Here is a 43,529-nt window from a genome sequence, read left to right on the forward strand (position 1 = left end):
CATAGTCTGGTGGCGATGGCGAAGAGGTCACACCCGTTCCCATACCGAACACGGAAGTTAAGCTCTTCAGCGCCGATGGTAATTGGGGGCTTCCCCCTGTGAGAGTAGGACGCTGCCAGGCAAAAAAGGTGAGACGAATGTAGATTCGTTTCACCTTTTTTTTATTTTTTTGATTGGAAAATGATTCATCTTTAGACAAAATAATCTCCTGTTTTCTTTCAGCTTCAATTCATGTTATGCTCTTCATACAAATGAGTCAGACAGGCGGGAGGGACCAAAGGTGGAAAACGGTTTTATGATGGTCGCCATCATTTTGATCATTAACGTCGTTTACGTTTCTTTTTTTACTGTGCGAATGATTTTAACATTAAAAAACCAGCGCTATCTAGCCGCGCTTATCAGTGTTTTTGAAATCATCATTTATGTTGTAGGATTAGGTCTTGTGTTGGACAACTTGAATCATATACAAAATTTAATCGCCTATGCTTTAGGTTATGGATTAGGTGTTCTTACCGGAATGAAGATCGAGGAAAAGTTAGCTCTCGGCTATATTACGGTTAATGTGATTACAACTGAAATTGAAGCAGGCTTACCAAATGCCATTCGCAATAAAGGATATGGTGTAACCGATTGGATCGCTTATGGGCGCCAGGGAGAACGTTTAATGATGGAAATACTAACATCAAGAAAGTCAGAAGGCAAACTTTATGAAACAATAAAAGAATTGGATCCGAAAGCGTTTATTATATCACATGAACCAAAAAGTTTTTATGGCGGTTTCTGGGTGAAAAATATTCGGAGGTAGTTGAATGGATAAAAAGCCGAAAAAAAAGAAATTTGAAGTTCAAGATGGTGAAACTATTTCGGAATGTCTGGACCGAATGGCATCTGAAGGATACGCTCCCGTTCGCCGGATGGAAGAACCGATTTTTCAAGAAGTAAAAAGAAACGGAAAAACGGAAGTGGAACTTTACGGACAAAAAATCGTTTTTGAAGGAAAATTGAAGTAAAATCCGAACGTTAGGAAACTTAATAAATAATATTGTTCGATTTTTTGTTGACACTTTTTAAAATCTCTTGTTACAATAAAGGCAGACAGAAGAATAAAACCTCATATAATGGCGGGGTAAATGGCCTGCGAGTTTCTACCTGATGACCGATACTCATCAGACTATGAGGGAAAGCAGCTTACTGTTTTAGTATATGGGTATAGTATGTCCAGGGTAGGGCTTTCCTTCATAGCAAGGTTAAGCATATTACTTTGGACTTTTTTAGTGTTAAAAATAGGAGGTCAACATGCAAAATCTAGTTGGAGTAATCATGGGAAGTACTTCAGATTGGGAAACGATGAAACATGCATGCGACATTCTCGATGAACTGAATGTGCCGTATGAGAAAAAAGTAGTATCTGCCCATAGAACTCCTGATTATATGTTCCGTTATGCAGAAGAAGCGAAAGAAAGAGGAATCCGCGTGATTATTGCAGGTGCCGGTGGAGCCGCGCATCTTCCGGGAATGGTAGCCGCAAAAACCGTTCTTCCTGTGATCGGTGTTCCTGTTCAATCGAAAGCATTGAATGGACTTGATTCACTTCTTTCGATTGTGCAAATGCCAGGTGGGGTTCCCGTAGCAACAGTTGCGATCGGAAAAGCGGGAGCGACAAATGCCGGTCTGCTGGCCGCACAGATGCTGGCGACAACGGACGAAGCTTTAAGCGAACGGTTAGAAAAGCGCAGAAAGCAATTGGAACAAACCGTATTGGAAAGTAGTGATTCCCTTGAATAAAACGATATTACCAGGTGAGACAATCGGTATTCTTGGCGGTGGCCAGCTTGGCCGGATGATGGCAATCAGTGCGAGAGAAATGGGTTTTTCAGTCGTTGTTCTTGAGCCGGGTACGAATTCACCGTGCGGACAAGTAAGTGACGAGCAAATTTCAACAGCTTATAACGATATGGCCGGCATTCGAGAACTGGCGAATAAAAGCGACGTTATCACTTATGAGTTTGAGAATGTTGACGTAGATAGCGCAAAGTGGCTGGAGGAACATGCTAACATGCCCCAGGGAAGCGAGCTTCTACGAATTACCCAACATCGGAGACGGGAAAAGGAAGCGATCACCAATGCGGGCGTTCCGGTAGCCCCGTATCGATCGGTAACGAATGAAGAAGAATTTGAAAAAGCCATTCAAGATTTAGGAATGCCATCGGTTTTGAAGACATGCCGCGGCGGGTATGATGGAAAAGGACAGGTCGTGATCCGTTCGGAAAAAGACAAGGCCGATGCAACCGCTCTTTTTGAAGGTGGAAGAGAATGTGTGCTCGAGAGCTGGATACCGTTTCAAAAAGAATTATCTGTGATCGTTACACGAAGTGTTTCTGGAGAAATGACGACGTTCCCTACAGCAGAAAACATTCATGTTGATAACATTCTTCATCAAAGCATTATTCCTGCAAGAGTTTCACCCGCAGTAGAAGAAAAAGCAAAACAAATCGCAAAAGATATTGCACTTTATTTAAATCTTGTCGGGACACTCGCAGTAGAAATGTTTTTGACGGAAGACGATGAAATTTTCGTTAATGAATTAGCGCCAAGACCGCATAATTCCGGGCATTATACGATTGAAGCGTGTGAGACATCACAGTTTGACCAGCACATCCGGGCGATTTGTAACTGGCCGCTCGGGGAAACTAAATTACTGAAGCCGGTTGTAATGATAAACGTCCTTGGTGAGCATGTCGCACCACTCATCAACAATCTTTCTCAATTGAAAGATGCGAAGCTCCATTTATACGGAAAAAAAGAGGCGAAAATCAAAAGAAAAATGGGGCATATTACAGTGCTTGGAGATACAATTGAAGAAGCTTTAGATAAAGCTAACTTTATTATAAAAAATATTTTGCACATCGAAACATTGGAGGTAACTAAATGATTGAACGTTATACACGCCCGGAAATGGGAGCCATTTGGACGGATGAAAACCGCTATAAGGCATGGCTTGAAGTTGAAATTTTAGCTTGTGAAGCGTGGGCAGAGCTTGGGGAAATCCCGAAGGAAGACGTAAAGAAACTACGCGAGAATGCCTCATTTGACATTAACCGTATTCTCGAAATTGAAAAGGAAACGCATCATGATGTTGTCGCATTTACTCGTGCGGTTAGTGAAACGCTCGGTGAAGAACGCAAATGGGTACATTACGGCTTAACGTCTACTGATGTCGTCGATACTGCGCTATCTTACTTGCTCCGCCAGGCAAATGAAATTTTACTAAAAGATATTGAAAACTTTGTTGAAATTTTAGGGAATAAGGCAAAAGAACATAAACATACGGTCATGATGGGACGTACGCATGGAGTTCACGCTGAACCAACGACTTTCGGCCTTAAGCTGGCGCTATGGTATGAGGAAATGAAACGGAACCTTGAGCGCTTTAAAGAAGCGGCTGAAACCGTCCGAGTCGGAAAAATTTCAGGCGCTGTCGGAACGTATGCGAACATTGATCCGTTTGTTGAACAATATGTTTGTGAAAAGCTTGGACTTAAAGCTTCGCCTATATCGACACAAACATTGCAGCGTGATCGTCACGCCCACTATATGTCAGCACTTGCTCTCATTGCAACGAGTATTGAAAAATTCGGTGTTGAAATTCGCGGATTGCAAAAAAGCGAAACACGTGAAGTAGAAGAGTTTTTTGCGAAAGGACAAAAAGGATCATCCGCTATGCCGCATAAACGAAATCCAATCGGATCAGAGAATATGGCGGGAATGGCCCGAGTGATCCGCGGCTATATGATGACGGCTTATGAAAACGTCGCATTATGGCACGAACGTGATATTTCCCATTCATCAGCAGAACGCATCATTTTACCGGATGCAACGATCGCGCTAAATTACATGTTAAACCGTTTTGCGAACATCGTGAAAAACTTAACGGTGTTCCCGGAAAACATGAAGCACAACATGACGAAAACATACGGGCTTATTTACTCACAACGCGTAATGTTAAAGCTTATTGATAAAGGATTATCACGCGAAGAAGCTTACGACATCGTTCAGCCACAAACAGCTAAAGCCTGGGAAGAAGGTATTCAGTTCAAACAGCTTGTTGAAGGCGAACCGCGTATTACTGAGTTGTTGACACAGGCTGAAATCGATGACTGCTTTGATTATTCGTACCACTTAAAGCATGTGGACATGATCTTTGAACGGCTTGGACTTTAAAAAGTAAATAGGAAGGCAGATCGTTCTGTCTTCCTATTCCAATAATTCCTAATATTCTGGAGGGACCGTTATGGAAAAGCTAACTCAGCTTTATGAAGGAAAGGCAAAGAAAATATACAGCACGAATGATCCAGATCGCGTTTGGGTTGAATATAAAGATTCCGCTACCGCCTTTAATGGGGAAAAGAAAGCGACGATTGCTGGAAAAGGTCGTTTGAATAACGAAATTACGAGTTTACTATTTTCATTGTTAGAGGAAAAAGGAATCAAGACTCACTTCATTGCGAAAAAGTCCGATACGGAACAAATCGTTAAACATGTGAAAATTATTCCTCTTGAAGTAGTCGTGCGTAATGTTGTGGCTGGAACACTTGCAAAACGTACGGGAATCGCTGAAGGCACAGCTCTGCCACAGCCAATCGTAGAGTTTTATTATAAAAATGATGAGCTTGGCGATCCGTTATTCAACAATGACCATATTGCTGCCTTACATTTAGCAACGCCTGAACTTCTTGAAGAGATGAGAACGGTCGCTCTAAAGGTAAATACGATTCTTACTGATTTCTTCGCTGATAAAAATGTTCGTTTAATTGATTTTAAGCTCGAGTTTGGAACGGATAAAAACGGACAGCTTCTTCTTGCAGATGAAATTTCGCCGGATACTTGCCGCCTTTGGGATAAAGACACAAACGAAAAGCTTGATAAAGACGTTTTTCGCCGTGACCTCGGCAGCTTGACTGATGCATATGAACAAATTTTACAACGTTTAGGAGGACAACCATCATGTACAAAGTAAAAGTTTATGTAACGTTAAAGGAAAGCGTATTGGATCCACAGGGAAGTGCAGTGAAAGGCGCGCTTCATAGCCTCAAGTTTAACGAAGTAGAAGATGTTCGCATCGGGAAATTTTTAGAATTGACGTTAGAAAAAGGGGATTATGACCTGGATGCAAAAATTAGAGAAATGTGCGAGAAGCTTTTAGCAAATACGGTCATTGAAGACTATCGCTACGAGGTCGAGGAGGTTGTCGCACAGTGAAATTTGCAGTCATCGTATTTCCAGGCTCAAACTGTGACATCGACATGTACCATGCGATTAAAGACGAGCTTGGAGAAGAAGTAGAATATGTTTGGCATGATGAAACGAATCTAGATCGATTTGACGGAATATTGCTTCCGGGCGGCTTCTCTTATGGCGACTATCTTCGAAGCGGTGCGATTGCCCGTTTCTCCAATGTCATGGCAGAAGTAATCAAAGCAGCTAAAGAAGGAAAGCCCGTTTTAGGCGTTTGCAACGGATTTCAAATTCTCCTTGAATCAGGGCTTTTGCCAGGAGCGATGCGGCGGAATGAATCGCTTAAATTTATTTGCAAGCCGGTAGAACTCGTTGTTGAAAATAATGACACGATGTTTACAGCTGGCTATGGGCAAGGTGAGCGAATTGTAATTCCGGTTGCCCATGGTGAAGGAAACTACTATTGTGATGAAGAAACGCTTGAAAGATTGAAAGAAAATAATCAAATCGTATTCCGCTATACGAACAATCCGAACGGATCGATTGCAGATATTGCCGGAATCGTGAATGAAAAAGGAAACGTATTAGGCATGATGCCGCATCCAGAGCGTGCAGTGGATGAACTTTTAGGAAGCGCGGATGGATTAAAGCTGTTCCAATCAATCGTTAGAAGCTGGAGGGAAAACCATGTCTTATCTTCATGAGCCGACAGAACAACAAATTAAAGAACAAAAATTATACCGTGATATGGGATTGAGTGACGAGGAGTTTGGCACAGTCGAAAAAATTCTCGGCAGACTTCCGAATTGGACGGAAACCGGCTTGTTCTCTGTCATGTGGAGTGAGCACTGTTCCTATAAAAACTCAAAACCCGTACTTCGCAAGTTCCCAACAAGCGGTGAGCGTGTTCTTCAAGGTCCTGGTGAGGGTGCAGGGATTGTAGACATCGGGGACAACCAGGCGGTCGTATTCAAAATCGAAAGCCATAATCACCCATCAGCGATCGAGCCGTATCAAGGGGCCGCAACAGGAGTGGGCGGAATCATTCGTGACGTCTTTTCAATGGGTGCGCGTCCGGTAGCCTTATTAAACTCCCTTCGCTTTGGTGAGCTGACTTCACCGCGCGTAAAATATTTGTTTGAAGAAGTCGTTGCCGGAATTGCCGGGTATGGAAACTGCATCGGCATTCCAACTGTCGGCGGAGAGGTGCAATTCGACCCATCTTATGACGGAAATCCTTTAGTTAACGCGATGTGTGTTGGATTAATCGACCATAAAGATATTCAAAAAGGCCAGGCAAAAGGTGTCGGAAACTCGGTCATGTATGTTGGCGCACGCACTGGCCGCGACGGAATCCACGGGGCAACGTTCGCTTCCGAAGAATTGACGGATGCATCTGATGAAAAGCGCCCGGCTGTTCAAGTCGGCGATCCGTTTATGGAAAAATTGTTGCTTGAAGCATGCCTTGAACTCATTCAAAACTTCGACGGTCTTGTCGGCATTCAAGACATGGGGGCAGCGGGATTAACGAGCTCATCAGCGGAAATGGCGAGTAAGGCAGGTTTCGGGATTGAAATGAACCTGGACCAAGTGCCACAGCGTGAAGACGGCATGACTGCATATGAAATGATGCTTTCTGAATCACAGGAGCGTATGTTAATCGTCGTTCAAAAAGGAAGAGAAGAAGAGGCTGCGCAAATTTTTGAAAAATGGGGCCTTCACGCGACAGTTATCGGCAAAGTCATTGAAGAAAAGCAGCTCCGATTAATTCATAAAGGCAAAGTTGTTGCAGATGTACCTGTAGATGCACTCGCGGAAGATGCACCAGTCTATCATAAACCATCGAAAGAACCTGCCTACTATGCAGAATTCCAAAGAGAAGCGCCGTTTGTGCCTGAGGTAGATAACTATAAAGATACGTTATTGCAGCTTCTCTCTCAACCAACAATTGCAAGCAAATCGTGGGTATTTGACCAGTATGACTATATGGTTCGCACAAATACCGTTGTTGCTCCAGGATCGGACGCCGCTGTCATTAGAATTCGTGAAACGGAAAAAGCGCTTGCGATGACAACAGACTGCAACTCCCGCTATTTATATCTTGATCCGGAAGTCGGCGGGAAAATCGCTGTGGCGGAAGCGGCGCGCAACATTGTCTGCTCCGGGGCTGAGCCGCTAGCGATTACGGATTGCTTAAACTTCGGGAATCCGGAAAAGCCTGAAATCTTCTGGCAGCTTGAAAAAGCGGTCGATGGCATGAGTGAAGCCTGCAAAAAATTAAATACCCCGGTAATCGGCGGCAACGTTTCGCTTTACAACGAAACGAACGGAGAAGCGGTTTATCCAACTCCGGTTGTCGGCATGGTTGGTCTTGTTCATCATATCGACCATATTACGACGCAAGGATTTAAAAAAGCAGGTGACCTTGTTTATCTTTTAGGCGAAACGAAGCCAGAATTTGGAGGCAGTGAGCTGCAGAAAATGCTTCAAGGGAAAATTTCAGGAAAAGCGCCTGAATTAGATATCGAAGTGGAAGCGAAACGCCAGAGGTCCCTTTTATCGGCTATACAAAAGGGTCTTGTCGCTTCAGCGCATGATGTGGCAGAAGGCGGTATTGCTGTTGCGCTTGCTGAATGCATCATGGACGGAAATGTTGGAGCGTCTGTGCGTCTCTCTGGAGACATCGTTTCTGCTTTATTCAGCGAATCTCAATCACGCTTTATCGTTACGGTGAAACCAGAAAACGCAAAGGAATTTGAAGCTTTAGTCGAAGCGGCGCAAATCGGAGTTGTCACATCGCTACCTGAACTTCGAATTGAAAATGAATCAGGCGAGGAAATTGTAGTATGTGCGCATGAAGAACTTCATAACGCCTGGAAAGGAGCTATTCCATGCTTGCTGACATCAAAGGCTTAAACGAAGAATGTGGCGTATTTGCCATCTGGGGACATGAGGATGCGGCCCAATTAACGTATTACGGGCTGCACAGCCTCCAGCATCGTGGACAAGAAGGAGCCGGCATTGTCGTTACCGATGGAGAAAAGTTGAAAATGCATAAAGGGCACGGCCTTGTAACAGAAGTATTCAGCCGCGGAGAGCTTGAAAAATTAACAGGCTTTGCTGCGATCGGCCATGTTCGTTACTCTACTGCTGGCGGGAATGAATACGCAAACGTTCAACCATTGATGTTCCGTTCACAAACGAACGACCTTGCGCTTGCCCATAACGGAAATCTTGTCAATGCCCATGCGCTCCGGCATCAGTTAGAAGGACAGGGCAGCATTTTTCAAACGTCTTCCGATACGGAAGTGCTCGCTCATTTAATCAAAAGAAGCGGTTATACAAAGCTTCGTGACCAGGTAAAAAATGCGTTGACGATGTTAAAAGGCGCCTATGCATATGTGGTCATGACGGAAGATGAATTGCTCGTAGCGCTTGACCCTAACGGTCTCCGCCCATTATCGCTCGGGATGATTGGGGATGCTTATGTCGTGGCATCCGAAACATGCGCATTCGATGTTGTAGGTGCGGAATATATCCGTGATGTAAAACCGGGTGAGCTGCTTATTATTAATAAAGACGGTTTAGTTTCCGACACCTTTTCAACTGCGGTCAATCGATCGATCTGTTCAATGGAGTACATTTATTTTTCAAGGCCAGATTCGAACATTGATGGGATTAATATCCATGCAGCACGTAAAAATCTCGGAAAAGAGTTGTATAAAGAAGCGCCTGTCGAAGCGGATGTTGTAACAGGCGTACCGGATTCAAGCATTTCTGCTGCGATCGGTTATGCCGAGGCATCTGGGATCCCATATGAGATTGGATTGATTAAAAATCGGTATGTCGGCCGGACGTTCATTCAGCCGACACAGGAATTGCGAGAACTCGGCGTAAAAATGAAGCTTTCCCCGGTTCGGGGCATTGTTGAAGGGAAACGTGTTGTCATGGTGGATGATTCGATCGTTCGCGGGACGACAAGCAGAAGAATTGTTAAAATGCTTCGTGATGCGGGAGCGACGGAGGTTCATGTACGAATTACAGCACCCCCGATTGCCCATCCATGCTATTACGGAATCGACACGTCCGAAAAAGGAGAGCTGATTGCGGCTAATCATTCGGTAGAGGAAATTCGTCAAATCATTGGAGCCGATTCGCTCGTCTTTCTTTCCCCTGAAGGTTTATTAAAAGGCATCGGCCGCCCGGCAACAGATCCGAATCACGGACAATGTTTAGCTTGTTTTACAGGCAAATATCCAACAGAGATTTATCCTGATACTGTGATGCCATACGAGAAAGAAATGGTTTGAATGGTTATTAACGGCGAATGTAAGTATTCGCCGTAACTACATTATTCGGAATTTGAGCAAGCAATTTTAGGAGGTTACCCAAATGGCTGAAGCGTACAAACAAGCGGGTGTTGATATTGAAGCGGGGTATGAAGCGGTCAATCGGATCAAAAAACATGCGCTTCGCACAAAACGCCCTGAAGTGATGGCAGGGCTTGGAGGATTTGGAGCGATGTTCGATCTTTCCAACCTTCCATACAACGAGCCGGTCCTTATTTCCGGTACGGACGGTGTCGGGACCAAACTTATGTTGGCGTTCATGATGGATCAACATGATACGATCGGCATCGATGCGGTTGCGATGTGTGTAAACGACATCGTTGCACAAGGTGCAGAGCCGCTTTATTTTTTAGATTACATTGCTTGCGGGAAGCTAGAACCCGCAAAGGTTGAGCAAATTGTAAAAGGGATCGCGGATGGTTGTGAGCAAGCAGGCTGTGCCTTAATTGGCGGAGAGACAGCGGAAATGCCAGGCATGTATTCTCTTGATGAGTATGATCTTGCTGGTTTTTCTGTCGGAATTGCTGAAAAATCTAAACTAATTAAGCCAGAGCGTGTTTTAGAAGGAGATGTCCTTATTGGCCTCGCTTCCAATGGTCTTCACTCTAACGGTTTTTCACTCGTACGGAAAGCATTGCTTGAAAAGGGTGGATTAAATGTTAACGAGCGGTATGGCAATTTAGAAAAAACACTCGTTGAAGAACTTTTGACACCTACTCGGATTTATGTGAAGCCATTGCTTGATTTAATCAAAAAAGATGTCATTCATGGTGCTGCTCATATTACCGGCGGCGGCTTTTTTGAAAATATTCCGCGCATGCTTCCAGAAGGACTCGCGGCAGAAATCGATTACGGTTCCTGGCCGATCCCACCAATTTTCGAACTTGTTGCCAAGACAGGTGAAATTGGCCAGAGAGAAATGTTTACGACGTTTAATATGGGAATTGGAATGGTGCTTGCCGTATCATATAATGATGTTCATTCCGCCATTAAGTCTTTAGAAGAAAATGGAGAAAAAGCGTATATTATCGGCCGCGTGAAAAAAGGCGACGGGGTCTTATTTGGCGGCGGTGAATTAAAATGAGAAATATCGCAATATTTGCTTCAGGAAGCGGATCGAACTTTCAGGCTATTGTAGACAGCGTCAAGGAGAAAAAGTTAAATGTCCATATCGCGCTCATGGTTTGCGACAAGCCGGGAGCATTTGTCATCGAACGTGCGGAAAAAGAAGGGATCGACACCTTTGTATTTCATCCGAAAAACTATGAATCAAAAGCTCATTTTGAACGGGATATTATTGAGCGACTTTATGAAAAAAATGTGGATTTTATTGCGCTTGCAGGCTATATGAGGTTAATTGGGCCGACATTGCTTGATGCGTTTGAAGGCCGAATTGTCAACATCCACCCGTCACTTTTGCCGGCTTTTCCGGGTAAAGACGCGATTGGACAGGCCCTGGAAGCAGGTGCTGATGAAACAGGGGTAACGATTCATTATGTCGACAGCGGAATGGATACAGGCCCGATCATCAAACAGGAGAAAGTTGAAATTTTACCCGAAGATACGAGAGAAGCATTGCAAGAAAGAATTCAAAAAGTCGAACACACTCTTTATCCAAGTGTACTGAAAGAATTAGTAGGAGGCGTCCGGTTGTGAGTATAAAAAGAGCACTTGTTTCAGTTTCAAATAAAGAAGGTCTCGTACCTTTTGTCAAAGCGCTTGTAGAAGAAGGCGTAGAAGTCATTTCCACAGGGGGAACGAAAAAAGCGCTGGAAGAAGCGGGTGTGCCGGTCATTGGAATTTCTGAAGTAACGGGGTTTCCTGAAATTATGGACGGCCGCGTTAAAACGCTTCATCCAATGATCCATGGCGGGCTACTCGCAGTTAGAGACAACGAGGAGCATGCGGCGCAATTAAAGGCGCATGACATTACGCCGATTGATCTTGTTGTCGTAAACCTTTATCCGTTTAAAGAAACGATTGCACAGGAAAATGTTGCATTTGCTGATGCGATTGAAAATATCGATATTGGCGGTCCGAGCATGCTTCGTTCCGCTGCGAAAAACCATGCGTATGTAACGGTCGTTGTCGATCCAAAAGATTACGAGCTCGTATTAAATGAGGTTAAAGAACACGGCAAAGTGCATGATGAAACGAGAAGAAAGCTTGCGGCGAAAACATTCCGCCATACGGCAGCCTATGATGCACTCATTGCAGAATATTTGACGAATATCGTTGAGGATGAAAACCCTGAATCGCTTACAGTCACGTTTGAACGGAAGCAAGCGCTTCGTTACGGGGAAAATCCGCACCAAAAAGCGAATTTCTATGTGAAGCCGCTTGGCACCAAAACGTCCATTGCCAATGCAGAGCAGCTTCACGGGAAAGAACTTTCTTACAATAACATTAATGATGCCGACAGCGCGTTAAACATCGTTCGTGAATTTAAAGAGCCGGCTGTTGTAGCGGTCAAACATATGAATCCTTGCGGTGTCGGTGTCGGAAACACGGTTGAAGAAGCTTTTACAAAAGCATTTGAAGCCGATCCAGTGTCCATTTTCGGTGGAATTATCGCTTCGAACAGAGAAATTGATGAAGCGACAGCAGTAAAGCTCAATGAAATTTTCCTTGAAATTATTATTGCGCCTTCTTTTAGCGAAGAAGCCCTTGCAATTTTAACAAAAAAGAAAAATATCCGTCTATTAACGGTAGAATTTACGGAAGAACAAAAAATTGAAAAGCGTTTAACATCGATCCGCGGTGGCCTTTTAGTTCAAGATGAAGATGCATTCGGTCTTGATGATGCGACAATCTCCATTCCGACGAAGCGAGAGCCGACCGAAAAAGAGTGGGAAGATTTACGTTTAGCATGGAAAGTCGTTAAACATGTGAAATCAAATGCAATCGTCCTTGCAAAAGACAATATGACAATCGGCATTGGAGCGGGACAAATGAACCGTGTCGGAGCGGCAAAAATTGCGATTGAACAAGCAGGTGATTTAGCGAAAGGAAGCGCATTAGGATCTGACGCTTTCTTCCCGATGAATGATACAGTTGAAGCGGCAGCCAAAGCGGGAGTAACAGCAATTATTCAACCAGGTGGCTCAATTCGCGACGAAGATTCAATTAAAAAGGCCGACGAATACGGGATTGCGATGGTCTTTACGGGTGTTCGCCATTTTAAACATTGAATAATTCCGCCGATTTTAGAGATAATTCCGCCAAAATTGGTTAGAATTCCGCCGATTTCAAATATAATTCCGCCAAAATCGGTCATAATTCCGCCGATTTCCAGATGAATTCATTAAATAGATGAGCAAGGAGGCAAAAAAATGAACGTTCTAGTCATTGGCCGCGGCGGCCGTGAACATGCTCTAGCCTGGCGTTTTGCGAGTAGCCCGAGCGTGGAAAAAGTATTTGCTGCACCGGGCAACCCGGGGATGGAAAATATCGCAACATGCGTACCGATCAACGAAACCGATCATGAAGGGCTTATTCGCTTTGCGAAAAAAGAGGACATTCAGTTAACGTTTGTCGGCCCAGAAGTCCCATTATTAAATGGAATTGTCGATGACTTTAAAAAAGCGGGCCTTACGATTTTCGGTCCGACGAAAGAAGCCGCGCTTATTGAAGGATCTAAATCATTTGCTAAAGATCTTATGAACAAATACAATATTCCTACGGCAAAATCCCGAACGTTTTCCGATTACGACGAAGCGCTCACGTATTTAAACGAAGTTGGCGCACCGATCGTTTTAAAGGCGGATGGACTCGCTGCCGGAAAAGGCGTTATTGTTGCGATGGATATAGATGACGCGAGACGCGGACTTTACGAAATGATGAAAAATGAACGCTTTGGCGAGGCAAGTAAACAAGTCGTCATCGAAGAATACCTCGAAGGCGAAGAGTTTTCCTTTATGGCGTTTGTAAACGAGAACCGGGTTTACCCGATGGTTATCGCTCAAGATCATAAGCGCGCCTATACGGGAGATAAAGGACCGAATACGGGAGGAATGGGTGCCTATTCGCCGGTTCCACAAATCCCGCAATCAGCAGTTGATCAAGCATTAAGCACGATTTTACAACCGGCAGCCCACGCCATGGTGGAAGAAAAGCGTCCGTTTACCGGCGTTCTCTATGCCGGACTTATGTTGACAAAGGAAGGACCAAAAGTGATTGAGTTCAACGCTCGTTTTGGCGATCCAGAAACGCAGGTCATCTTGCCGCGACTCGACGGTGATTTTGCGCAAGTGTTGCTCGATATTTTAAATAAAAAAGACGTAAAGCTTTCCTGGTCTGATCAAGCGGTTGTCGGTGTCGTGCTTGCGTCAGAAGGCTATCCGGATGAATATGAAAAAGGAAGAGAATTAAAAGGGCTTGAAGAATTGCAAGAAGATACACTCCTTTTTCATGCTGGAACGAAAAAGTCAGATGGGAAACTTGTGACTGACGGCGGCCGGATTTTGCTGGCGGCGAAAAAAGCGGATGATTTAAAAGAAGCACAACAAAAAGTGTATAATGAGCTTAAAAAGATCGAGTGCAAAGGTGCGTTCTACCGGGAGGATATCGGTTCTAAAGCGATTGTTCGTGCATAATATATAAATGGGAAAAGGCTCCCCTGAGAAAAGGGGCGCCTTTTAACTTGGATTAACATCCGTTTTATCGTTTGTAAGCATGCTGCTATCTTCTTGATTAAATAGATTGCAGCGGTTAAATAGCTCAGTTAATGGGCAGAATCGAACAATTCCTTCAGCAACTTTCATGGCCCCCATCATGATCAACAACAAATAAGATCCGCGATAAGGACGGCGGGCATATCTCGCTGTAAATACAGCTAACACGGTTAATCCGCAAATGATACGAATAAATGCATTCGCGGTTCCAATATTTTTTTTCATTATAAAAAACTCCTTTATTACTTTTATTGTTTAATTGATAAAAAATCTGTGTTATGCTATAGGAAATTTAATTTTGGGTGAAAGGTGAACGCCATGTCCAATCAAGTTTTGTACTGGTCGAAAAATGAATTACGAGAGCAGGTAGCTGTTTTAGATGGTGAAGTTGCTCCATCCATTGTTTTAAAAAATGCTACCTATTTAAATCAAAATTTACGGCAATGGAAAAAAGCAAACATTTGGGTCTATAAAAACAGGATTGTCTATGTTGGGGAGCAAATGCCGGATCGCCTTGAAAAAACGGAGGTCATCGATCTTGCGGGTAAATATGTCGTCCCCGGGTATATCGAACCACATACGCATCCATTTCAACTATATAATCCCCAAACCCTTGCGCATTATGCATCAAATAGAGGGACGACAACATTTATATGCGACAACTTAACGCTTCTTTTATCATCTCCGTTAAAGAAAGCGCTTTCTTTGATGGAGGACTTAAACCGATTGCCTTATACGTATTATTGGTGGTGCCGCTATGATTCCCAATCGGAATTAATCAAAGAAGAACAGCATTTTTCTTTAGGGACAATTAGAAGTATTTTGGCAAGCCCTTATTGCATTCAAGGCGGAGAGTTGACGAGTTGGCCGAAAGTGTTAAGCGGTGATGATACGATTTTGCAAATGATGCAAGATACAAAAAGGTATGGAAGAAGAATCGAAGGCCATCTTCCGGGATCTTCTGAAAAAACATTGACGAAAATGGCGCTTCTCGGAGTGAACTGTGACCATGAAGCAATGACCGGCGAAGAAGCGATAAGGCGGATGAACGTAGGTTACACAACTTCACTGCGGTATTCTTCGATCCGCCCGGACTTACCGCGATTGTTGCGGGAGTTAAAAGAGCTCGGCGTCAATTATTTTGACCGCGTCATCTTTACGACCGACGGATCTACACCGGCGTTTTATGAACAAGGGGTAACCGACAAAATGATTTCAATCGCCCTTGAATCTGGAATTGATCCAATTGATGCTTATAATATGGCGGCATATAATGTGGCCCGCTATTATGGGATGGAGCATCTGCTCGGTATGATTGCACCAGGAAGACTGGCACATATTAATATTCTTGAACGTTTAGATAACCCGGTTCCACAGTCTGTATTAGCAAAAGGGCAATGGATTAAAAAAGACGGGGAAGAAGTCTTCCCGCTAGAAGAGTTTCCGTGGTCAGACTATGGCATCAAACCGCTAGAATTAAAATGGAATTTAACAGAAGAAGACTTTAATTTCAGCTCGCTTGTTGGAATTGAAATGGTCAATTCTGTAATTACCAAACCGTACAAGGTGAACATTGATCCGACAAGTGTTGAGCTTGCGGAGGATCATGATGAATGCTTCTTAATGCTTCTTGATCGTCATGGAAAGTGGCAGGTAAATACGATTGTCAAAGGATTTGCGCGGAATGTGTCAGGATTTTGCAGTTCATATTCAAGTACCGGTGATTTAATCGTCATCGGAAAAAATAAAGATGATATGCTAAAGGCGTTTGAGCGGGTAAAGGAATTAAAAGGCGGCATTGTTCTTGCTGAGAACGGGGAAATCGTAAGTGAAATCAAACTTCCGCTCGGCGGCGGTTTATCGGATAAGCGTCTTGAATACTTAATGGAAGAAGAAAAAGCGTTGACAAATGAGCTTCGCAAACGCGGATATCAGTTTGAAGATCCAATATACAGTTTGCTCTTCTTCTCATCAACCCATTTGCCATATATTCGCATTACACAGCTGGGAATGTATGATGTGAAAAACAAAGTAGTACTCTTTCCTGCGATTATGCGTTAAACTATAAAAGAGTACTTCGCATAAAAAATACTTGCATGGGGGACCACATGAAACGATGGACGTTGTTAGCGTTTTGTTGTTTGTTGGTCATTTTCACGATGGCTGGATGTGAAAAGAAAGCGAAAGAAACAGCCGGAAAAAATGAACATGTAGAAAAAAAGAAGCCTGAACGAAAGCAACAACCGTTTCAAAATGTTTACCCATTAACCGAAATCGCAACCAATCATAAAACCGACGCACGGCCGATTGGGGTCATGATTAATAACCACTGGAAGGCTCGTCCGCAATCCGGCCTTCATAAGGCTGATATTGTTTATGAAGTATTGGCTGAAGGAGGCATTACGCGTTTTCTGGCCATTTTTCAAAGTGAGATGCCGGAGATCGTCGGTCCTGTCAGAAGTGCGAGGGATTATTTCGTAGACTTGAGCCAGGGGTATCACTCTATTTATGTTTTTCATGGATGGAGCCCGAAAGCAAAAGAAATGTTAACTGGCGGAACGATTGATTCGCTCAATGGATTAAAGTATGACGGGAGCCTGTTTAAGCGGGTGAGCTTCCGCCAGGCACCGCATAACTCGTACATTACGTATAAGAACATCATAAAAGGTGCCAAACAGGAAGGCTTTGCCTTGACAGATAAAATCAAGCCTTTGCCGTTTTTGAAAAAAGAAGAAATAAAAGGTGACAAAGCGGTTTCTGTTTTGGTAACATACAACCGAAATGAAAAGGTGAACTATACGTATCATAAAGCGAGAAATGCATACGTTCGTTCCTCGGAAGGAGAGCCGACGATCGATCGTGAAACGAAAACCCCGATTGAAGCCAATAATGTTTTCATCGTAGAAGCACGTCATCACGTGATAGATAAGAAAGGGAGGATTGGGATCGATTTAGTCTCCGGAGGAAATGCCTTGTTAGTGCAAAACGGAGTAGCGCGAAAGATAAAGTGGCAAAACGACCGCGGCCGAATTATTCCGGTCGGCACTGGATTTATCCCCGGTAAGACGTGGATCAATATCGTTCCGGCAGATCCCGGTCTTGAAAAAATCGTTACCATACAGTAGAAGAAGTGAAGGAGTGCACGAGGATGCAAATTGATAAACTAAGAGGAAAAGCGCTAGATCAATTATTTGAAGCGATTTTAGCCTTGAAAGATGTGGAAGAATGTTATCGTTTTTTTGATGACTTATGCACGATGAATGAAATCCAGTCACTTGCCCAGCGTTTAGAAGTCGCCCGCATGCTTCGCGAAGGAATGACTTACCATAAGATCGAAACGGAAACAGGGGCAAGCACTGCGACGATTTCCCGCGTCAAACGTTGCTTAAACTTCGGAAATGACGCCTACCAGATGGCGCTTGACCGAATTTATAAGAAAGAAGAAAACAAGGACCTGTAAGCGAAAATGCTACAGGTCCTTTCTTCTTTTGGAGAAAAATAGCACCGCTCTTTTATTTGACTTTTCTGAACTAGATTGATATTGTTATATGTAACCGGTTACAGAAAAGAGAGGGATTATGGCAACGATTAAGGAAGTCGCAAAAGAGGCGGGTGTGTCTGTCGCAACCGTATCAAGAGTTATAAATAATAACGGCTATGTGAACGACGAGACGCGAAAAAGGGTAGAAAAGGCGATTCAATCATTAAATTATCAACCAAATGATGTTGCGCGGAGCCTTTTTAAAAAACAATCGCAAACGATCGGCTTAATGGTTCCTGATATTATGAACCCTTTCTTCCCGGAGCTTGCAAGAGCCGTAGAAGATACGGCAAGCAAACTTGGCTATACCGTTATTTTATGCAATACAGATGAAGACATCGAGAAAGAACAAATGTATTTAAATACGCTGTTAAGAAAATATATCGATGGTTTAATTGTGGTGTCCAATACGTTAACCGCAAAGCAAATTAAACGATTGAATGTTCCAGTTGTTACGGTTGACCGCGAAATCAGCAAAGATATTCCAACGATCATTGTGCAAAACACGGCGGGCGGCCGGATGGCCACACGTTACTTAAAAGAAATTGGGTGTGAAAGAATCGCCCATTTAAAAGGTCCAGATCATATTCGAAATGCGAACGAGCGGTGTTGTGGGTATAAGGAAGAAGTACATAATGAACCGTGGTTTAAAGAAGACTATATTATTGAAGGGCATTATGAAATGGAATCGGCGATCAAGGCAACCTATCAATTGCTTACCCGGTACCCGGATATTGATGGAATTTTTGCAGGCAACGATATTATGGCTATCGGGGCGATCAAGGCTGTCCATCAATTGGGCAAAAAAGTGCCTGATGATGTGGCGGTTATCGGCTTTGACGGAATCGCACTGGCGAAGGCGGCAACACCTGAACTGACAACGATTGCTCAACCTATTTACGAAATGGGGAGAATGGCGGCCAATCTTCTCATTGATCTCATTGAAAAGAAGAAAATAGAAAAAACATTTTATAACTTAGAAGTTGAGCTTGTAAAAAGGCAGTCCACCTGATATAGGAATGCCTTTCATAAAGAGATAGGGGGAACAAACCACATGCAGCGACGGCCGAAAATTACGGTAGTTGGAAGTATTAATATGGACATTGTCACGATTACAAAGACCGTCCCGAAAATGGGGCAAACGGTTAAAGGGGAACAATTTAAGACGAATCCAGGCGGAAAAGGAGCAAACCAGGCAGTTGCTGCCGCCCGTTTAGGGGCAGATGTGCAAATGGTAGGATGTGTAGGAAATGACGGTTTTGGCCGGGAAGTTTTAAAAAATCTGCAAGAACAAGGCGTAAACATAAGCCATGTGGAACCGGTTACAGATTGTACAGGTACCGCAACGATCATTGTTTCTAATAAAGATAACAGCATTATCGTCGTTTCAGGCGCCAATGATCACGTTACCACAGACTATGTAGAAGCCAAGCGGTCCGTAATTGCTGAAAGCGACATTTTGCTTCTTCAACTAGAAATCCCGCTTGCAAGTGTGAAGAAAGCCGTTCAAATCGCAAAGGAAAACGGGGTGAAAGTCATCTTGAATCCAGCGCCAATTCAAGAACTTCCAGATGATTTATTAGATGAGATCGATTACATTACACCAAATGAACATGAACTTGATTTGCTTAAAGAAAGCTATGAGTTTCAAAAACTTCAAGAAAAAGTGATAGTAACAAAAGGTTCGGAAGGTGTGATTTTCTATGAAAATGGAAAAGAAATCGCCATCCGATCATATAACGTCGATGTTGTCGATACGACGGGTGCTGGAGATTCGTTTAATGGAGCATTTGCCGTGGCCTTAAGCAAAGGGATGTCATTAAAAGCGGCATGCAAGTATGGCAATGCCGTGGGCGCTTTGTCTACTACAAAGCTCGGCGCACAGGCGGGAATGCCGACGAAGGAAGAAGTGGAGAAATTTATTGCCGTGAGAGGATAGAAGGGAAGAAGGAACATGAGCAGCAAGAAGATTATTCTTGATGTCGATACCGGAATCGATGATGCATTAGCTATTTTATACGCTGTGAAATCAAAAGAGATTCAAATCGAAGGGATCACGACGGTTTTTGGCAATGTGTCAGCAGACCAGGCAACGCGAAATACATTGCAAGTCCTCGAACTTGCCGATGCGAACGATAATATTCCTGTTGCGATGGGGGCAAAGAAACCGCTCTTTCGAGAATGGAGCGGTCCTGTTATTCATGTTCATGGACAAAATGGAATTGGCGATTATGAACTGCCTGAACCATCCTTGCAACCGCTAGAAGAACATGCCGCTGATTTTATCGTGCGACAAGTCAATGAACAGCCTGGCGAATTGACGCTTGTGTTTGTTGCGCGATTAACAAACCTTGCGCTAGCGCTGGCAAAAGACCCTTCGATTGCCCGAAAAGTGAAAAGGCTTGTTCTTATGGGAGGGGCATTAAAGACGTTTGGAAATGTTACGCCTATTGCTGAAGCCAACATTTATGGCGATCCGGAAGCGGCACACCGTGTATTTGAATCGGGCATCCCAATCACAATGGTCGGACTGGATGTGACCCGTAAAGCCAAATTTCAGGAAGAACATTTAAAGCAGTTGATGGATTTGGCGTCTCCGGAAAACGAAAAGATGATTAAATTTATCGAGCACATTATTCGCTTTGGCATAGAAGCAAGCGTGAAAATGAACGAAGGGAAATGCCGCCTAATGCATGACCCTCTTGCCGTCGGTGTCGCAATTGATCCAGGCCTGGTTAAATCGGAAAATCATTACGTTTATATCGAAACACAAAGCCGGCTTTCAGCTGGGGCGACGGTCGCCGATTTACGATTATCGCGAAAAAAGACGGAAACAAACGCTGCTGTATGTGTAGAAGTCGATCATGAACGGTTTATTGAACATTTTATACAAACGGTGGCGTCAAGAGATGAAAGAGGGGAAGGATAGATGAAACGAGTCATTATGGATGTCGATACAGGAATTGACGATGCTCTTGCCATTTGTTATGCGGCGCGCTCCAAAAGTCTGGAGATTTTAGGGATTACGACATGTTTTGGCAATGTGTCGGTAGAAGAAGCAACAAGAAACACATTAAATGTCCTTGATTATTTAGAATTGGATGTCCCGGTGGCACAAGGAGCAGGGAAGCCGATCTTTCGCCACCCGATAAAGGAAAAGGCAAGCATCGTGCATGGAGAAGATGGATTAGGGAACATTCATCTTCCTGACCCTATAAAGAAGCCGGTAGAACAACATGCATGCCAATTTATTATTGAACAAGTAAAAAAATACCCGAATGAAGTGTCGCTTATTTTCGTAGGGCCGCTTACCAATCTGGCGTTAACGATCATGCAGGAGCCTGAGATTGTCCGGCTTGTTGACAGGGTGTATATCATGGGCGGGGCCGTGACGGTTCCCGGAAATACGACGATGGCGGCAGAAGCAAATATTTACGCCGATCCGGAAGCGGCCGAGTATGTGTTCCAATCGGGCATTCCGATAACACTCGTCGGTCTTGATGTGACAATGAAAACATTGCTGTCACTTGAAGAAGTAGAGAAGTGGAAAAAGAAAAATACGCGCTTAAGCCGGTTTTTGGCGGACATTACGGAGTTTTATATCGGGTTTTATACAAATAACCACGCTGGATTGAAGGGGTGCGGGCTTCACGATCCGTTAGCGGTCGGAGTTGTCATTGATCCAACCTTTGTTGAAACAAAAGCTTTGCATGTGCAGGTCGATCTTGAAGGGACCCATACCTTTGCCCGAACCATTGCTGATTTTAGAGAATCCAGCAAGGCCAAACCGAATGTTGACGTTTGTTTGCACGTTGATGCCGATCGGTTTTTAAAACATTTCTTGAAAAATATTTGTTAACAAGGGAACAGAAAGGATAAAAGGAATGGAGATTAATATTGTTGTAATAACAGGTGCAGGGAGCGGACTCGGTGCATCGCTTGCGAAAAAATACTCTGAGCAAGGATGCCATGTATGTTTGCTTGGCCGAACAAGAGCGAAACTTGAACGAACGGCCGCTTTATTAAATGGGGGCTATTCGATGTATGAAGTAGATGTTGCCGTTAAGAAAGATGTCGCCCGTGTCATTCAATCGATTGAAAAAGAAGTCGGACCGATCGATTTATTCGTTAATAATGCCGGAACAGGCGCTTTTGCTCTTGCCGAGCAGATAGACGAGCAAGCGATCCATCACATGATCGATAGTAACCTAAAAGGAACGATTTTTTGCACGCAAGAAGTACTGCCTTTTATGAAAAAGCGCAACCGGGGGTTGATTGTCAATGTCATTTCGACAGCCGGAAAAGAAGGCAAGGTGACGGAATCGGTGTACTGCGCTAGCAAATTCGGTGTTCGCGGATTCACTGAAAGTTTAGCCCTTGAGTTAAAAGATACGCCGATTCGAGTGTTGGCAGCGTACATGGGCGGCATGAGGACGGAATTTTGGGACGGCATTTTTACCGAAGAGCGAACAAAAGGCTTAATGGACCCGGACGATGTGGCCGATATTATCATCGAAAGCATTAAACCGCGAAATCTACTTGCTGTTCCGGAAGTTGTCATCACAAATAAAAAATAGTTCATAAAAGAAGCTGAATCCCACATGTGGATTCAGCTTTCACTTTCTTCATTCACTTTTGACGACAAGACTTCTTTTTTCAAAAACCAGCTAAATATAAACGAAACGATAAGAATTCCGAATGCCCAAGTATATAAATACTGGAACGATTCAATAAAGATCGTTTTAAGCGCTGTTAAAAGTTCAGCAGGCAGGTCGTGCGGAATTCCGCCAGCGGCTAAATGATCCATTTTTCCTCCCATGCTTTCCCCGAGCTTGCTGTCTGCCCTTTCTAACTTTGAAGTAAGTGTAGACGATAGTAAATTTCCAAAGATGCTTACACCGATTGTTGCGCCGATCGTTTGAAATAATGGAACGGTTGCCAGCGCACTGCCTTTATGTTCTTTTTCTACGGATTCTTGAACGATTAAGTTATCCCCACCGAACAACACCCCTAATCCGAAGCCTGTAATTAAAAAGTAAATAATGATTTGGGTGATCGTCGTATCGATATCGATATGGGAGAATAAATAAAATCCTATGACAGGCAGAATAAAAGCGAATCCAAATAATTCACGGTAACGCACTTTCGTTAACAAAAATCCGCAGATCATCGACGAAATGACGGCCCCAACCATTAGGGGAAGCGTTAAATAGCCTGCTTCCGTCGGAGTTAGCCCGATCACATTTTGAGCAAAATAGGGGAAGGAAGAAAACGACCCCATAAGGCCGAAACCGACTGTAAATACAATAATCGATAACACAACAATGTTTCGATTTTTAAATAAATGCAAAGGGACGATCGGTTCTGCCGCTTTTGATTCCACCAGGATGAAAATCCCGATCAAGAAAACGAATGAGCAAAGCAAGCCAATAATCAATGGCGAACTCCATGTATACCCTTCGTTTTCAATTAATACTGGGGCGATCAATAAGGAGACAATCGCAAGAACAAGGAGAATCGCACCCGACCAGTCAATAACAACCTTTTTCTTTATATTGGATTCTTTTAAACCAACGGCTAAAAAACAAGCTGAAATGACTCCCACGGGAATGTTGATAAAAAAGATCCAGTGCCAACTCGCTTGATCGACAAAAAATCCGCCCATCAAAGGTCCAACTAACATTGGAATAAACATAATCGGTCCCATTATGCCTTGCACTTTAGCCCGTTGTTCGAGCGGAAAAAGGTCGCTTGATATTGTCATCGCAAGCGGCATTAAGCCACCAGCGCCTATTCCTTGAATTCCGCGGCCGATCAGAAGCAGCGTCATCGAGTGAGAAAGTCCGCAAACAATCGAACCTCCGATAAATAGTGCCATTGAGGCTAAATACACTTTTTTTCGTCCGACTAAATCGGCAAGCTTACCTAAAATGGGCATAAAAGCCGACAATGCAAGCATATACACTCCGGCCACCCAGCCATACAAGGACAATCCCCCGAGATCCCGAATGATCGTCGGCATCGCTGTGGTAACTACGGTTTCATCCAATTCGGAAAAAATCAGGCCAATCATTAATCCAGCCATAACGAAAATCCGATTGCTTTTATTTAATGAGGACTGTTCCGTCTGTTTTAAAACACTATCCATTCCATCCATTCCTTTCGTTTCTGATTACCGAAAGTATAGCGGTGAAATGTGAACTGAATATGAATTGAGATACGAAAGCTGTTTATTTCTTTCCTATTTATGTTAAACTGAAAGCAAATTGTAGAAATTAGAGGGATCGAATGAAAAAAAGTGCTGTATTTTACGACCTGCTATTTTATTTAATCTTGCCTTACTTCATTTGGAACAAAGGAAGAGATGTTTTAGGAGATTATTATGCGATTCTTCTTTCTTCCGTTCCGGGGTTTATTTATACGATTTACCGCTTTGTAAAAGATAAGCAGTTTAATGTGACGGGCATTTTTATTTTGTTTTCGTTATTTGCCGGAACGACTGTAGATTTATTATCCGGCTCCGCGGGGAAAATGCTTTGGAACCAGGTGTACCTTGGCATCGCAATCGGACTAATCATCTTGTCCACGATTTTTATGAAAAAGCCGCTTGCGCTTTATTTTGCGGTTGATGTTGCCTTTATGCAAGGGCAAGCGAGAAGTGAAACGAAAGAGCTATACCGGAAAAAAGAATTTTACCGCTATTTTGTCTGGCTGACAGGGCTTTTTGCGTTTCGCAGCCTATTTCAGGCGGGATTGAAAGCGTACTTGCTAACGACATATGGCGTGAAGAAATACGACTTTATTTTGTTTGCCATGAAAATTTCCGGGTGGATTTTTGCCGGGTTAATAACAGCAGGATTTGTCTTTATTAGTCTGAAAATCTACAATTATATGGAAAAGAAGGAGAAAGCAAGTGCCGAGCCGGAAGTTTAACATTTACCCTTGCCATTCTTCTCTAAGCAATCCGTATATGACTAAATCAACAAATTGACCTTGAAGCCATTCTGCCTGGCGTAAAAGGCCTTCTGCCTGAAAGCCGAGCCGTTCTGCAACGGAGCGGCTTTTTTCATTGCCGACCGCCGCTTTTAATTCAATCCGGTGAAAACCGAGTGTTTGAAACGAATAGTTGAGAAGCGCCCTGCATGCTCTTGTCATGATTCCGTTTCCTTCATATTCTTTACCGAGCCAGTAGCCGATGCTTGCTTGATAGTTGTACCATTTGATGTCGTATAATGAAACGGAACCGGCTGGTTTCCCGCGGTACCAGATTAGCGTGACGAGATCGGTTCGTTCAGCATATTTTCGTGTAGCGATTTTGATAAACTCTTTTGTATCCTGAATGCTGAGCGTTTGATCAACCCAGCCGAGCCATCTTCGCAAATGATCACGGGAATAGTCCGTCAGCTGAAAAAGAAGGGCAGCCTCTTTTTTCTCGACCAGCTTTAAATAGATATCATGATCGACTTGCAAAAAAAACATGGTTGACCCCCCTTACAAGAACTGAAAGAACAGAAGTGAGTATAACTTGAATTTCATATTTTTTCCATATGACTAAAGGTGAGTGCTATTCTTATTTTTGATATAATGTCAAAAGGATAAAATGGTTCGTTGCCTTTCTAAAAATGGAAGTGCGAGCAGGAGGAAAAGTGATGTTTGATTATCAACAGTGGAAACATGTGTTTAAGCTTGATCCCGATAAAGAGATTAGCGATAAAGAGCTTGAGGCGATATGCGATTCTGGAACGGACGCGGTTATTGTTGGCGGCACGAGCGGCGTAACGTTGGACAATACGCTCGATCTTTTATCAAGAATTAGAAAGTATGTCGTTCCTTGTGTACTGGAAGTGTCTACTATTGATGCCATTACCCCGGGATTTGACAGCTATTATATTCCAACCGTTTTAAACAGCAATGATCCGAATTACATAACGGGTTTGCAGCATAAGGCAATTAAGGAATTCGGCGACATTATGAACTGGAATGACATGGTTACGGAAGGCTATTGCATCCTCAATCCAGACTGTAAAGCGGCAAGACTGACAAAAGCCAATACAGACCTTTCAATTGACGATGTTGTAGCATATGCAAGAATGGCGGAAAAAATGTTTCAGCTCCCTATTTTTTACTTAGAGTACAGCGGAACATACGGGGATGTTGAAGTCGTTAAAGAAGTACGGAAAGTATTGAACAAGACGAAATTGTATTATGGCGGAGGGATCGAGTCCGAAGAACAGGCGCGGGAAATGGCGCTATTTGCGGACACGATTGTTGTTGGGAACATCATTTATGAAAACCTTGAGGCGGCGCTCAATACCGTTAAAGCCTTTAAAAAAGAGAATTGAATCTATTTGCTAAAAGAAGTATGATAAATATAAGAACAAACGTTTGGTGGTGAGCGATACATGAGTATGCATCAATTAATTGAAAAGTTATTATCCGGGCTAAATCCGGAACAAAAAGCAGCGGTGAAGAAGACGGACGGGCCGCTCTTAATTATGGCAGGAGCCGGGAGCGGAAAGACCCGCGTGCTGACCCATCGAATCGCCTACTTGCTCATGGAAAAGGAAGTAGCTCCGTGGAACATTTTAGCGATTACGTTCACGAACAAGGCAGCCAGGGAAATGAAGGAAAGGGTCGCGGCCATAACCGGTCCGACGGCGGAAGAAATCTGGATTTCCACGTTTCACTCGATGTGTGTCCGCATTTTAAGGCGGGACATTGACCGAATCGGCATTAACCGCAATTTTACCATTCTTGATTCAACCGACCAATTATCCGTCATTAAACAAATTTTAAAAGATAAAAACATTGACTCGAAAAAATTTGAGCCGCGAAGCATTTTAGGATCGATCTCTTCACTTAAAAATGAGCTTAAGACGGCGAAAGACCTTGCGGGCGCAATGAACGGCCCATATGAGAGCGTTGTTCATGACGTCTATGAAGAATATGAGAAGCGGTTGAAAAAGAACCATGCGCTTGATTTTGATGATTTAATTATGACAACCATTCAATTGTTCAAACGGGTTCCAGAAGTGTTGGAGTTTTATCAGCGGAAGTTCCAATATATTCATGTCGATGAGTATCAGGATACAAACCGCGCCCAATACGTGCTTGTTAAAATGCTTGCAGAGCGGTTCCGCAATCTTTGCGTTGTTGGGGATTCCGATCAGTCCATTTACGGATGGCGCGGAGCGGATATCGCCAACATACTTTCTTTTGAGAAAGATTATAGCGATGCGAGCGTCATTTTGCTTGAGCAAAACTACCGCTCAACGAAAAAGATTTTGGATGCGGCCAACCACGTAATCGAAAACAACATGAACCGCAAAGCGAAGAAGCTCTGGACCGATAATGATGAAGGGCAAAATATCGCTTACTATCAAGGGACGGACGAGCATGATGAAGCTCACTTTGTCGCAGGGAAAATACGGGAATTGACCTTGTCTGGAAAGAGGAAAAATTCGGATATCGCCATTTTGTACCGGACGAACGCGCAATCGCGTGTGATTGAGGAAGTGTTGATGAAATCGAATATTCCTTATAATATCGTCGGCGGGATCAAATTCTATGACAGAAAAGAGATTAAGGACATTCTGGCGTATTTGCGCCTCATTTCCAATCCGAATGACGATATAAGCATGCAGCGGATCATTAATGTGCCGAAACGCGGCATCGGCGCATCCACTGTCGATAAGATTTTACAGTATGGAGCGGATAATAACCTGTCCATGTTCCAGGCGCTTCAAGAAGTTGAGGAAATTGGGCTGAGCCCGCGTTTTACAAACGTGCTTCGTGAGTTTTCCGAACAAATTACGAACTGGAATCAAATGCAAGAGTACCTTTCAGTAACGGAGCTTGTCGAAGAAGTGCTTGAGAAGACCGGATACCGCGACATGTTGAAAAATGAAAAAACGATTGAAGCCCAGAGCCGGCTGGAAAATATCGATGAATTTTTATCGGTAACGACCGATTTTGAAAAGAGGAACGATGATAAAAGCTTAATTGCCTTTTTGACGGATTTGGCGCTTGTAGCCGATATTGATAAACTGGATGAAGACATGGAGCAGGAACAATCCAATAATAAGGTCGTTCTTATGACCCTTCATTCGGCAAAAGGCCTCGAGTTTCCAATCGTGTTCTTAATGGGGCTTGAAGAAGGGGTGTTTCCACACAGCCGGGCCCTTTTTGAAGAAAGCGAAATGGAAGAAGAGCGCCGTCTTGCCTATGTCGGGATCACACGCGCCGAGGAAGAGCTATATTTAACAAATGCCCATATGCGCACATTGTATGGCCGGACGAATATGAACGCCGTCTCACGGTTTATTAGCGAAATTCCGGAAGAATTGATTGATTCCTTATCAGCGAAAAAAGAAGCCCCCCCATGGGCAAAACAAGCGAACTCAGGACTTGAAAGCTATCGTCCGAAAGTGAAGCAAACGATGCCGAATTTCCAGACGAGCGGCGGGGAGAAACTGGACTGGAAAGTAGGGGATAAAGTGAAGCACCGTAAATGGGGAATCGGCACAGTTGTCAGCATGAAAGGCGAGGGCGATTCACTCGAACTTGACATTGCTTTCCCGCAGCCGGTTGGATTAAAGCGGCTGCTCGCGAAATTTGCCCCGATTGAAAAAGTATAGACAAACAATCTTTCTAGTGTTTATTACATGTGGTGACCCGGAAATTAAGTTTGTCGTAAGGAGTGGAATGAGTTTGAACGAGGAACAAGCAAAACAGCGCATTGACGAATTGCGAAACCTCCTTGAAAAATACAACTATGAATATTATGTATTGGATAAGCCGTCTGTGCCTGATTCCGAATACGATCAATTAATGAAAGAATTGATTGAACTGGAAAATAACCATCCCGGGTTGCGTGATCCGCACTCTCCATCTGTAAGGGTCGGCGGTGAGCCGCTCGATTTTTTTGAAAAAGTACAGCATGAAGTGCCGATGCTAAGCCTCGGAAATGCCTTTAATGAAAAGGATTTGCGGGATTTTGACCGCCGCGTCCGCGATGGCGTAGGCAATCATGTTTCGTATGTTGCCGAATTGAAAATTGATGGACTTGCCGTTTCTTTAACGTATGAAGACGGCCGGTTTGTCAGGGGCGCGACCCGTGGAGACGGGACGACCGGAGAAGATATAACGAGCAATCTGCGGACGATTCGCTCGATCCCGCTAAAGCTTAATCGCCCTCTTTCTCTTGAAGTCCGCGGCGAAGCGTTCATGCCGAAGCGTTCGTTTCAAAGCTTAAATGAACACCGCAAGCAAGAAGGGCAGGAGCTGTTTGCCAATCCGCGTAACGCAGCAGCCGGATCGTTAAGGCAGCTTGATCCGAAGATTGCCGCAAGCCGCAATCTCGATATCTTTTTATACGGAATTGGCAAGCTTACGGGCGAAGAGGTTGGTTCACATAGCGAAGGATTGGAACTTCTGCAAGAGCTCGGATTAAAGACGAACCCGGAATGGAGACGCTGCGCAACCATTGACGATGTCATTGAATTTGTGAACGGATGGCAAGAGAAACGCCCGGATCTTCCGTATGAAATCGATGGCATCGTCATTAAGGTCGATTCCCTTTACCAGCAGGAAGAGCTTGGGGCGACCGCGAAAAGCCCGCGCTGGGCGATCGCTTACAAGTTTCCTGCGGAAGAAGTCGTGACGAAGCTTGAGGACATCGAATTAAGCGTTGGCCGGACAGGAGTCGTTACCCCGACAGCGATTTTGCAGCCGGTTGTAGTTGCCGGAACGACGGTAAAGCGGGCATCACTTCATAACGAAGATTTAATCAGGGAAAAAGACATTAAGCTTGGCGATTTCGTCGTTGTCAAAAAAGCCGGCGATATTATACCGGAAGTCGTTAATGTGCTCGTCGACCGACGTACCGGTGAAGAACGGGAATTTCATATGCCGACACATTGTCCGGAATGTGAAAGCGAGCTTGAACGGTTAGAGGGAGAAGTGGCATTAAGATGCTTGAACCCGCAATGTCCCGCTCAAATTCGCGAAGGCTTGATTCATTTCGTATCAAGAAACGCGATGAACATCGATGGTCTTGGTGAAAAAGTGATCGCGCAATTGTTTAGGGAGCAATTAATTCATGATGTTGCTGATTTATACAGGTTGAAGAAAGAAGAGCTGCTGCAACTGGAGCGGATGGGCGAAAAATCCGTTGACAATTTGTTGAACGCTATTGAAAAATCAAAAGAAAACTCATTGGAACGATTGCTATTCGGCCTTGGGATCCGCCATGTCGGGGCGAAGGCTGCGAAAACAATCGCCCAAACATTTGAAACGATGGACCAATTAATGAATGCATCTAAAGAAGAGTTGATGGCGATTGATGAAGTCGGAGAGAAAATGGCGGATTCGGTTTCCGTTTATTTTAGCAAGCCGGAAGTCGTTGAACTGATTAACGAACTGAAATCGTTCAATGTCAATATGGAGTACAAAGGGCCAAAAGCGGTTCGGGCGGAAGATGTCGATTCTTATTTTGCCGGAAAGACGATCGTGTTGACTGGAAAACTGACAGTTTTAACGCGAAATGAAGCAAAAGAAGCGATTGAGCGTCTTGGCGGCAAGGTAACAGGAAGCGTCAGCAAAAATACAGACCTTCTCATCGCAGGGGAAGATGCCGGATCCAAGCTTGCTAAGGCACAAAGCCTCGGCATTGAGACATGGACGGAGCAACAATTCGTAGAGGAGCTTAAACAATAACAATCAAAAAAATAACCGCGATAAACTAGAGGAGTGTAAAAAACATGATAAAGCGGATGAGCTTCATCTTCTTAAGCTCCCTTTTACTATTAACAGGCTGTTTTAATAAAGACAACCTGCAGCAAGAAAAAGAAGTAGTGAAACAAAAAGGGAAAAAAGAGGAGAAAGCAATCATTACCGGAGAAATTAAAACAGGGGAAAACTATTACCGCAGCATTTATCCGTTTGAACCAGGAGCTGCAAGGGGCTTAATTAAGTTTGGAGTCGATAACAGGCTGGATATTGATGAGTTTGAATTGGGATTAATGCGTGTCGCCCAGCAAAAATTCAGCACAGATAAATACTTCCTCCAAGAAGGACAATATCTCGATGAAACGACAGTCAACAACTGGCTCAAGCGAAAAGACGACAAGATTGAAAAAAATTCAAACTCCACAATGGACCAAAAAGGATTGAATCCGGCGCTCGGTATAAAAAAGGACGCGCCATATAAACAGGTGCTTGAGGCGGAAAAAAAGAATCCAAAATTCTTATCGTATGTACTTGAGCAAAACTACCTCGTCCAAAGCGGAAAAGGAAAAGTGAAGCTTGGCGGCGTTGTAGTCGGCCTATCCTTTAATTCCCGTTATTATTATAAAGTAACGGATAAAGGCTTGATTTATAACGGCGATGTCGAGCTTGACCCGTCGGCCGTAAATCGGGAGGCGAAAAAAATCGGCCAGGAAGTGTTGAAACGTCTGCGGCAAAATCCGAGCCTTGCCCATGTGCCGATCGTCATTGCCCTATATCAAGAGGCGGAGAAAGATTCAGTGACGCCAGGACACTTTTTTGCCTATGCATCGGCAGATACCGACAGCACCTCGTTAAGCAGCTGGAACTCGATTAACGAGAGATACTACCTTTTCCCATCCGATGAAGCGAAAAAGAAAAAAAGGGACGATTCAGCCAGCTTTGATACGTTTAAAGCAGAAATTCAAGATTATTTCCCGAACTACATCGGTGTTGTTGGAAAAGGCTTGTATGAAGGTGACACGCTTAAAAACTTGAACATTGAAATTCCAATTCAATTTCAAGGGAAAGCGGAAGTCGTATCGTTTACCCAGTTCATCGCGACAAGAGCAATGGAAAAACTTCCAAACGTACCTGTTACGATTTCGATCACCTCAGGCGTGAATCAGCCGGAAGCATTAATCGTAAAAGAAACGGAAGATAAAGAACCGTTTGTTCATATTTATCGATAATAAATAGGGGCTTTCCGTACAGGAAGAGCCCCGAAATTTATTTTCATTCAATGTCGTTTCTATTTATTCAATATTCTCGTTTCGAGGAGGATTCCTGCAATTCCGACTATTTCTCTTTGTTTGAACTGCTACTTTTAATGCGCTAGAATGGACATGTAATGAACAATTGTAACCGCTTTAGCGATTAGGAAGCTAGTTCAGCTTCTAGTTAACAGAATGTAGGAGGGAATTAAATGACTGTCGAATACAAACACGAACCATTTACGGATTTTAGTATTTCGGAAAATAAATCAGCCTTTGAAGAAGCGTTAAAGCTTGTCAACTCGCAATTAGGACAGGACTTTCCGCTCGTGATCGGTTCAGAGCGCATCACGACCGACGAAAAGATCGTTTCCATCAACCCGGCCAATAAAGAAGAAGTCATTGGCACGGTTTCAAAAGCGAACAAGGAACTTGCGGAAAAAGCGATGCAAGCCGCCCTTTCTACATTTGAAACATGGAAAAAATGGAAGCCAGAAGCGCGCGCAAACATCCTTTTCCGCGCGGCCGCGATCATTCGCCGCCGCAAGCACGAATTCTCCAGCTACCTTGTAAAAGAAGCAGGGAAGCCGTGGAAAGAAGCCGATGCGGATACAGCGGAAGCGATTGACTTCCTTGAGTACTACGCCCGTCAAATGGTGAAGCTCAAAGACGGCGTGAAAGTGAACAGCCGTTTCGGTGAAATCAACACGTTTAACTACATTCCACTCGGTGTCGGCATCATCATTTCGCCATTCAACTTCCCGCTGGCGATCATGGCTGGAACAACAGTTGCGGCGATCGTTGCCGGAAATACAGTGCTATTAAAGCCATCAAATACAACGCCGGTCATTGCGGCGAAATTCGTAGAAGTGATGGAAGAAGCAGGCCTTCCTGCCGGCGTTCTTAACTTCGTTCCTGGAAGCGGTTCTGAAATCGGCGACTACCTTGTGGACCATCCGAAAACGCGTTTCGTATCATTCACCGGTTCCCGCGATGTCGGCTGCCGCATTTACGAACGTGCTGCCAAAGTGCACCCTGGCCAAATCTGGCTGAAGCGCGTCATTGCGGAAATGGGCGGAAAAGACGCGGTTGTCGTTGACAAAGAGGCGGATTTAGAATTAGCGGCTTCCGCGATCGTTTACTCCGCTTTCGGCTTCTCCGGACAAAAATGTTCCGCAGGCTCCCGCGCGATTGTCCATCAGGACGTGTACGATGAAGTGCTAGAAAAAGCCGTTGCCCTGACAAAAACATTGACGGTCGGCAATCCGGAAGATGTGAACACTTACATGGGTCCAGTCATTGACCAGGCCGCGTACAACAAAATTATGAAATACATTGAAATCGGCAAACAAGAAGGGCGCTTAATGACAGGCGGTGAAGGGGACGACTCCAAAGGCTACTTCATCCAGCCAACGATCATTGCCGATGTAAAAGAAAACGACCGCTTAATGCAAGAAGAAATTTTCGGACCGGTTGTCGCGTTCTGCAAGGCGCGTGACTTCGATCATATGATGGAAATCGCGAACAACACCGACTACGGCTTAACAGGCGCGCTCATTTCGAACAACCGCGAGCACATCGAACGCGCAAGAGAAGAGTTCCATGTCGGCAACCTTTACTTCAACCGTGGATGTACAGGCGCGATTGTCGGCTACCAGCCATTTGGCGGCTTCAACATGTCAGGAACCGACTCAAAAGCGGGCGGCCCTGACTACCTCATCTTGCATATGCAAGCGAAGACGACAGGCGAACAGCTTTAAATTTTTTGCAAACCTCTCCAAAAGCGGAGAGGTTTTTTGCATTTAATCAAACGTTTGTTTAAAAAGGAAAAGAAGCTGTCCATACATAAACCCCCACCAATTGGAAAACTTAAAACCAAGTGAGGTGGGATGGATATGACTGACAAAGATAAAAATGAAAACGAAAAATTGGATTCGCCCATTTTAGATGAAACACAGCCGCATCAAATAGAGGCTCCATCGTTTAAAGGAACCGGGATCAAGATGCAGCAGCCGTTTGTTAATCGCTATGGTGTCGTGATCGGAGACAGTAAATACAACTCGGAAAACTCTCCATTAAACAATTGGAGTACGGAAACTGATCCCGAGATCATGTCAGGAGACGAATGGGTTCACCCGACAAACGATATCGGCTGGAATACGGCCGAAAATAAGGAGCTATTAGAAGAAAAGGTCAAACCGCAGGGGGTTCCATTCATGCACCCGGCTAAAGACGTGTCATACCGCAAAGATTAGACATCCACAATCACGATTGTGGATGTCTTTTTAAACGTTTAAATTTTTGAAGTAGAGGACAATTTTCCTTGCACGAAAGAAGCCACTGAAAAAGTTCCTTTTAATAAAAAACTAAAATTTTTGAAAAACCAAAACCCAAAAAAACAGTATTTTTCACTTAGGAAGTGGGGGATAGCATCATGTTTACAATGCATTTCGCTTACCAAAGTGGGGATGTATTTTTTAGGAAAAAGCATTTTTGAAAATTTCTTGGACTTTTTCAGTGGCCTCTGCACGAAACCCGAATTTGTCCTTTATCGCCGGTCTCAAGGACAAATTTTATGTCGAAGAGCCTGATTGTGTCCAATAGAACACGTCTCAAGGACAAATTTCCCATCAGGATGTCCAATTTTTCCCTTGAAGAACCCAGAAATGTTGTTTATTGTCTAAAACATATGATTTAATGTCCAAAATGTGTGCCTTATTGTCCGGAACACATATTTTATTGTCCAAACGCCAACTTTTATTGTCCGAACACTGATTGTTATTGTCCGAACTCAGGTTAATCATCGCCCACACGACGCCCGGGGTAAAAGGCGCTTTCCGGATTGAGCGGGTTTTCTTTTGCTGTTATCTCATCAGGCTTGATCCGGTAGACAACGGCAGCACTTCCGTAAGAAGAGCGGTATTTGTTCACATGCTGTTTCGCAAGCGGTTGATTATAGTATCCGGGCACATATTTATCAAGCATCGCTTGCAATGCGCCAGTTGCTTCATCTAGATCGGCAACGGGGCTGGCCTTGCCGAATAACATCACGCTCATGTAGGCTGTATCGGTTTTCGCCGGTACGGGATCGGCGATCGTGCCATACTCTGCGCAAACGGTGAAACAAACGCCCGGGTTTTCATTCATGATTTTGTTTTTCCTGCCCTCCTCTGCGCCATGAAAATAGATGGCATCATTCCACCAGACGAAGTTAAGTGGCACAACATAAGGCTGATGGTCGTCTGCAAGCCCTAATAAGCCGACCTTTGCCTGGCGCAAAAAACTGTCAATCTTCTCTTGATCATTACATTGTCTCAGTACATATCTCATAGGGATCATCTGCAATCCGCTCCTTTGTTTTTAAAAACAATTATAAAAACTATCTGTACACTACAAAAGATACAATTTATAATTTTCAAAACGGTACAGATTGGAGCGAACGATGTGGATGTCAGTCCAAATTTAAATGAAAATGACAATCAGCCCTTATATATCCAGCTTTATGAATATTTTAAAAAGCAAATTCAAGTTAGCGGACTTTCTGCTTCAACGAGGCTTCCATCCATCCGCCGGCTTTCCGATGATTTAAAAATAAGCAAAACAACGGTACAAATGGCGTATCAACAGCTTCTTGCAGAAGGGTATATTGAAAGCAGGGAAAGAAGCGGCTTTTATGTTATAAAATTAGAAGAGGAATCGTTTGGGAGCATTCTGCCTGCACAGCCCCTCGCCTCTTTTAAAACTGAAGTTGGCGGGAAACAGACACGTATACTTTACGATTTTTACATGTCAAATATTGATTTCAACCATTTTCCGTTTGACAGCTGGCGCAAATGTTCGAATCAATGCATCAGCCGTGATCATAAAGACTTGCTATCATACGGCGATAAACAAGGTGAACGTGGACTTCGCTATGAGCTTAGCAAATATCTTCGGCGGGCACGCGGCGTTAATTGCTCGGAAGAACAACTTGTGATCGGTTCAGGCACTCAGGTGGTCTTACAAATAATATGTCAACTTACCGGAATTGACGGGAAAAAAGTAGCGATGGAAGACCCGGGCTATCCCGGTGTGCGAAATGTGTTTCAGCATTTTCGCTTCGAAATTGAACCGATTCCTTTAGAGGAGGATGGAATTCACATTGATGCACTTAGCAAAAGCGGAGCGAAAATGGTTTACGTCACGCCTTCCCACCAATATCCGATGGGAATGGTCATGCCAATTGCGAAACGAATGAAACTTCTCCAATGGGCGGAAGAAAACGGAGGCTTAATTATTGAAGATGACTATGATGGGGAGTTTCGTTATCGGGGCAAGCCGATTCCTTCTCTGCAAGGGTTGGATGCTCACGGAAACGTCGTATATGTTGGAACCTTTTCAAAATCGCTCTTGCCCGGCATAAGAGTTAGCTATATGGTATTGCCAGAACGATTGCTTAATATTTACAAGCGCATGCTGTTCATGTATGACCAAACGGCTTCAAGATTCCATCAAAAAGCGTTACAAGGGTTTATCCAAAGCGGCGAATGGGAACGGCATATCCGCAGAATGCGCACCATTTATCAAAAAAAGCATACGGCACTGCTGGAAGCTATAAAAAGCATCATGAAAACCAACGTCACCGTTACCGGACAGGATGCAGGGCTACATATCGTTTTAAAAGTAAAAAGTGATAAGACCGCAGATCAGCTCGTGAAAATAGCGGAAGAAGCGGGTGTAAAAGTATACAGTACGACGCCAATGTGGCTGAAAAAGGATAGCGCCGGCGATCCTCTCATTCTTCTTGGCTTTGGTGGATTATCGTTAGAGGAGATTTCTGATGGAATTGAACGCTTAAATGCCGCCTGGACTCCGTATTACAGACATAGATAGCAAGGTTTAGAGAGATTGGTAGTAGACTCATATTATGGAAATTGGTAAAATATGTACAGGGGTTAAGATGGAGGTTTAAAAATGCCAAAAACAACATTGTACATCGTAAGGCATGGGCAAACAGAATGGAACGTGGAGAAACGAATGCAGGGTCGTAAAGATTCGCCATTAACCGAATTAGGAGAATGGCAGGCAAGGTGGCTGAGTGAAGCGTTAGCTCCTATTAAATTTGATGAAATTTATTCGAGTTCAAGCGGCAGGGCTGTCAAGACAGCAGAAATCATTAGTGGAAAACCAAAAGATCAAATAAAGGTAACAGATCAGTTAAAAGAAATGCATTTAGGAGTGTGGGAAGGGGAAATTCAAGCCACTATTCAGGAAAATGATCAAAAGCGGTTCTCGAGCTTCTGGAATGATCCGGAGCAATTTGAAGCAAATGGCGGGGAATCGTTTATCGATGTTCAAAAAAGAGTGTTGCCTGAACTTCAAAGAATCATCACAAATCATACAGGGAAGAACATATTAATCGTCACTCATACAGTTATTATAAAAATCTTGATGGCTTATTTTGAAGAGCGGCCTCTTTCAAAATTATGGGACCCTCCTTATATTCATCCGGCATGTTTATGCAAGGTAGAACTAGAAGAAGGAAAACACCGCATTTGCCTTCATGGAGACATCTCACACTATAAACATGAAGCGGTCGGCTTATATTAGAATAATAGTTTAACCTGCTAGATTTAAGGGTATGTACAATCTAGTGAAAATTTTGAAAAAGGATGATACTATGTGAAAAAAACAGGGTTTGTTTTATTGTCATTGGTTTTAGCGGCAATGGTTGTGATTCAGCCGAAAGCGGCAAAGGCAAGTTCATCTGCATCAGGGCTATACAATGCGATTTATAAAGCGTTTAATGAAGTAGATTCAGAGATTACGGTGACTAAATATCATCCAAGTACGACGACAGCTGCAAACACGATTAATGCGGTTTTACAAAAGCATCCGGAAATCTTTTATTACAAAAGCGGGCAGTACAAATATACAAAGACGAGCAGCGGAAAAATCACTAGCATTAAGCTCCGTTTTACGTATACCCATTCAAAGTCAACCATATTGAAAATGAAAAAAACGTTAAATAGTACGGCCAACCAAATTATTCGCAAACATGTGAAGTCGTCTTATTCCTCTTTTCAAAAAACAAAGGCGATTCACGATTATATTGTGACCCACAATACGTACAATGCCCAGACCCAAAGCGGCACGTATAAATATAATACGGCCTATAGCGCGCTCATCGAAAAGAAATCGGCTTGTAACGGTTATGCGCAGGCCATGCAGCTGTTGTTAAATAAAACAGGTGTGAAAAATTATTACGTGTACGGCAAAGCGAATAATGGGAAACAAACCGAGCTTCATGCATGGAATCTTGTGAATATGAACGGGAAGTATTACCATGTCGATGCAACATGGGACGACTATCCAAAAGATCATGGCCGTGTCGTCAGCTATCAATATTTTGGTGTAACAGACGGCGTGATGAAGAAAAACCATTCATGGAGTACAAAAGGTTTGCCGAAAGCAACAAGTACAAACTACCAGTACATGTGGAATATGCTTTTCCCTGTGAAAAAAGGGGACTACATTTATTACAGCAATGCACCCGATAAAAAGCTTTACCGGATCAAAGAAAACGGAACCGGAAAGAAGAGAATAACGGGCGACCGCGCGCTATGGCTAAATGAGAAGAACGGCTGGATTTATTTCAGCGACTATTCCCGTGGCGGCTATATTTACAAAATAAAAACCGACGGCTCCCATTTAACGAAAGTGAACAACGTCTGGTCGCAATATCTCTATATAAAAGGGAGCTACCTGTACTACACGAATGGCAATAATAACAAAACCTATAAAATTAAAATAGGATAATACCAGGACGAGAGACAAAGTCTCTCGTCCTTTGACTTTTCTGAATTCTAAAGTAGTGATGCAGTTGATTAAACCGTACGAACTCTGGTATCATCTATATATTGTGAATGTACAGTTTTGGAGGTGGCGAGCTTGTCTCGAATTTCAGAAGAACAGGTTAAACACGTGGCGCATCTTGCTCGGTTGGCAGTAAGTGAAGAAGAAGTGAAAATGTTCACCGAACAATTGGATGCGATTATCGGTTTTGCAGAAGAGTTAAACGAATTGGATACGGACAACGTGGAACTGACGACCCACGTTTTAGATTTAAAAAATGTGCTTCGCGAGGATGTTGTGAAAGATTCCGTTTCCCGTGAAGAGGCGCTTAAAAACGCTCCGGATCAAAAAGACGGTCAATTTAAAGTGCCGAACGTTTTAGAGTAGAGGAGGGACATCATGTCATTATTCGATAAAAAAGTTTCAGAACTGCATCAACTTTTACATAAAAAGGAGATTAGCGTAACGGATCTCGTTGACGAGTCTTATGCCCGGATAAAAGCAGTTGACGATCAAGTCAAAGCGTTTTTAACGTTGGATGAAGAAAACGCAAGGAAAAAAGCGAAAGAATTGGATGGAAAGTTAGGGTCAGGCGAAGAGCGCGGCCTTTTATTTGGCATGCCTATCGGGATTAAAGACAATATCGTCACAAAAGGCCTTCGCACGACATGTGCAAGCAAGCTATTATCCAATTTCGAACCGATTCATGACGCGACGGTTGTTGAACGATTACTTGCCGCCGAAGCGATTGCCATTGGAAAATTAAACATGGACGAATTCGCGATGGGGTCTTCCAATGAAAACTCTGGCTTTTTCCCGACCAAAAATCCATGGAATCTGGATTGTGTACCTGGAGGGTCAAGCGGTGGCTCGGCAGCGTCTGTTGCAGCCGGAGAAGTATTATTTTCATTAGGATCTGACACAGGGGGCTCGATTCGCCAGCCCGCTGCTTTTTGTGGAGTGGTCGGATTGAAGCCGACTTACGGTCTCGTCTCCCGTTACGGACTTGTGGCATTCGCATCATCTCTCGATCAAATTGGACCAATCACCCGGTCAGTAGAAGACAATGCTTACTTGCTGCAAACAATTGCCGGACATGATGCAATGGATTCCACTTCGGCAAATGTGGACGTGCCTGACTATTTATCGGCATTAACAGGCGATGTAAAAGGGCTGAAAATCGCCGTGCCGAAAGAATATCTCGGTGAGGGCGTAGATAAGGAAGTTCACGAGCGTGTATTAGAAGCTCTTAAAGTATTGGAAGGACTCGGGGCAACATGGGAGGAAGTGTCATTGCCTCATTCGAAATATGCTCTTGCTACTTATTACTTGCTATCCTCTTCAGAGGCATCAGCAAACCTTGCCCGATTTGACGGCATTCGTTACGGTGTCCGTTCTGACAATGGACAAAACTTGATTGACCTGTACAAGCAAACGAGAAGCGAAGGATTCGGGGATGAGGTAAAACGCCGCATTATGCTAGGAACATTTGCACTTAGCTCTGGTTATTACGATGCGTACTATAAAAAAGCGCAAAAAGTGCGGACATTGATCAAAAATGATTTTGATGAAGTATTGGCGAAATATGACGTTATTATCGGACCGACTGCGCCGACACCAGCGTTTAAAATCGGCGAAAAAACGAAAGATCCGGTCACGATGTACGTCAACGATATTTTGACGATTCCTGTTAACCTTGCCGGTGTTCCTTCGATTTCTGTTCCATGCGGGTTCTCTAAGCAAATGCCAGTCGGCCTGCAAATTATCGGAAAGCATTTTGATGAAAGCACGATTTACCGAGTTGCCCATGCGTTCGAACAGGCAACCGAACATCATAAGGCAAAACCGGAATTGGGGGTGTAATAGGATGAGCAATTTTGAAACAATTATTGGACTTGAAGTACATGTTGAATTGAAAACAAAATCAAAGATTTTTTGCGGTTGTTCAACCGACTTTGGCGCACCGCCAAATACCCATACATGCCCGATCTGTTTAGGGCATCCAGGGGTGTTGCCGGTCATGAACAAGCAGGCGGTTGATTTCGCGATGCGGGCTGCGATGGCATTGAATTGTAAAATTAACCGGGAAACAAAATTTGACCGGAAAAACTATTTTTACCCGGACAATCCGAAGGCGTACCAAATTTCCCAATTCGACAAACCGATTGGGGAGCATGGCTGGATTGAAATTGAAGTGAACGGAAAGAAAAAGAAGATCGGGATTACCCGCCTTCACTTAGAAGAAGATGCAGGTAAATCAACGCACGCAGAAGACGGATCTCATTCATTAGTCGACTTAAACCGTCAGGGAACGCCGCTTGTTGAAATCGTATCCGAGCCGGATATCCGCACACCGGAAGAAGCGTATGCGTACCTTGAAAAGCTGAAAGCGATCATTCAATATACTGGCGTTTCCGATTGTAAAATGGAAGAAGGTTCGCTCCGCTGTGATGCAAACATTTCCCTACGTCCGCTCGGCCAGGAAAAGTTCGGCACGAAAACGGAAATTAAAAACTTAAACTCGTTTGCCCACGTGCAAAAAGGTTTAGAATTTGAAGAAAAGCGCCAGGAGCAAGTGCTTCTTTCCGGCGGCGAAATCCTGCAAGAAACGCGCCGTTATGATGAAGCGTCGAAGAAAACCATTTTAATGCGCGTAAAGGAAGGCTCGGACGACTACCGTTACTTCCCTGAGCCGGATCTTGTTCATTTAAGCATTGACGAAGCCTGGATCGACCGGGTTCGTTCTGAAATCCCTGAACTTCCGGATGCCCGGAAAGCGCGCTATGTATCCGAGCTTGGACTTCCGGCTTATGACGCGATGGTGCTCACGCAATCGAAGAAAATGTCCGATTTCTTCGAAGAAACGATTGCAGCAGGCGCCGATGCGAAGCAAGCATCAAACTGGCTCATGGGTGAAGTGAGCGCCTACCTGAATACAGCTTATAAAGAAATCGATGAAACGCCACTTGAGCCGGCTGGCCTCGCGAAGATGATCAAACTGATCGCCGATGGCACGATTTCATCGAAAATCGCCAAAAAAGTGTTTAAAGAAATGATTGAAAATGGCGGAGACCCTGAGACGATCGTCAAGGAAAAAGGCCTTGTCCAAATTTCGGATGAAGGCGCGATCCGCGAAATCGTTATTACGGTCCTTAACAACAACGAACAATCGATCATTGACTACAAAAACGGAAAAGACCGCGCAATCGGCTTCCTTGTCGGACAGGTTATGAAAGAAACAAAAGGAAAAGCCAACCCGCCAATGGTCAACAAGCTCATTTTAGAAGAAATCGAAAAACGATAAAGCAAAGCCGCTGTACATGACGTGCAGCGGCTTTTTAACCTATTTCCAACCAATTAAAAATAGCCAATGTTGGCGATTTCCTATGGCAGTATTTTTCTTACTATGATCCTAAGACACCCCGAATACCTGAGTGGTCAAAGCATCAAGAAGAATGGTGGAAGGTCATACAATGTGTTACCGAACATTACCCGGATGCAAGAAACGGTTTCATTCACCGAGATTATCATCCGTGCAATGTCCTATGGGAGGATGGGCGCTTGACAGGCGTAGTCGACTGGGTTAACGCATGCATTGGCCCTGCCGGTGTCGATGCAGGGCATTGCAGCTTAAATTTAGCCCTTTTATATGGAGCGGACGACGCCGATTTCTTCTTAAACGCATATTAGGATGCGGCAGGTGACCATTTTGACTATCATCCATATTGGGAATTGAAAATGGCCTTTGAATTTTTGCCTGAACCGGTTGTTTATAAAGGCTGGATTGACAATGGAGTAAAAGGGCTATCAAACAAGCTTATGATGGAACGCATGGATGAATACATATTGAGCATACAAAAACGATTATAATGAAATATTAATTATATAAATAGAGCTTTTCGCCAAGTTAAAGCGTCACCTTAATGCTGTTTACACCTTATTGGCCTGGTGTTATACTGTCGAATGGTATTGAATACAGCAAGAGATTTTTAGAGGGTGTGAACAATTATGGCATCACTTTATCGAAAAATAATGTCATTAAATCCTAAAGTGATATTAGCGTTAGAGTATGTTGAGATTTTAGTCGGGGCAGCTATTGTCGGCCTGACTTTCAATCTTTTTCTTTTGCCAAATGAGATCGCGGCAGGAGGAATAAGCGGGTTAAGCACGATTCTTCATGGATTATTTGGATGGAGCCCGGCTATTGTTCAGTGGGCATTTAACATCCCGTTATTTTTCCTCGGGATCATTCTGCTTGGTAAAGATTTCAGCATTAAAACACTTGTCGGGACGGTTTTTTTGCCTCTTGTCGTTTTTTTAACGCAAAATGTTGAACCGCCGACATCTAATCCATTATTGGGCGCATTGTTTGGCGGAGTCGGGATTGGGTTTGGCCTTGGCATCGTTTTCCGCGGTAAAGGATCAACGGGCGGGACGGCGCTCATCGGCCAAATCATCCATAAATTTACTCATATATCATCAGGCATTTCAATGGTTCTTGTCGATGGATGTATTGTTATCTTATCCGCTGTCGTCTTTAGTCTTGAAAAAGCTTTATACGCACTTATCAGCATTTATTTGACCGGGAAAGTGATTGACATTGTCCAAATGGGATTCAGCAATTCCAAGATGGCGATTATTATTTCAGAACGGGAAGAAGAAATTCGCCAGGTCATTTTGAATGAAATTGACAGGGGAGTCACGAAGATTCCGGGTATTGGGGGCTATACAAATAACGATCGTCCGGTTCTTATGTGCGTCCTTGACCAGAGTGAATTGACGAAACTCAAACAAATCGTTGTGCGGGTCGATCCCGCAGCTTTCGTTATTGTATCAAACTCTGTTGAAGTGATGGGCGAAGGATTTCAAACATAAGAGAGGGGGCTGTCACAGAAAGTCATTGTTCGATGACTTCTGC

42 protein-coding genes, 1 rRNA gene and 1 riboswitch are annotated in these 43,529 nt (G+C 43.8%); of the genes, 39 read left to right on the forward strand and 4 right to left on the reverse strand.

Features of this window, described 5'->3' with window-relative positions:
* Nucleotides 1-5: 5 nt before the first annotated feature.
* The 15 genes from rrf (at nt 6) to purD (ending at nt 14,179) form a co-directional block, all read left to right on the forward strand.
* Nucleotides 6-121 (forward strand): 5S ribosomal RNA (gene rrf / locus WD019_RS16755).
* Nucleotides 122-298: 177 nt separating this feature from the next.
* Nucleotides 299-805 (forward strand): DUF2179 domain-containing protein, encoded by a 507-nt coding sequence (locus WD019_RS16760; protein WP_035351081.1) that lies wholly within the window; start codon nt 299-301, stop codon nt 803-805.
* A 4-nt stretch (nt 806-809) separates the two neighbouring features.
* The gene (locus WD019_RS16765) at nt 810-1,010 is read left to right on the forward strand and encodes an NETI motif-containing protein (RefSeq protein ID WP_026678328.1); all 201 of its coding nucleotides are present in this window, start codon (nt 810-812) and stop codon (nt 1,008-1,010) included.
* An 81-nt stretch (nt 1,011-1,091) separates the two neighbouring features.
* A riboswitch (purine riboswitch) is annotated at nt 1,092-1,194 on the forward strand.
* A gap of 102 nt (nt 1,195-1,296) precedes the next feature.
* A complete protein-coding gene (purE, locus tag WD019_RS16770; RefSeq protein WP_425712243.1) occupies nt 1,297-1,785 on the forward strand; it encodes a 5-(carboxyamino)imidazole ribonucleotide mutase in 489 nt (162 codons plus the stop codon).
* The gene (purK, locus tag WD019_RS16775; RefSeq protein ID WP_425712244.1) at nt 1,769-2,932 is read left to right on the forward strand and encodes a 5-(carboxyamino)imidazole ribonucleotide synthase; all 1,164 of its coding nucleotides are present in this window, start codon (nt 1,769-1,771) and stop codon (nt 2,930-2,932) included. The genes purE and purK overlap by 17 nt, the downstream gene beginning before the upstream one ends.
* Nucleotides 2,929-4,221 (forward strand): adenylosuccinate lyase, encoded by a 1,293-nt coding sequence (purB, locus tag WD019_RS16780; RefSeq protein WP_425712245.1) that lies wholly within the window; start codon nt 2,929-2,931, stop codon nt 4,219-4,221. The genes purK and purB overlap by 4 nt, the downstream gene beginning before the upstream one ends.
* A 70-nt stretch (nt 4,222-4,291) precedes the next feature.
* Complete coding sequence (gene purC, locus WD019_RS16785; protein ID WP_026678332.1) at nt 4,292-5,017, forward strand: phosphoribosylaminoimidazolesuccinocarboxamide synthase; 726 nt, start codon at nt 4,292-4,294, stop codon at nt 5,015-5,017.
* Entirely contained in the window at nt 5,005-5,259 is a 255-nt protein-coding gene (purS, locus tag WD019_RS16790) for a phosphoribosylformylglycinamidine synthase subunit PurS (RefSeq protein WP_425712246.1), read from the forward strand. Before purC ends, purS begins: the two co-directional genes overlap by 13 nt.
* The gene (gene purQ / locus WD019_RS16795; RefSeq protein ID WP_026678334.1) at nt 5,256-5,939 is read left to right on the forward strand and encodes a phosphoribosylformylglycinamidine synthase subunit PurQ; all 684 of its coding nucleotides are present in this window, start codon (nt 5,256-5,258) and stop codon (nt 5,937-5,939) included. The genes purS and purQ overlap by 4 nt, the downstream gene beginning before the upstream one ends.
* Nucleotides 5,923-8,151 carry a phosphoribosylformylglycinamidine synthase subunit PurL gene (gene purL / locus WD019_RS16800; protein WP_026678335.1) on the forward strand — a complete coding sequence of 743 codons (2,229 nt, stop codon included), beginning with the start codon at nt 5,923-5,925 and terminating at the stop codon, nt 8,149-8,151. The genes purQ and purL overlap by 17 nt, the downstream gene beginning before the upstream one ends.
* Nucleotides 8,127-9,545, forward strand: coding sequence for an amidophosphoribosyltransferase (gene purF / locus WD019_RS16805; protein ID WP_026678336.1), 1,419 nt, complete (start codon nt 8,127-8,129; stop codon nt 9,543-9,545). The genes purL and purF overlap by 25 nt, the downstream gene beginning before the upstream one ends.
* A gap of 82 nt (nt 9,546-9,627) precedes the next feature.
* The gene (gene purM, locus WD019_RS16810) at nt 9,628-10,668 is read left to right on the forward strand and encodes a phosphoribosylformylglycinamidine cyclo-ligase (RefSeq protein ID WP_425712247.1); all 1,041 of its coding nucleotides are present in this window, start codon (nt 9,628-9,630) and stop codon (nt 10,666-10,668) included.
* Nucleotides 10,665-11,240, forward strand: coding sequence for a phosphoribosylglycinamide formyltransferase (gene purN / locus WD019_RS16815; RefSeq protein WP_026678338.1), 576 nt, complete (start codon nt 10,665-10,667; stop codon nt 11,238-11,240). Before purM ends, purN begins: the two co-directional genes overlap by 4 nt.
* Nucleotides 11,237-12,775 (forward strand): bifunctional phosphoribosylaminoimidazolecarboxamide formyltransferase/IMP cyclohydrolase, encoded by a 1,539-nt coding sequence (gene purH / locus WD019_RS16820; protein WP_425712248.1) that lies wholly within the window; start codon nt 11,237-11,239, stop codon nt 12,773-12,775. Before purN ends, purH begins: the two co-directional genes overlap by 4 nt.
* A gap of 141 nt (nt 12,776-12,916) precedes the next feature.
* Complete coding sequence (purD, locus tag WD019_RS16825) at nt 12,917-14,179, forward strand: phosphoribosylamine--glycine ligase (protein ID WP_425712249.1); 1,263 nt, start codon at nt 12,917-12,919, stop codon at nt 14,177-14,179.
* Between the two features lie 42 nt (nt 14,180-14,221).
* Here purD and WD019_RS16830 read toward each other — a convergent pair whose 3' ends face one another.
* Entirely contained in the window at nt 14,222-14,482 is a 261-nt protein-coding gene (locus WD019_RS16830) for a YgaP family membrane protein (protein ID WP_026678341.1), read from the reverse strand.
* Nucleotides 14,483-14,575: 93 nt separating this feature from the next.
* On the opposite strand from WD019_RS16830, the gene WD019_RS16835 reads away from it, so the two are divergent.
* The 8 genes from WD019_RS16835 (at nt 14,576) to WD019_RS16870 (ending at nt 22,375) form a co-directional block, all read left to right on the forward strand.
* Entirely contained in the window at nt 14,576-16,318 is a 1,743-nt protein-coding gene (locus WD019_RS16835; protein WP_425712250.1) for an adenine deaminase C-terminal domain-containing protein, read from the forward strand.
* 47 nt (nt 16,319-16,365) lie between these two features.
* On the forward strand, nt 16,366-17,382 hold the full coding sequence (locus tag WD019_RS16840; protein ID WP_425712251.1) for a DUF3048 domain-containing protein: 1,017 nt from the start codon (nt 16,366-16,368) through the stop codon (nt 17,380-17,382).
* A 23-nt stretch (nt 17,383-17,405) separates the two neighbouring features.
* Nucleotides 17,406-17,717, forward strand: a complete 312-nt coding sequence (locus tag WD019_RS16845; protein ID WP_026678344.1) for a YerC/YecD family TrpR-related protein — start codon at nt 17,406-17,408, stop codon at nt 17,715-17,717.
* A gap of 118 nt (nt 17,718-17,835) precedes the next feature.
* Entirely contained in the window at nt 17,836-18,810 is a 975-nt protein-coding gene (locus tag WD019_RS16850) for a LacI family DNA-binding transcriptional regulator (RefSeq protein WP_026678345.1), read from the forward strand.
* Nucleotides 18,811-18,852: 42 nt separating this feature from the next.
* The gene (rbsK, locus tag WD019_RS16855) at nt 18,853-19,737 is read left to right on the forward strand and encodes a ribokinase (RefSeq protein WP_026678346.1); all 885 of its coding nucleotides are present in this window, start codon (nt 18,853-18,855) and stop codon (nt 19,735-19,737) included.
* A 15-nt stretch (nt 19,738-19,752) separates the two neighbouring features.
* Nucleotides 19,753-20,727, forward strand: coding sequence for a nucleoside hydrolase (locus WD019_RS16860; protein WP_425712252.1), 975 nt, complete (start codon nt 19,753-19,755; stop codon nt 20,725-20,727).
* Nucleotides 20,728-21,657, forward strand: a complete 930-nt coding sequence (locus tag WD019_RS16865; RefSeq protein WP_425712253.1) for a nucleoside hydrolase — start codon at nt 20,728-20,730, stop codon at nt 21,655-21,657.
* A 25-nt stretch (nt 21,658-21,682) separates the two neighbouring features.
* Complete coding sequence (locus WD019_RS16870; protein ID WP_425712254.1) at nt 21,683-22,375, forward strand: SDR family oxidoreductase; 693 nt, start codon at nt 21,683-21,685, stop codon at nt 22,373-22,375.
* 32 nt (nt 22,376-22,407) lie between these two features.
* Here the strand turns inward: WD019_RS16870 and WD019_RS16875 are convergent, their stop codons facing one another.
* Nucleotides 22,408-23,946: an MDR family MFS transporter gene (locus WD019_RS16875; protein ID WP_425712255.1), complete on the reverse strand. Its 1,539-nt coding sequence runs from the start codon at nt 23,944-23,946 to the stop codon at nt 22,408-22,410.
* Between the two features lie 140 nt (nt 23,947-24,086).
* Here WD019_RS16875 and WD019_RS16880 point away from each other — a divergent pair, with 140 nt between their 5' ends.
* Complete coding sequence (locus WD019_RS16880; RefSeq protein ID WP_026678350.1) at nt 24,087-24,731, forward strand: VC0807 family protein; 645 nt, start codon at nt 24,087-24,089, stop codon at nt 24,729-24,731.
* 3 nt (nt 24,732-24,734) lie between these two features.
* Here WD019_RS16880 and WD019_RS16885 read toward each other — a convergent pair whose 3' ends face one another.
* A complete protein-coding gene (locus tag WD019_RS16885) occupies nt 24,735-25,277 on the reverse strand; it encodes a GNAT family N-acetyltransferase (protein ID WP_425712256.1) in 543 nt (180 codons plus the stop codon).
* Nucleotides 25,278-25,447: 170 nt separating this feature from the next.
* Here WD019_RS16885 and WD019_RS16890 point away from each other — a divergent pair, with 170 nt between their 5' ends.
* The 6 genes from WD019_RS16890 to WD019_RS16915 all read left to right on the forward strand — a co-directional run bounded on the left by WD019_RS16890 (nt 25,448) and on the right by WD019_RS16915 (nt 34,032).
* Nucleotides 25,448-26,140, forward strand: coding sequence for a heptaprenylglyceryl phosphate synthase (locus WD019_RS16890; protein ID WP_026678352.1), 693 nt, complete (start codon nt 25,448-25,450; stop codon nt 26,138-26,140).
* Between the two features lie 66 nt (nt 26,141-26,206).
* Nucleotides 26,207-28,435 (forward strand): DNA helicase PcrA, encoded by a 2,229-nt coding sequence (pcrA, locus tag WD019_RS16895; protein ID WP_425712268.1) that lies wholly within the window; start codon nt 26,207-26,209, stop codon nt 28,433-28,435.
* Nucleotides 28,436-28,502: 67 nt separating this feature from the next.
* Nucleotides 28,503-30,515: an NAD-dependent DNA ligase LigA gene (gene ligA / locus WD019_RS16900; protein WP_425712257.1), complete on the forward strand. Its 2,013-nt coding sequence runs from the start codon at nt 28,503-28,505 to the stop codon at nt 30,513-30,515.
* Between the two features lie 44 nt (nt 30,516-30,559).
* A complete protein-coding gene (locus WD019_RS16905) occupies nt 30,560-31,756 on the forward strand; it encodes a CamS family sex pheromone protein (protein ID WP_425712258.1) in 1,197 nt (398 codons plus the stop codon).
* Nucleotides 31,757-31,989: 233 nt separating this feature from the next.
* Nucleotides 31,990-33,537 (forward strand): L-glutamate gamma-semialdehyde dehydrogenase, encoded by a 1,548-nt coding sequence (gene pruA / locus WD019_RS16910; RefSeq protein ID WP_425712259.1) that lies wholly within the window; start codon nt 31,990-31,992, stop codon nt 33,535-33,537.
* Between the two features lie 135 nt (nt 33,538-33,672).
* Nucleotides 33,673-34,032 (forward strand): DUF3905 domain-containing protein, encoded by a 360-nt coding sequence (locus tag WD019_RS16915; protein WP_026678291.1) that lies wholly within the window; start codon nt 33,673-33,675, stop codon nt 34,030-34,032.
* Between the two features lie 541 nt (nt 34,033-34,573).
* On the opposite strand, the gene WD019_RS16920 is transcribed toward WD019_RS16915, so the two are convergent.
* Nucleotides 34,574-35,116 carry a pyridoxamine 5'-phosphate oxidase family protein gene (locus WD019_RS16920; RefSeq protein WP_425712260.1) on the reverse strand — a complete coding sequence of 181 codons (543 nt, stop codon included), beginning with the start codon at nt 35,114-35,116 and terminating at the stop codon, nt 34,574-34,576.
* Nucleotides 35,117-35,221: 105 nt separating this feature from the next.
* Between WD019_RS16920 and WD019_RS16925 the strand changes: the two genes are divergently transcribed.
* The 9 genes from WD019_RS16925 to WD019_RS16965 all read left to right on the forward strand — a co-directional run bounded on the left by WD019_RS16925 (nt 35,222) and on the right by WD019_RS16965 (nt 43,486).
* Entirely contained in the window at nt 35,222-36,649 is a 1,428-nt protein-coding gene (locus WD019_RS16925) for a PLP-dependent aminotransferase family protein (RefSeq protein ID WP_026678289.1), read from the forward strand.
* Nucleotides 36,650-36,730: 81 nt separating this feature from the next.
* Nucleotides 36,731-37,366: a histidine phosphatase family protein gene (locus tag WD019_RS16930; protein ID WP_425712261.1), complete on the forward strand. Its 636-nt coding sequence runs from the start codon at nt 36,731-36,733 to the stop codon at nt 37,364-37,366.
* Between the two features lie 72 nt (nt 37,367-37,438).
* Nucleotides 37,439-38,575 (forward strand): DUF5050 domain-containing protein, encoded by a 1,137-nt coding sequence (locus WD019_RS16935; protein ID WP_425712262.1) that lies wholly within the window; start codon nt 37,439-37,441, stop codon nt 38,573-38,575.
* Between the two features lie 132 nt (nt 38,576-38,707).
* Entirely contained in the window at nt 38,708-38,998 is a 291-nt protein-coding gene (gatC, locus tag WD019_RS16940; RefSeq protein ID WP_425712263.1) for an Asp-tRNA(Asn)/Glu-tRNA(Gln) amidotransferase subunit GatC, read from the forward strand.
* A gap of 12 nt (nt 38,999-39,010) precedes the next feature.
* Nucleotides 39,011-40,474, forward strand: a complete 1,464-nt coding sequence (gene gatA, locus WD019_RS16945) for an Asp-tRNA(Asn)/Glu-tRNA(Gln) amidotransferase subunit GatA (protein ID WP_425712264.1) — start codon at nt 39,011-39,013, stop codon at nt 40,472-40,474.
* A gap of 4 nt (nt 40,475-40,478) precedes the next feature.
* Complete coding sequence (gene gatB, locus WD019_RS16950; RefSeq protein WP_425712265.1) at nt 40,479-41,915, forward strand: Asp-tRNA(Asn)/Glu-tRNA(Gln) amidotransferase subunit GatB; 1,437 nt, start codon at nt 40,479-40,481, stop codon at nt 41,913-41,915.
* 122 nt (nt 41,916-42,037) lie between these two features.
* Nucleotides 42,038-42,301 carry an aminoglycoside phosphotransferase family protein gene (locus tag WD019_RS16955; protein ID WP_425712269.1) on the forward strand — a complete coding sequence of 88 codons (264 nt, stop codon included), beginning with the start codon at nt 42,038-42,040 and terminating at the stop codon, nt 42,299-42,301.
* Nucleotides 42,302-42,349: 48 nt separating this feature from the next.
* Nucleotides 42,350-42,481, forward strand: a complete 132-nt coding sequence (locus tag WD019_RS16960; protein WP_425712266.1) for a hypothetical protein — start codon at nt 42,350-42,352, stop codon at nt 42,479-42,481.
* 138 nt (nt 42,482-42,619) lie between these two features.
* Nucleotides 42,620-43,486 (forward strand): YitT family protein, encoded by an 867-nt coding sequence (locus tag WD019_RS16965; RefSeq protein ID WP_425712267.1) that lies wholly within the window; start codon nt 42,620-42,622, stop codon nt 43,484-43,486.
* Nucleotides 43,487-43,529: the final 43 nt, after the last annotated feature.

It is taken from the genome of Fictibacillus sp. Mic-4 (assembly GCF_049843615.1).
Lineage (GTDB): Bacteria > Bacillota > Bacilli > Bacillales > Fictibacillaceae > Fictibacillus_A > Fictibacillus_A gelatini.

What these genes read in the sequence shown, in the direction of transcription:
- WD019_RS16760 (WP_035351081.1), top strand. Translation starts at nt 299, where the DNA reads ATGGTCGCCATCATTTTGATCATTAACGTCGTTTACGTTTCTTTTTTT.
- WD019_RS16765 (WP_026678328.1), top strand. Translation starts at nt 810, where the DNA reads ATGGATAAAAAGCCGAAAAAAAAGAAATTTGAAGTTCAAGATGGTGAA.
- purE (WP_425712243.1), top strand. Translation starts at nt 1,297, where the DNA reads ATGCAAAATCTAGTTGGAGTAATCATGGGAAGTACTTCAGATTGGGAA.
- purB (WP_425712245.1), top strand. Translation starts at nt 2,929, where the DNA reads ATGATTGAACGTTATACACGCCCGGAAATGGGAGCCATTTGGACGGAT.
- purC (WP_026678332.1), top strand. Translation starts at nt 4,292, where the DNA reads ATGGAAAAGCTAACTCAGCTTTATGAAGGAAAGGCAAAGAAAATATAC.
- purS (WP_425712246.1), top strand. Translation starts at nt 5,005, where the DNA reads ATGTACAAAGTAAAAGTTTATGTAACGTTAAAGGAAAGCGTATTGGAT.
- purL (WP_026678335.1), top strand. Translation starts at nt 5,923, where the DNA reads ATGTCTTATCTTCATGAGCCGACAGAACAACAAATTAAAGAACAAAAA.
- purF (WP_026678336.1), top strand. Translation starts at nt 8,127, where the DNA reads ATGCTTGCTGACATCAAAGGCTTAAACGAAGAATGTGGCGTATTTGCC.
- purM (WP_425712247.1), top strand. Translation starts at nt 9,628, where the DNA reads ATGGCTGAAGCGTACAAACAAGCGGGTGTTGATATTGAAGCGGGGTAT.
- purN (WP_026678338.1), top strand. Translation starts at nt 10,665, where the DNA reads ATGAGAAATATCGCAATATTTGCTTCAGGAAGCGGATCGAACTTTCAG.
- purD (WP_425712249.1), top strand. Translation starts at nt 12,917, where the DNA reads ATGAACGTTCTAGTCATTGGCCGCGGCGGCCGTGAACATGCTCTAGCC.
- WD019_RS16830 (WP_026678341.1), bottom strand. Translation starts at nt 14,482, where the DNA reads ATGAAAAAAAATATTGGAACCGCGAATGCATTTATTCGTATCATTTGC.
- WD019_RS16835 (WP_425712250.1), top strand. Translation starts at nt 14,576, where the DNA reads ATGTCCAATCAAGTTTTGTACTGGTCGAAAAATGAATTACGAGAGCAG.
- WD019_RS16840 (WP_425712251.1), top strand. Translation starts at nt 16,366, where the DNA reads ATGAAACGATGGACGTTGTTAGCGTTTTGTTGTTTGTTGGTCATTTTC.
- WD019_RS16845 (WP_026678344.1), top strand. Translation starts at nt 17,406, where the DNA reads ATGCAAATTGATAAACTAAGAGGAAAAGCGCTAGATCAATTATTTGAA.
- WD019_RS16850 (WP_026678345.1), top strand. Translation starts at nt 17,836, where the DNA reads ATGGCAACGATTAAGGAAGTCGCAAAAGAGGCGGGTGTGTCTGTCGCA.
- rbsK (WP_026678346.1), top strand. Translation starts at nt 18,853, where the DNA reads ATGCAGCGACGGCCGAAAATTACGGTAGTTGGAAGTATTAATATGGAC.
- WD019_RS16860 (WP_425712252.1), top strand. Translation starts at nt 19,753, where the DNA reads ATGAGCAGCAAGAAGATTATTCTTGATGTCGATACCGGAATCGATGAT.
- WD019_RS16865 (WP_425712253.1), top strand. Translation starts at nt 20,728, where the DNA reads ATGAAACGAGTCATTATGGATGTCGATACAGGAATTGACGATGCTCTT.
- WD019_RS16870 (WP_425712254.1), top strand. Translation starts at nt 21,683, where the DNA reads ATGGAGATTAATATTGTTGTAATAACAGGTGCAGGGAGCGGACTCGGT.
- WD019_RS16875 (WP_425712255.1), bottom strand. Translation starts at nt 23,946, where the DNA reads ATGGATAGTGTTTTAAAACAGACGGAACAGTCCTCATTAAATAAAAGC.
- WD019_RS16880 (WP_026678350.1), top strand. Translation starts at nt 24,087, where the DNA reads ATGAAAAAAAGTGCTGTATTTTACGACCTGCTATTTTATTTAATCTTG.
- WD019_RS16885 (WP_425712256.1), bottom strand. Translation starts at nt 25,277, where the DNA reads ATGTTTTTTTTGCAAGTCGATCATGATATCTATTTAAAGCTGGTCGAG.
- WD019_RS16890 (WP_026678352.1), top strand. Translation starts at nt 25,448, where the DNA reads ATGTTTGATTATCAACAGTGGAAACATGTGTTTAAGCTTGATCCCGAT.
- pcrA (WP_425712268.1), top strand. Translation starts at nt 26,207, where the DNA reads ATGCATCAATTAATTGAAAAGTTATTATCCGGGCTAAATCCGGAACAA.
- ligA (WP_425712257.1), top strand. Translation starts at nt 28,503, where the DNA reads ATGAGTTTGAACGAGGAACAAGCAAAACAGCGCATTGACGAATTGCGA.
- WD019_RS16905 (WP_425712258.1), top strand. Translation starts at nt 30,560, where the DNA reads ATGATAAAGCGGATGAGCTTCATCTTCTTAAGCTCCCTTTTACTATTA.
- pruA (WP_425712259.1), top strand. Translation starts at nt 31,990, where the DNA reads ATGACTGTCGAATACAAACACGAACCATTTACGGATTTTAGTATTTCG.
- WD019_RS16915 (WP_026678291.1), top strand. Translation starts at nt 33,673, where the DNA reads ATGACTGACAAAGATAAAAATGAAAACGAAAAATTGGATTCGCCCATT.
- WD019_RS16920 (WP_425712260.1), bottom strand. Translation starts at nt 35,116, where the DNA reads ATGATCCCTATGAGATATGTACTGAGACAATGTAATGATCAAGAGAAG.
- WD019_RS16930 (WP_425712261.1), top strand. Translation starts at nt 36,731, where the DNA reads ATGCCAAAAACAACATTGTACATCGTAAGGCATGGGCAAACAGAATGG.
- gatA (WP_425712264.1), top strand. Translation starts at nt 39,011, where the DNA reads ATGTCATTATTCGATAAAAAAGTTTCAGAACTGCATCAACTTTTACAT.
- gatB (WP_425712265.1), top strand. Translation starts at nt 40,479, where the DNA reads ATGAGCAATTTTGAAACAATTATTGGACTTGAAGTACATGTTGAATTG.
- WD019_RS16960 (WP_425712266.1), top strand. Translation starts at nt 42,350, where the DNA reads ATGGCCTTTGAATTTTTGCCTGAACCGGTTGTTTATAAAGGCTGGATT.
- WD019_RS16965 (WP_425712267.1), top strand. Translation starts at nt 42,620, where the DNA reads ATGGCATCACTTTATCGAAAAATAATGTCATTAAATCCTAAAGTGATA.